The organism is Desulfofundulus sp. TPOSR, from assembly GCF_011393055.1.
In the GTDB taxonomy this organism is placed as follows: domain Bacteria; phylum Bacillota; class Desulfotomaculia; order Desulfotomaculales; family Desulfovirgulaceae; genus Desulfofundulus; species Desulfofundulus kuznetsovii.
In genome coordinates, this window is the sequence record NZ_JAAOEF010000001.1 from 785,343 (window position 1) to 841,602 (window position 56,260).

Here is a 56,260-nt window from a genome sequence, read left to right on the forward strand (position 1 = left end):
CGCATGAGCAGGTCCACGGCATAGGCCATTACTTCCGTATCCGTATAAAGGGTACAGTAATAGCCAAACATTTCCAGATAACGCCGGTTGGTGCCGTAAGAAGAAATCTCACCGTTATGCACCACCGTCCAGTCCAGGATGGAAAAAGGGTGTGCCCCGCCCCACCATCCGGGCGTATTGGTGGGAAAACGACTGTGGGCGGTCCAGATGTATCCCTTGTACAGCCGGTCAAGCATAAAGTAATCGGCAATCTCCTCGGGGAAACCCACCCCTTTAAAAACGCCCATGTCCTTCCCGGAAGAAAAGACGTAAACACCATCGATCCGGGTGTTGATGTACATCACTTTTTCCACCACGAACTCGTCATCTGACAGGTTATTTCCTTCTTCCAGGTGCTGGCGGGGAGATACGAAATAACGCCACACCACCGGCGGGTTCAGAACCGTTGCCTTTTTATTGGTGGGGATTTCTTCATCATAGACCACGTGGAAATGGTCGGCCAGAAATTCATCCACTATTTCTTTGGCCCCCAGTTGATGACGCTCAAACATGATGTGCAGGGCGTAATAATCCTTGTACTCCGGGTAAAGCCCGTAAATGGCAAAACCGCCGCCCAGGCCGTTACCCCGCACCTTCATGTTCACCATGGCGTTTATGGCCATTTCCCCGCCAAACCTTTCCCCGGCCGTGTTCATTACTCCAAACAAACCGCAGGCCTGGGAATCTTTTTCAGGCAGGTAACGCTCACTGATTTGCGGCTGCATGTTCGCTCATCACTCCTTCATCCATCAGCAACTCCCGTCTCAGGCCTTCCGGAATGGCCAGGTAACCGAATTCCTCCTCCAGGAGCTTCTCTTTAAAGTAAGTAACAGGGCAACCCCGGCGCATCAGGTGAAGAAAGATACCCGCCCGGGCAATCCCGGTCACCAGGGTAAACCCGTAAATGCGGTCGTCCTTCAACACAAATCTCCGGTAGCTGCGGGAGCCGGCATCAAAACGGCTGATAACCTCAAAGCCATCCTTTTCCCCTGCCGTGTTGAGACCGGCCGTGATAATGTTCAGGTCGAAAAAGTGCATGGCATTCATGGAGGTGGCCCGGTCATATTCCCGCTTCATACCCAGCATGTTGTACGCGGCCACCCGGCCGCCGGCGTAGGCATTGGGCCACAGGGGGAGCACGCGCCGGTTACCCATCAGGAAGTCGTAAACTTCGGCACAGTCTCCACAGGCATAAACACCGGCAGCGGATGTTTCCATCTGTTGATTCACCAGAATACCCCGGTTCACGGCCAGTCCGGCTTCCCTGGCCAGGTCCACCCGGGGGACCACACCCACGGCCACCACCAGCAGGTCGCAGGGGAGGGAAGTACCGTCGGTGAGCACCACTCCGGTGGCCCGCTCCCCGCCCTGGACTTCTTTAAAGGTGGTTCCGGTGTATATGGCCACGCCGGACCGGCGGAAGGCCTCCTCAATCAGCCGGGAGGTAAACTCATCCACCACCGGCGCCAGCACCCGGGGAGCCAGTTCCACCACACCGACCTCCAGACCCTTTTTATGCAGCGCCTCGGCTGCCATAAGGCCGATGATCCCCCCGCCGAGCACCACCGCCCGCCCCGCCGACGGGAGCAACCGGCTGATGCGCTGCAGATCCTGCAACGCCACAAAGTTGCAGATGTTCTCCTTTTCCGTATCCAGTCCCGGTATGGGGGGTACAATGGGCCGCCCGCCGGTGGCCAGCAGCAGTTTTCCATAGGAGATGGTCCGGCCGTCATCCAGTTTTACCACGTGTCCGGCCGTATCCAGGCCCACCGCCCGCCGGCCAAGCACAGGGGTAACTCCCAGACGCTCATAGAAATCCACCGGGCGGTAGAGCATTTTCTCCACGGGCACTTCATTATCCAGGTAATAGGGCAGCAGGGCCCGGGAATAGACATGGTGTGGTTCTTCCCCGATAACAGCTATGGAACTGCTTTTATCGAATGAACGCAGGGTTTCAATGCAACCCACCGCACCCACCGAGTTACCAATGATCAGATAATCAAACCTCTCCATAAGCTTCCCCCTTGCCTAACTGGTGAACGAATCCTGATAAACCAGTGCCCGGTTGGGACACTGCTTCACGCAGGCCGGTTCTCCCATTTCCTTACACAGATCGCACCTGGCTACTTTGCGGTTGACTTCATCGATGACCACTGCCCCGTAGGGACAGGCTATAACGCAGCTGTAGCAGCCTACACAGCGTCCGGCATCGTGTTCCACCCGGCCTGTGAGGGGGTCCCTGTACAGTGCCCCGCTGATGCATGCCTCCACGCAGGACGGTTCGGTACAGTGCCGGCAATGCACGGGGAGGGTAAAGGGCAGGTTTTCTTCCACCACCACCCGGGGTACCGGCCGTGGTGTTTCATGGAGAAATGCTTTGAGAATGTTTTTACTGCGTGAATGTGCCACCACGCACCAGACCTCACACAGGTGGCAACCAATACAGACTTCCGGCTTGACCACAACTCGAGGCATTTCCGTCACTCCTTCCCCGATAGACTATAGACTAAAGTTGTAAAAAAGACTAAAAAAGCCCACGGCAGGCCTGTGGGATGGAAATGGACATTTTCCTCCTTGAAAGGTGACCTGCACGTGGGCCTCGTTGCCCTCGTTACCCCGGCACACCGTTGTACCGGTTCAATTTATTTTCGCATATTTGGGGGCGGTCGCCCCCCCCCCGGTGCTCAAGTTCGGCCGGCTTCCTGGCCCGTCCGGCCCTTCCGCAAGGTACTACGCCGTCCTCCAGCGAGCACGCCTAGTACTTGGTCAGATACTCCTCAATCTCCCAGGGATGCACCTGCACGCGATAACGGTCCCATTCGATGCGCTTTGCCTCCATGAAGCGGCTGTATACGTGGGGGCCGAGAGCTTCCTTGATCACCTCGTCCCGCTCCAGCTCATCCAGGGCTTCCTTCAAACTCTCGGGCAGGCAGCCGATGCCCCGCTCCTCCCGTTCCCTGGCACTCATTTCATAAATGTTGCAGTCGCAGGGCGGCGGAGGCAAAATGCGATTTTTAATACCGTCCAGCCCCGCCGCCAGGCACACTGCCAGGGCCAGGTACGGGTTGCAGGACGGGTCCGGGCTGCGCAGCTCGATGCGGGTTGACTGGCCCCGCTTGGCCGGAATACGGATGAGGGGGCTGCGGTTGCGGGAGGACCAGGCGATATACACCGGTGCCTCGTAACCGGAAACCAGACGCTTGTACGAGTTTACCGTCGGGTTGGTTATGGCGGCAATGGCCCGGGCGTGCTTCATCAAGCCGCCGATGTAATACAGGGCTGTATCGCTCAACTGCAGGGGTGCCTGGGGATCGTAAAAGGCATTCTCCCCGTTTTTCATAAGGGACTGGTTTAAGTGCATGCCCGAACCGGCAATGCCGAATATGGGCTTGGGCATGAAGGAGGCATGAAGCCCGTGCCTCTGGGCGATAGTGCGCACCACAAACTTAAAGGTGACCACCTTGTCGGCGGTATCCAGGGCATCGGCATATTTAAAATCAATTTCGTGCTGCCCGGGAGCCACCTCATGGTGGGAAGCTTCGATTTCAAAACCCATCTGCTCCAGGGTGAGGACCATGTCCCGCCGGGCATCTTCACCCAAATCCACAGGCGTCAGGTCAAAATAGCCCGCCCGGTCGTGGGTGATGGTGGTGGGACGGCCGTCACTGTCCACGTGGAAGAGGAAAAATTCCGCCTCCGGACCCACGTTCATGGTAAAGCCCATTTCCCTGGCTTCGGCTATAACACGCTTGAGCACGTAACGGGGGTCGCCGATAAAGGGGGTGCCGTCGGCATTATAAATGTCACATATCAACCGGGCCACCGCCCCGTCCCGGGGGCGCCAGGGAAAGACTACGAAGGTGGCCGGGTCGGGACGCAAGTACATGTCCGATTCCTCGATACGAACAAAACCTTCAATGGAAGAGCCGTCAAACATCATTTCCCCATTTAAGGCCTTGTCCAGCTGTTCTACGGTAATGGAGACGTTTTTTAACACACCGAAAATATCGGTAAACTGCAGGCGGATAAATTTCACTCCCAGTTCTTTGGCCAGATGCCTTACATCATCGTTAGTCAACTGAGCCACGGGCCTTCAACCTCTCCCTTCTAAAAAACCGGGGCTATTTACGAAAAAAAGGCCACACCTGCAGGATAGCGGTCTCACCTGCTGCATGTGGGCCCCATTGCCCCTTCCGGATACAACATCGTACCCGAATTATGTTGTTGCACCGTTATTTTAAAGCTAGTTTATAGTATATACCATAAATACCTCAAAAGAAAAGGGCTTTTTGACAAATTTTTTACCCTGGAAAAAATACCCTACCGGGTATCCCCGGCAGGGCTATTAGGAGGATGGTAACAAAACTTTTTAAAACTTGGTTAGGTACTCTTCAATTTCCCAGGGGTGAACCTGGACGCGGTAGTTTTCCCATTCCTTTTGTTTGGCCTCGACAAACTTGGTGTAAATGTCTTCGCCCAGAGCTCCCCTGATTACCTCATCCCCGGCCAGTTCCTGCAGAGCTTCCTCCAGGCTGGCGGGCAGGCTCTCGATGCCCAGTTCCCGCCGCTCGGCAGCGGTCATCTCGTAAATGTTGCGGTCACAGGGAGGCGGCGGCGCAATGCGGTTTTTAATCCCATCCAGGCCGGCCGCCAGACAGACCGCCAGGGCCAGGTAGGGGTTGCAGGACGGGTCGGGGTTGCGCAGCTCAATGCGGGTGGACATGCCCCGCTTGGCCGGGATGCGGATCAGCGGGCTGCGGTTGCGCCCCGACCAGGCAATATAAACCGGGGCCTCATAACCGGGCACCAGACGCTTATAGGAGTTTACCGTGGGGTTGGTTATCGCGGCCAGGGCCCGGGCGTGCTTCATTAGACCTCCGATGTAGTAGCGGGCAATATCACTCAACCCGTCGGGGGCGGAAGGGTCATAGAAAGCATTTTCGTTCCCCCGGAAGAGGGACTGGTTGGTGTGCATGCCGCTGCCGTTAATGCCATAGACGGGCTTGGGCATGAACGTGGCATGCAAACCGTGCCGCTGGGCAATGGTCCGCACCACAAATTTGAAGGTCACAATTTTATCGGCACAATCCAGGGCATCGGAATACTTAAAGTCAATTTCATGCTGGCCGGGAGCCACCTCGTGGTGGGAGGCCTCAATTTCAAAACCCATTTCTTCCAGGGTGAGCACCATAGCCCGGCGGGCGTTCTCCCCCAGATCCACAGGGCTGAGGTCGAAGTAACCGGCCTTATCGTGGGTGCGCAGGGTGGGACGTCCCTCGGAATCCACCTGGAAAAGGAAGAATTCCAGCTCCGGTCCCACATTCATGGTAAAGCCCATTTCCGCCGCCTGGGCCAGCACCCGCTTGAGAGTGTTGCGGGGGCAGCCGGCATAAGGAGTGCCGTCGGGATTATAGACATCGCACATGAGGCGGGCCACGGCACCGTCCCGGGGACGCCAGGGAAATACGGCAAAGGTTCTGGGATCGGGACGAAGGTACATATCGGACTCTTCAATACGGGTAAATCCGTGAATGGAAGAGCCGTCAAACATCAGCTCCCCGTCCAGGGCCTTTTCCAGCTGTTCCACGGTGATGGCCATGTTCTTGAGCACACCGAGAATGTCGGTGAACTGCAGGCGGATGAACTTTACGCCCATTTCCCTCGCTTTGGCCAGTACTTCTTTTTTAATTGCTTCGTCCATAAAACAACCACCTTCTTGAAATTTTTCAAAATGGAAAGGCGCCCCAGGGGAATAGTTCATACTGACTTAATTCCCCACAGGGCGCCTTTGCCCATTTTTCGGTACGTCATTATACCTTAACTTTTTAAGTTGTGGGCCAGGATGATGGCTTCGGCAACCTGACGCATGGAAATGCGTTTGTCCATGCTGCTTTTTTGCATGCGCCGGAATGCCTCGGCTTCCGTGAGTCCCAGTGTCTCCATCAGGATTCCCTTGGCTTTTTCTACTAATTTACGGGTTTCCAGGGCTTCCTTCAATTCCTGGACCTGGCTTTCCAGCCTGATGATTTCCTGGTAGTTGGCCAGGGCCAGTTCCACGGCGGACAACAGGGTACTTTCATCCACCGGCTTGGTCAGGAGGGCCGATACCCGCGCCTCTTTGGCTTTCTCTAAAAGGCCGGGACTCATGGAGTTAACCAGCACGACCACTGGGGCCAACTTATCCTCATGGAGAATGCGTGCCACTTCCAGCCCGTCCATGCCCGGCACCCCGGCCTCGATGATCAGCAGATCCGGCTGCCGGCTGCGCACCAGCTTGAGGCCCGAAAGGCCATCCGATGCCTCACCCACGACCCAGTATCCCAGCTTGGTGAGCACGGCTTTAATGGACTTTCTCCAGGTGGCATCGCTATCTACCAGCACTATTCTCTGTTCCGCCATGGAGATTTTCCTCCCAAATTGTTCCTGGTAACCAATCCGCCGGGCGTTGCCGGACTACTGGAAAAAATACCACCTTCCCGGGAAGAAAAATGCCCTCTTCAAGGCCGTATGGCCTGTCGAGGGCGTCATTGCCTGTTCATAGCCGGGCACATCATTGTACCCTACAAATAAACCTTTGGCATGTTTTTATTATAATCCGTACCCCGGCCCTTGGCAACAGTTTTTTTGTGTTAACCTAAAATTTCTTCAACCTCTTCGGCATCCACATCCATGACGTACCTGATGCCGGTAATTTCAGCTGCTTCCCTGGTCAGGGCGGTCACATCGTCCCGGGTGATGTAGGACAGGGCAAACTTGCGGGCGCCGCACATGAACTGCCGCAGGCCCTGGGCCAGCCGCTCAAAGTAGGTGTAGACACCGATAGCTCCCACGGGCAGTTTTTCAAAGGCTTCGGCACCCAGTTTTTCCTTCAGCTCGCTGGCGGCAATGAAGACCTGCTCAAGGGACTCACCGTATTTCTTGTACTCATTGGGCACCTTGCCGGATTTTACGGCTTCGCCCACGGTCTTACCTACCATGGCCGCCGTCAGGGGCGAGCGGGCCATGCCGATGGCTTTCACGTAGGGAGCACCAATGGCCAGTCCCTTGAACATGTGATCCTCCAGGGTGAAACCACCGGCAATGGCCACCGGCGGGACATAGGCGCCCCTGGCCGCCAGTTTATCCAGGTACTTGACCAGCAGCGCCTGCAGGTAGAGGGTGGGTACGCCCCACTCATTCATCATCCGCCAGGGGCTCATACCGGTACCACCGCCGGCACCGTCAACGGTGAGCAGGTCGAGCCTGGCGTCCGAAGCGTATTTGACTGCCCGGGCCAGGTCGGCCGGACGGTAGGCGCCGGTCTTCAAGAAGACGTACTTTGCTCCGGCCTTGCGCAGTTCTTCCACCCGGGCCATAAAGGACTCGTATTCCACCATGCCAATGCGCGAATGGCGCTCAAACTCGCTGAAAGCACCGGCCCGGTAGGCCGCCTGTACTTTGGGGTCCGTGGGATCGGGCAGCACAATGTAGCCGCGGCTCTTCAGCTGCAGCGCCCGCTCCAGGCTGTCCAGCTTAACCTCGCCGCCGATGTCCTTGGCCCCCTGGCCCCACTTAAGTTCCACAGCCTCTACGCCCAGCTTCTCAATGGCGTACTCCTGGACCCCCAGTTTGGTATCTTCAACATTGGCCTGTACGGCAATAAACCCCCTGCCGTTGTACCACTCCTGGAAGTCCTTCACCCGCCTGGCAAGGTTGGGTGAATGGACAACCCGCCCGTTCTTTATTTCCACATTGGGGTCCATGGCGCATACGTTTTCACCAACAACAATGCCTACTCCGGAAACAGCCGCACCGGCGGCCAGGTGGTCCCAGTTATTGGCTGCCACATTGGTGGATCCCATGGCAGCAATTACAATGGGCAGGTTCAGTTTTAAATCCGCGCTGGCTCCCACGGCGGTTTCCAGGCTGACTGCCGGGAAAATGGCCTTGTCGGGATCAGCTTCAATACCGTGGGCGCCCACGGTGGTACCCAGAATGTTGAAGTGGGAATAATCCACCGGGTAATCCTTCTGAGAAGCAGAGGTGGTTTTGCCAAAGGGTTGGGGATAAAGTACTTCCTTGCCCCGCACGGAAGATTTACCTATTTCACAAAGGCCGGGGCAGCCGTCCAGACAGGTCACACACATCCCGCTAAAGGGACAATAGCTCTCACCAGTGCGCAGCCGGGTCAGGGTAGCTGCAGTGGCATTAACACCTTTACTAAAACTCATTGTTCCATCCTCCTAAAAAACACGGTAAAATTAAGGCAGTGGTTCTTTCTAAAAATGCTTTCTTCTCTATTGCCGGCCTGGTGATCAACATCAAGCCGGTATTTTTTTATCCGCCGTTTCTCTCTATACCAGCCAATTCTTTGCCAACCATCCCCCCTTTCTCATCTATTTTTTCCACCGGGAACACCCCGGATTGTTTCTTTAAAATGTCCTGGTAACAAAATTTCAGAACTAAAAGTTAGTCAAATATTCATCCAGCTCCCACTGGTGCACCTGGGCTTGATAGCGCTCCCATTCGTCTTCCTTGGCTTCCAGGAAGCGAGCGGTAATCTTTTGCCCCAGGGCGTTCTGGATCACCGCATCACCGGCCAGGGCCCGTAAAGCGTCGGCCAGGTTGCGGGGCAGGCCAATGCGGCGAACCAGCTCCCTTACCGGCGCATGATTCTCCGACAGGGGTGCCCCGGGCACCAGGCCGCGTTCGATGCCGTCCAGTCCGGCTGCCAGGGAGACAGCCAGAGCCAGGTAGGGATTGGCAGTGGGGTCGGGGCTGCGCAAAATTACCCGGGTGCCTTCCTGGCGCTGGGCCGGCACACGGATCATGGTGCTGCGGTTTTCCTCCGACCAGGCAGCCAGTACGGGAGCCAGGTCGGTGGGCACAAGACGCTTGTAACTATTGACCAGCGGATTAGTAATCGCCGTTAAGGCACCGGCATGGGCAATCAACCCGGCTATATAATGGTAAGCCAGCTCGCTCAGCTGGTGCTCCCCCGCAGGATCGTAAAAGGCATTTTCACCGTCCCGCCACAGAAACTGGTGCAAATGCATTCCCGAGCCGTTGCAACAGGCCAGGGGGCGGGGCATAAAGGAGGCGTGCAGGCCGTGCCGCTGGGCAATGGTGCGCACCACAAATTTAAAGGTGGCAATGCTGTCGGCCACAGTTAAAGCGTTATCTTCTTTAAGAAAGATTTCATGCTGCCCCGGCGCAATCTCGTGGTGGGAAGAAGAAACATCCAGGCCCATCTCCTGGAGGGTGAGCACCATATCCCGGCGGGCATTCTCACCCAGATCCACCGGCGTGAGGTCACAATACCCTGCCCGGTCGTGGGTGGTAACGGTCGGCTTGCCCTGGGCATCGGTATGGAAAAGGAAAAATTCGATCTGCGCTCCTACCCGGAACTCCAGGTCCATTTCTTTCGCCCTGGCCAGCACACGCTTTAAAGCCGCCCGGGAACAGGCACCGTAAGGTTCACCCTGGGGGGTCAGCACATCACAGATCAACCGGGCCACTGCCCCTTCCCGGGGCCGCCAGGGAAAGATCACAAAGGTTGCCGGGTCGGGAAGCAGGTAAATGTCCGACTCACGGTTTTGGACGAAACCCTCGATCACCGAACTGTCAAACATCACCCGGCCTTCCAGCGCCCGGGGTAATTCCTCCACAGTGATGGCTATATTTTTCAAGACACCAAAAATATCGGTAAACTGTAACCGGATAAACTTGACATTGTATTCCCGGGCTTTATGGAGTACGTCTTCGGCCGTCAGGGTGGGCATGGTGATCTCTCCTTCCAAAACTCTGGGACAAGAAAACAAAAAACGCCCTGCTTCAGGCCCGCGTTTACCTTACAGGCCTGAATCAGGACGCCATTGCCCTGAAAAAAACCGTACAATGATGATTATAACAAGACTGCCCGGGAGATCAAGATGTTCTTAACAAGAAATACTGTATACAGTTAGCCCCGCCGCAAAAATATGCAAAATACCCAGCACGGAGCACCGGAGTGAACGTGGACAACGCCATACCCTGGCAGGTTAAGTGAATACCGACAGATTACTTTTCCAGGGCCATAATAACTTCCCGGGCCACCCGGGCTAAAGGTACGCAGCGATTCATACTCATCTTTTGCAGGTATTTATAGGCCTGCCGCTCCGTCATTCCTTTTCTCTCCATAAGCAAACCCTTGGCCCGCTCCGTCAACTTGCGCTCTTCCAGAGTCTTGCGCAGGCCTCTAATTTCCTTTTCCAGCCGCATGGTCCGCTCAAAGGAAGCCATGGCCATTTCAATGGTCGGCACCACCATTTCCTCCTGCAATGGCCTGGGGAGCACCCCGTAAACCCCGGGCGAACGAACCAGCTCGGCCACATTTTGCTGGTGCAAGTCGGCCGTAAGCACCACCGGGGCTACATGATGCTCTTCGATAATGCCGGCCACATCTATGCCCTCACTGCCTGGAAGGCGGTACTCCAGAATCACCAGTTCCGGGGTGGTTTGAAAGACCATTTGCAGCAAGGACCGGCCGTCCTGCGTTTCCCCAATCACCATGTATCCTGCATGGCGCAGGATCTCTTTAAGCCGGGCGCGAAAATCCCTGTCGCTTTCGGCAACAACAATGCGGGTCCTGTACACCGGGACCACACTCCACCTTTTTCGTCACTGAATTACATTATAACATGCGGCTATTGATGCGGGGAACCGCTGCCAGGGCTGCCTTTTCAGGGTGCCATACTCTCTTGAAGCCGGTTTTTTAATCCCAATATTGCAGCAACGTGTCATTTTAACTTGTAAATAAGCATATATTTCCCCAAAAACAATCTGGGGGGTACGCATATTGGATAAGGGCAGGCTAAAAAAGGTTTTCCCGGGGGGCAACACCTGCCGGGGATTTTACTCGTTTTACGACTACATTATTGAACCCGACGCCACCCGCATTTTTGTTATTAAAGGAGGACCCGGTGTCGGTAAGTCAACTTTTATGCGCAAGATTGGCGAAGAAATGCTGGAGCGGGGTTACGACGTGGAATTCCATTGCTGCTCCTCGGACAACGGCTCGCTGGACGGAGTAGTTATTCCGGCCATCAAGGTGGCATTGCTTGACGGCACCGCTCCCCACAGGGTCGTGTCTACCCAAGAAACAGCGGACAAGCCTTCGAAGTAGTGGTTTTTAAATAAGGTTTGCGGCGGTTCCTCATTACCGGATCTTTCAGCCGACGGCTGAAAGATGCCGCTTATTCGCCACCGGGCGTCGCTGCTTGGACGTCAGGGTCGCTGGTTAGACGCCGCGGCCCGGCGGCCTTTTTCTCACGCCGACCGTGTTGAGCGGCGTGACGTGCAACTACGTCAGCACGGTGACCTATTAGACTATCAGTATACTTATATCCCTTGGCATCGGTAAAACGCGTGTGGTCAATGAACGTCTCGGCCAGCCAGACCGGATGACCGTAATAATGGGAAGGCCCCGCAGCAAGTAGGGATATACTCGATGCTCACGGTTTCTCTTGCTTAAGTTAGACTTGAGATAGATGGCGGCTATATCCATTTCTCGCATGTGGCGCTGGACGGCTTTGCGGTTGACCAGGAATCCCTCCTTTCGAAGCTGGCCGTAATGCGCCCGGAACCGTAAAAGGGAAACTCGGAGTATATTTCGTCGATGCGGTGCTTTATGGCTATTTCTTCTGGGGAAGGAGGCACGGGGTGGTAGTATAAGCTGGAACGGTTTAAGCTTAAGAGCTCGGCTTGCTTCTTGATAGATAGTTCTGGATGACCCCATTCCACCAAACTCAGGCGCTCATCCCGGCTAAGCTCAGAGGCCACTCTTTTTTAAGCCAGGTCAGCTCAGTGGTTAAACGGTCGACTTCGGCGTAGAGGTCTTGGATTTTCTTCTCGTATTCGTTTCCTAGTACCCATTTTGTCGCTTAGGACCCCCATTTTTCGTGTCTAAAATCCTGGGTCCATTATACAATAAAAAAGTGGGCGAATTTGGACGCAAAACTCCGGAACGTCCATGTTATGTGCTTTGACCCCCTGACAAATTTCACCTTTGCCAGCTCCTCTACGAGGGCGGGAGTAGCCGGTACCGTGGTATTTCCTAAGACGCTGCATAAGTGTTCGGCCACCTCTGCTACGGCGTAAACCTGGGTTCCGTAGAGGGCGTTGACGGCTGCCGCTTTGAGCAGGGTCGATTTGAAATCGAAGTCCGGAAAAGACCGGGCAAGGGAATCCAGCGCCTCATCCGTCGCCTGCCACCCCTTGCATTTCTGGCACAACTGCAGGGCAGCTTCCATCTGCCGGCGTTCAAGAGGAACGGCCGGTTTTTTAAACATAACTCATTTCATCCCCTTCATTCGTCACTGTTACCCGGGCAGCTGTTTTTGGCTTAAGCAGTCTTTCTGCTCGGCTGATGTTTATGGCTGCCGCAATCATCGTTATCATTATACTGTATTTTGCCTTTTCTTTCCTCTCTATTGACTTCCTGCCCGCCATAAGCAAGCCTTACAAGCTGTTACAGATTTTTTCAAGGTGACAATATCACAGATGGATTATAATAAACATAAAGTTGAGGACGTGTATCTCTTATGGTATGATTTTACTAAAGTTGGTATTACCGGGAGGCGATAAAATGCCGGACCAAACTATAAGGATTGATCTCGAGTTGCCAAAAGAACTGTTCATCAAAGGCCAGGAATCGGCTCAACGGGTAAAAATGGAGGCCTTGAAGAGGCTGGCGGCAACCTTTTACGCAGATGGGAGTTTATCCCTGGGCAAGGCGGCGGAACTGGCCAACGTTTCCAAACAGGAATTCCTCGATTTCTTGGCCGCACATAACATTCCTCTCAACTATGATCTCGACGAGCTAGAGGAAGACTTGGCGACCGTTAAGGAGTTTTTGCAAAATGAAAGTGGTCTCTAACTCGACACCACTTATTGCTTTAGCCCGGATTAAGCAAGTAAACCTCCTGCATGCCGTATTTGGACGAATTATTATTCCTCAAGGTGTATACAATGAAGTGGTACTACAGGGAACTGAACTTCCCGGTGTGAAAGAAATCAGAGAAGCTACCTGGATCGAGACCCTCCAAGTACAAAACGCTCTGGCGGTTTCCCTACTTAGAACCGACCTTGATCGGGGAGAAGCGGAAGCCATCGTTTTAGCCAGGGAAGTTAAGGCGGATTATCTTTTAGTTGATGAGAAAAAAGCCCGACGTATCGCCAGAAACTCGGGCTTAAGGATCATGGGTACCTTAGGCGTTGTGGCGCTTGGTGTAAAAAAGGGGTTATTGCCTGCTATTGATCCAATCCTCGATAGCCTGGAACAGAATGGGTTCCGCTTTAGCGAAAGGGTAAGAACAAAAATTAAGGAAGAAATTGGGAAATAAACTGACGGCGGAAACTTATACCAGACCCTTCACCAGCAAGGTGAAGGGGTTTTTGTTTTGTCTCCGCCTTGCCGTCTCAAAGGCCCAAGGCTTAGAAATGGTAATTATTTCTCCCCGGGTCGTCCCATAGACGCCTCCAGCATAAACTGAAATGAAAAAAGTGCAGTTATTTGCTTGATAATTGGAATCTGCTTCGAGGTACGGTAGGCTTAGAGGTGGAAGGGTTTTTGCCCGGCCACCGGGCCTTAATAGGAGGTGGGGGCCTTGGCAAAGCGGGAATTTGAAGTAATAGTAACCCGTACCGGCTCCCAGGATGAACGTGAACAAGCCTACCGCGAAGCGATTCGTTTTGTTCTCTGTCGCCTTCCTGTGTCTAGCAGGAAATTGCAGCAAGCACATCCAAATATTCCGAGGCTGAAGGAGGGGCAGGGAAGGTGAGCGCTGCACTGATATATTTACGAGTGTCCACTGAGGAACAGGCCGAACGCGGCTATTCCATTGCGGCGCAGCGGGAGGAATGCAGGGCCAAGGCCCAGGAATTAGGCGCAACTGAAATAACAGAATTTATAGACGAAGGGGTCTCGGGCTCAATCTTAGAGCGCCCCGCCCTGGTGGCGGCGCTGGAAAAGCTAAAAGCCGGCGGCATCCGCTGGTTTGTTTGTTTGGATACCAGCCGTTTGTCACGCAGCGTGGCACACCAGCTTTTATTGATTGACGAGATTAAAAAAGCAGGAGCGGAGCTGATTTTTGTCAACTCCAAGTTTACCGACACCCCTGAAGACCGTTTTCACTTAACTGTACTTAGCGCCGTTGACGAATACGAACGCGCCAGGACCAGGCTCCGCTCCTTAATTGGCAAAAGAGCCAAGGCAAAAGCGGGGAAACTTACTCATAGCCCTGGACTTTACGGCTATGAATTTGATAAAGAAACAGATACCCTGCACATTATCGAAGAAGAGGCTAAAATCATCAGGCTTATGTATCAATGGTTCGTTTCCGAGGAAGACGTCAGCCCGTATGAAATAGCGCGGCGATTAAATGCCATGGGCATCCCTAGTCCCAAAGGCAAACAATGGGCCAAACAAACGGTTAAACGTATTTTAGCCAATAGCGCTTATGCGGGCATCCTGTATATCCGCCGCTATGATACTAAGGATGTCAAGTTCAATAAATATAAGCCGCCTGAAGAAAGGGTAAGCAGAAAAGAAAGACCCCGCGAAGAGTGGGTCCCTATTTCTGTCCCCGCCATTGTTGATAAACAAACCTGGGAGGCAGCCCAAAAGCGTTTTGAGAACTCTCGAAGGCGCTGGCGCAGCTTCAGCACTTACCCTTATCTTCTTTCGGGCCTTATGCGCTGCGGAAAATGCGGCGCGACTATACACGGGAATCTTGTTACGTCAAAAGGAAAGAAGAGGGCTTATTACGTCTGCACTGCGAAATCACCAGGCATACCGGGTCGGGAACGCTGTAAATCCCAATATCTTAATGCTCCGGAATTAGAAGAAATCGTTTGGGAAAGAGTCTCAGGTTGGCTGACAAATCCGGAAAGGCTTCGCGTAGAGCTGCAGGCCGCTTTTCCTGACGAGATTGCCAAAGCTTTGGAAATCGAGCTTGCCACCATCGAAAAAGAATTGGTTCAAGTCTCCAAAGAACGGTCACGGGTAGCGACCATGTTCCAAAAAGATTTGATACCGGAAGTTGAAATGGAACAGCGGCTCAGGGAAATAAAGGAGCGCTGGGAGTACCTCTCGCGCCGCCGGGAGCGGATTTTAAGGGAACTTTCCCGGCACGACCTGGCGGCGCAGGAATTGGAACGGTTAGAAGAGCTTGCTGCCCAGGTTGGAGATACTCTCGACACTCTTTCTCTTGAAGAGAAAAAGCGCCTGGTTAATCTCTTGATTGAAGAGATTACTGTTACCGGGAAGCGCATTGACATCAAAGCCAAAATTCCCGACACTATACCCGAAACCGTAGCCATTCTCGAAACTGCTGCTGCGGGCAATGGTTTCTACGGTAGACACGACACTGCATGTGGTTGATCCCAAGAACCCGGGAGCGGTGGATGAAATTGTTCACCTCGGGGACCACTGGAACGAAGAAGGCCTGCGGGCACATAAAAAGGAAATCCTGGCTTTAAACCAGGAAATAGGGCGGCTGTTTAAACGGGCCTACAGCTACCTGGCCGCCGCCCACCTCTTTTTGGAAGAGGTGCGCAGCCATTACCGGGAAACCGGCGCCTTTAATGTGGGTGCCTTTGATAAGCTCGCGCTTGACTTGACCCACGAGATTTTTGCGGGGCAAACGCGCCAGACAGATAACCCCAAAGCCCGCCACCTTTTTGCTACGGCCATCACCCCCGATGGGACGGTAAGCTACCTGGACACCATCGTTGGCCATTTAAAGAAACGTTACATTGTCAATGGCGACGACGGTACGGGCAAGACCACCCTGGTCCGGCGGATTATGGATGCGGCTTTAATGCGCGGGTTCGACGTGGAAGCCTACCACTGCGCCCTGGACCCGTCCCGGATCGAACACCTGGTCATCCCGGGACTGGATATGGCGGTGGTCAACTCCGTGGAGCCCCACTATTATAAACCCCAAAACGGCGACGTGGTTGTGGACACCATGACCTGTGTCAGGCCCGTGTCCGACCCGGTATTGCGGGCCGAAAGGGATACCGCCCGGGAGATGTACCGGCGCTGCATGGAAGAAGCCGTGGACTTCATTCACCGCGCCAAGAAAGTCCACGATGAAGTGGAAGCCTATTATATCCCGAACATGAACTTCCAGGACATCGAAGCCCGCAGGCTAAAGGTGCTGGCCAGGATCCTGGAGCTGGCGGAAGAGGTAAACGGGCAGTAGGAACAGGGTGCAAAGACCTTTTCTGGGGAAAATGTAATGATTGTATTGTTGCCTCAATCAGATGGCCCTTGGCAGGCCATTTTTTATTTTGGTCCGTATTTAGTATATTTGCAACCGCTGATTCCGCTAACCCTTCAACTTTACCACCTGCGCGGGCGGACACTTATGTGTCCGGCTGCCCTGGTATTATCACCATGGAACGAACCGGCACGCCGACAACCTCTACTGAACATACAAAACGAATGGATCCGGGGGAAATGTTTCACGACCACGGAGAATGAGACGGGAATACAATGCCCCGGGCATCAGGTAGAAGGACAAGGGAGGGGGAGCCACTATGCCGTACCCGCGTACCCGGGACCACCCGGAAGCGGTCATCAAGATCCTGCTCACGGTGATCGAGAAAACACCCGCAGGCGGGGCCACCCTGGAAGAGCTGAAGGAAGCGTACCGGGAGGTCAAGGACCGGGAACCGAGCGAGAAGACCATCCGGCGCATCATCCGGCGCATCAACCTCCTCTTCGACCCGCTGGCCTACGACTATGAGGACGACTGCGAGGAGATCGACAGGGAACCGCGGGCCATCGAGGCCCGGAAGAAGGGCGACCGCCACACGTACATCTTCACCCGCGACCTCGCTGCGCCCCGGTTCGATCCGGGCCTGGACCTGCTCCTAGCCCTGAGCCTCTACCCGCAGCAGCGGCACCTCCTGCCCGACCAGTTCGAAGTACTTTTGAAGCTCGTCTTCGAGAGCGTACTGCAGCGGGTAGCCGAGTGGTGCCGCCTGCGGCAGGAGATGGAGCGCTACGTATACGTCTCGGGGCACGGCCCGGCAAACCCACAGAAGAACGCGCGCCTGGTAGAGCGGATACTCCAGGCCATCCGCCTGGCCAAAAGGGTACGGTTGGCCTACCGGCGCGCCTCCGACGGGCAACTGACCACACGCGAGGTCGAGCCGTACGGCCTGCTCTGCCGGCACGGGATCTGGTACCTGGTTGGCCGCTGCCTCGCCGCGGGCGAAAAGCGCGTCTTTCGCCTCGACCACATCGACCGCCTGGAGCTGGTGGAAAGCAGCACCTACACCATCCCGCAGGACTTTTCGCTCCGGGATGCCTACGCGCACGCCTGGGGTGTCTGGACGGAAGAGGAGCCCGGCCCCCCGGAGACGGTGCGCCTCCGGGTCAGTCCCGGCCTTGCCCACAAGTTCCGCGTCACCCGCTACCACCCCAGCCAGGTCGTAAAGGAGCTGCCGGACGGGGGCATCGAGGTGCGTTTTGAGGTGGCCGGCGCCGGGGAGATGATCCCCTGGCTCTTGAGCTGGGGCGCGGCTATAGAGGTACTGGAGCCGGGCTGGCTCCGGGAAGCAGTGGCCGAAGTGCTGAGAGAAACGCTCTCGCTTTACCAGCATGAAACCGGCAGTTTCTAGGGGGTGTGGAGATGCAGCCGAAATTTCGCTTCTCTTGCGACGGCAACCGCCTTATATGGGTGGACTACGGGCCGGAGGATTACAGGAGGCTCTGGGGCGGAGACGACAACGCCTACCTTGACTTTTTGGCCGCTGCTAACCGTGCCTGCCAGGAGGCGCGGGATGAACACCCGCTGCACTGGCCGGTGCGCGTGCCTTTCGACGCGGAGGACTACGCGGCCTGGGCACGGGAAAACCCCACAAAGGCAGGTCAGCCGGATGCTCACCTGGAGTGGGCGGTATGGGTTGCCCGGCAGCCACAACGTCTGGCAGCCCTGCGCTCGCGCCACCGGCTGCAGTGCTACGTCCCCTCGGACGAGCTACTCAGAACCGAAACCACGGTGTGGGGCCTCCCGGTCGTGGTATACGACGCGGCTGCGGCCCACAGCCTTACCGCTCCCCTGCCGCCGGAATTTCTGCAGGCGGTTATAAGGGGGCTTTTCCAGAAGCTCTGGCGGAATGCCATACCCTTCGAGCGGCTTTCGCCGCTGCGCGCCCGGGGGTTCGCCGCCGTTCCCGGCGACCGCCTGATTCTGGCCGTGCAGGTCAAGTACCTGCAGGCTGCCATAGCTCGCTTTGTGGCCCGCGTACCGGCGGAACTACCGGCTTCCTTCACCGCGCCCGCCCGCCATCGCATCAGGCCGCCCCGGTCTTACCCGTGGCTCGAGATCCTGGGCCCGCCGCTTTTGTTAATCGGTGCCCATGACGACGTAGAGACAGCGGAAACACTGGCCCGCTGCCCCGAGCCGGAGGAACTCCCCCTGGATCTGTGGGAGAGTTTCTTTGCCGAGCGCGGAATCACTTTCCTGGCCAGGGAGGCCCACCGCTTCTTCTTCGAAGTCCATGCAGACGGGTACATCGAGGAAATCAAGGGTAGTCTTCGTTCCACGGTGGAGAAACCAAACCCGCTCCGCCGGAGCAGGCTGCGCAGGGTAAAGTGAAGCATCAGGAATGGAGGGTCAACACGTGAAAAAAGAAAAAGCCGGCCTTATTTACGACGGCCAGTACCTCGTAGAGGTGGTCTTCACCGAAAAAAATTTTCTTAGTTAGAACTCCTAAAACCCCTGCCGTCTCCCTTCCTGAAAAGCTGGTGCTTGCTTTCTGTGCCACTTTATACGCCGGCAAGCCGGAGCCCGTTCCTCCCTTTCAAAGGCTCTCCTGCCGGCGGGCTCGAGGGGCCGGAGTAACTCCTTTCAACCAGTTTGCCCGACCAGAAAAGTTGTCCGGGTTGGAGAGAAATAGGTCCTGTCGCATAACTATCGGGGCGGCGGTCGTCCCCCGTCGCTCCGTGCTACGGGCCGGACGAAACATCGGCTTGCCTCGGAGCAAACCTGGCAGCGCTGCATATGCGCCGGAAGTCTACTTTCCTTATGAAATAGTTACAGCCTAAGTAACCCAATCATTATATCGATACTGGTACCAGCGCGATTCGCGCTGCCGGTTTGCTAACCTCGGCCCAGCACTCACCGAACGCAACATACTTGACAGGTAGTCAAAGAGCAGACCCAAGTTAAAGGCCTCTGAAGATTATGGGCTCTTGTGAGTGCTGGGCGTGTTTCGTATCCGGCCCTCCAGCCCAGCACTCACTGGTAAGGAATGCCTTCGAAGTCATGTTATTTACATATTGCTCAATGACTGTGCCAATGAATAGTTGTAGCAGTGAGTGCTGGGTCGCTCCTTAAGGGAAGACCGCCGTCCATCCAGTTTCTGGTTTTGCGACAGTATCTATTTAAAACTTAAACTGTCGGGCCCATGAATGCCGGCAGTGATTTGTGCATGGCTTGGGTGTTATCTTCTTTAGTTCCCCGCTATCTAATACGTAATAAGAGTGAACAAAAATAGCCAATATCTCACTAGGAGCATTCCTTATTATGTTTACTACTTCCTCAAGATGGTCACTTTGTTGCCGAAGGTCTCTCCCGTGGGGGTATGTGTTACAAAAGACCAGGGAAATACAACGCAGATTTCCTTTACTTTGTTGATAGGCAAGCTGTAACTTTCCAATGTCCTTTCTTATTCCATCAATAAAAACTTTGTGCAACTTGGTAACATATTTGTACTCCAAAGCATATAAAAGTTCAGTGGTAATATCGTGATCCTTGAAAATGCCTTGTTGCTTTTCTCGTTGCAGGGCTAGCTTGTAGTCCTTATTGATGATGTGGCCCAAGCATCTATACTTTTCCTCAAGGCTGTTTGCATCGGCAATTCCGTCCAAGCAAAGGCGTACAAAGTCGGGGTTCAGCACGACAAAATCGTAATTTCCTCTGTCCCCTTCTGCTGAATCTAATGGAAGAGGCGGCTGGTTAAGGTCAGCAGGTTTATAGCGAAAGTTATTCGGGTATTCCTGGTGCAGGCAGTTAATGGTTACACCGTTAACCCTCATCTCCATTTTCGTGCTATACAGGCAATAGTACAAATAAGAGCGCAGGTCAGCTTCGGTGAAAAAGATCTGTGGTGCCTCCCTAAATTTGTTGATTGCTTTCAGTATACCTGTTCTTAACAACTGGCCTATTTCGTCTATTAGCAGCGACATGCGAAACGCTTCCTCCCATATCATCTGGCTTCCTGTGTTATGCAGAGAGTCAGAGATGTATTTCTGAGACGTTTCTCTCTGCCAATAGGTATGCTTCGACATGAGCCTCAGTTTTGATATTGCGTATATTTGCTTTCCAATCATCAAAAGCTGTCGGATCCCAGTTGTCTGTGATTAGTAAGGCTATTCTTGTCCGTCTATAACAACTTCCTTGCATATGCTGAACAAGTTTCTCTATGGCCTGCCTGCAGTTCAGGTGTCCCTTGCCTTTTGCATATGATGGTGAACTCAGCGATATGAACAGTGCTATATCATGACAATGAGGGTCTGGAATTCCAGGGTAACAATTTACCGCACCGTACTCACGACCAAAAGTTTCTTGAACTATCCGAGGTATGCCTTCCGGACGTATCCCTTGCTTATTATTCTTTAGTTCATCAATCAATGATGCCAATTTTTCAACAATCCGACGAAATTCACTCATCTTCGTATTCCCCTTAATCTCGTTATCTCGTTTATCTTTCTTCCGAATAATCGTCTTTCTTCCTACCTGGAACCGAAGGGTAGAGTAGGCCCTGGCATAAACCAGATTCAAGCATAAGAACAGGAGCAGTACAGACCTCGTGAGGCCAGAGCATTTCTCCATCTTCGGGCTAGTGTTCCCCCTCAAGCAGGTCATCTGCGCTGTTATATTTCAGGAATCTGAGAGGGTGCCAGGTGGCCCCACCTTTAACCTCGATCAATCCAGGTGGCCCGAAGCAATCCCAGAATACGTATTACGGAATATCGGCTTCTTGAACAGCCCTCTGTATACTAGGCTTGCGTCCAGGGATATCACCTACAGTGCAGCAGGCAGTTGCTGGTAAGCGATGCCCAGCCAGGGTAGCAGGGTTTGAGCACCCACCACCCTCTTTAACCGCCCCTGGCACTCGGTTAGGGTAAACCGGCTTAGGACTGGCTTGGCACCCTGACCCTATAGGTACCAGCGCCCCAGATTTTCCTGGTCTACACCGAAGACTTGTACACGAAGTTAACCTTGTGCTTCATTTTGACCAGCACCTAGCGTACGCACTGCCAGATGACTTCAGTGGTCGAAGGGACCGTGATTTTAGCCACCACGTAGGTGGCGTGCACACAATTTACACCCGCTGTCAATCATTTGACGTAGTAGGGGCGGCCAACAAAGCAGAGATGCCACCGGCACGGTTTGCCATATTAAGGAAAAATGATACGACTTTATCTATGAGTTTTTCTGCTTCCTCAAGCGAAAGGTCGGGTGTCATGGGAGTAGAGACATGCACTTCATGACCCCAGCCGGATACCTTTTCTATGCTCACCCCCTGGTCCTTCTCATCTGAAATCACGGACTGAAGATTCCTGAGTATATAGTCCTGTATATATGCCGCCCTCACGCGCACACCCATAAAGGCTTCCAGCCGGGCGGACCTGGAAGGCTGGGGTGGTACCCACTTTATCCCCCATCTAATACCCCATGTTTCAGGAGCTCCACACACCGCTCCAACTCCGACAGCCGGCGGCGGTACAAGATCTCTTTCTACTTTGATATCGTGCTCTGTAATCCCCGGCTGTCCTGTCGCCCGTTTCAAATCGTCTAGATGTCTTACCATCACCTGCAGAGCCAGCTCCCCTACCAGTTCCTCGAACGCCCTAATCGCTTCCCTTGCCGCAGGGTAGCTTTTCAAACCTTCGGCAAATAATTCGATTTTAGGATCAACTTTGGTCATTGCCTTGCCCTCCCCTCAAAACATTGATTTAAGTAACCGGTAGCCGCCACTACCTGACTCCTAAGCATCAGCGCTACAACGCCGTTGTCATCTTGCCCAAGCCAGGCCAAGGAAGGGACGCCGAGCAAATTCTGCTCTACCGCACCCACAAAACCGCCTACCAGCGCGGCCAGAACCAACCGTCCTTCGGCAACCAATTCTGGTATCAGATGGCGTAGGCGATGGCAAATGTCGCCCCAGGTGAGGAGTTCGAATCCTCCTTCGTAAAGACGCTCGGCACCATCGGTTGCCACCAGGTATGCTTTCCGCAGCGGTATCGGCTGGCTATCGAGCCATTGTTTGTACCCTTGGTTCTTGTTCCTGTCTGCCTCTTCGGCGCTCACCACTTTCACCTCGAGAACGATAACGGCATGATTCCCGATCCGGACGACACAATCAAGACGCCCGGAGCATCCAGGGTGCCCCTTTGGTACCCACACCTCGCGCTCGACCGAGCATCGTTCACTACGTTCACTACAATGTGAGAGTTCTGACACCTCCTTACCGCATAAAACATAGCCAACGCAACGTGCTGACCCGAGTTCTTCAAGTATCCAGGCCAACCAGTCGGAATAAGCCTCCTCCCTGTCTCCAGCAAGCCACCTGTGTAGCGGGAAGGACATTCTCAAAGGTTCTCCGATTGGGTGTAGCATGTCCTCCGACCGGTGCACGAGTGCCTTTAGTTGCTGAATCTGCACCTCCGCGCACCTGATGGCAGGGAATATCAGCCGTTCCACGGCAGACCAGGTTCCGTTAAACTGACCTTCTTCAGGTGACCTTTTTAACGCCGCCCACCGTTTTATAAACTCGGCAAAGGTTTCCTCTCCTACCGCTACGGACCGTGAACTTTGTCTGGCCAAACATGCCCATCGTTCTATTATTGCAGCAGGTGACGAGATAAGATATTCGCCAGACATAATTACCCCAACCATCCTCCTAGTTCTCCTCTATTTAAGTTTTTGGCCCGCCCTCGAACGTCTTAATCTACCGGAAGAACGGCCATCCACTCGAGCACCGGCCTGGAGTCCATTACCTTCACGGTATCACCGAATGGTGCCCTCTGCCGGAAACCTCCACAGGTTGTCCATCCTGACCAGCTTTCGTGTTGGCCCTCCATTCTCCTGGAGTCCGCGCTTTTCGAGGCACCGGAATTGCCAGCTCGTTCCTTGTAATTTTTCGATAGGGTGTTTTATTTTTTCCTGTTGAGCCAGCAACGCACTTCTCGATCGTGCGGGACGGTATTTCCCTGCCGCCCGGCCAGATGGCATACCGCACTGAATCATTCGAGCATCCGTGCTATGTTCACACATCCTTTCCGCCGCGCAATGTCTGCTGCTGTTTACCCCCTGGGTGTCCTTGCCATGGGGTCTGCCCCATAGCGGAGCAGGAACCCTACCATAGCGGCATTACCTTGCTCGCTTCATCAGCGGTGTCTCGTATACCTCTACGGAGGGATGGCCCATTTAGGCCAGTGTATCTATATTTTCGGGCGCGAGATCCTTTAATGTTTTCCATTATGCTTGCCATTATATCCTGGTTCGTATGGCTACCAACTTTTCGGAGTAAAGAACGTTAGGGTCGGCTCCATGGGCCAAAAGCAACTCCGCTTTTTCCAGGCGGTCCATGGCTACGGCAGACATCAGGGCCGTTCACTGGCCGTTGTCCTGCTCGTTGACCCGGCCCCCCTTTCCAGCAGGTACCACACGGCATCGAGATGGCCGTGCAGGGCCGCCAACATCAGCGGTGTTTCCCCGCTGCCGCCCCTGTCGTTTACGTCCAGACCTTGCTCCAGCAGGAAGGCCAGCTTCTGCAGGTCCCCTTCACCTGCCGCCCCGATTTGCGGTTTTAGATTCATTCCAGCAGGTACGGTTTTAGGTCTTCGAGGTTGATGTTTTCCCAGAACGCACCGTCCTTTATTAACTTCATGGCTATTTCTATTGCCTTCTCTTTGAAGTCTTCATAACCCATATCTTTGTCTGCCGGCCCGAAATTGTGGTGACAGTCTTTTGAATGAGCTCCCAAACAGCATGTACCGAAAATAGAGGTCTCTAAGTCCACGGTGAATAAAAGCTCACCGTCATCCTTCCGGTAGCAGAGCAGCCGGTAAGGATAGTTTAACAAGGGGAACTTTTCCTCCCCTGCCTTCACAAAAACGCCCGTGACTTCGCCGGTGAGGTCGACCTTTTCAATGATTTCCCCGTCTCCCAGGTAATCGCTCAGGAAAGGGTCGCATACGGCCATCGTAATCCCTCCTCCATGCTTGTTTTTGCCTCAGGATAGCAGGAGGAAAGGACACACTTGTGTCCGCGAAACTTAAGACGGGAAATTTTCTGATGCCGTCTTTTTCCGCTTCAAGCTCCCGGGACACTTAAAAGATGTGATATGAGCAGGTCTCGCATGGCCCACTCATACAGTTTCTTCAAGGCGGTAGCCCATCGCTGATTATTGCTCCTAATTACAGAATATGGTATACTGGACAACGAGGTGAAATCAAATGGGGGTTGAACGTTTGGTTGAGGAAATCAAAAAACTGACCCCAAAGCAAAAGGAAGAGTTATTCCGCAAATTAGGAATCACCCTTCCTATAGAAAACGAAGAATTCCGTGGCGGCCCTGATGACCCCCTGGCAGAGTTAATCGGCATGTTTAAGGGGCCGGGTACTGGCTCCCGCAAATACAAGGAGGATTTGTATGGGGGCGACAGCATCGTGCTGCTGGATGAAAGGGGCATCGCCCATCAGTGTGACTATATCAAACACGCAATCATAAGCGGGTGAAAGCATTGCCTGAATATGTGGTGGACTCATCGTTCTTAATCTCGCTGTCCAGGATTAACGCCCTCCAGTTGATTAAGCTGCTGCCCGGGCCTGCCCTTTGCCCGGAGGAAGTGTACCAGGAAGTTGTTGAAACAGGTTTACACCGGGGCTACGCTGATGCGTTTCTGATCAGCCGTGAAGTCTTTCTCCCCGAACCACCCCTGGTCAAAAGCGTGGCGGTATCAAATCGCCTGGGAACAAAAGGAGTATCTCCGGTGGATGATAGCGTTTTATCCCTGGCTTTTCAGCGAAAGGCCGTCCTGTTGACAGATGATATAAGGTTGCGTAAAAAGGCTCTTGGAGCCGGCCTGAAGGTTCATACCTCGCCGGAATTCCTTCTGTACTATCTTAACTATGACAGTTTCAAATCGGCCCTTGATGGTTTGGTAAAACACAGGCGACTGGACGAAAAAATAGCAAAACTTTACCTGGAGGCCAAGAGACAATGGAAAAAAGAGTAAGAATAAGCACCGAGTTTGATCCGGTGCTCTTAAAAAGGTTGGACGCATATGCTTCCAAAAGGTACCTGGACCGTTCATCCGCCCTTCAGCAATTAGTTTCCTTTGCGCTACGTGAAATCTACAAAAAAGAGGCCGTACAGGCTTACCGGGAGGGCCGGATGACTATCCGGCAGTGCGCAGATATGCTGGGAGTTGATTACTTTGAAATGAACGAAATTCTCAAGTCTGAAAATATAAACGTCATTCCCGACCCCGAACAGGGCCTGGCAACACTGTTGCCGGAATTGGAAGATTCCTTTGGGAAAAACCCGTAAACCATATGCATTACCGGGCTTGTACCCCCACACAGAATGTTTTATAGCCGTAACAACCCCTCACGTGGTTGATCCCAAAAACCCGGGAGCGGTGGATGAAATCGTGCATCTGGGGGACCACTGGAACCCGGTCATCCCCGGGCTGAACCTGGCGGTGGTCAACTCCGTGGAGCCCCATTATTACAAGCCCCAGCACGGCGATGTGGTCATTGACACCATGACCTGTGTCAGGCCCGTGTCCAACCCGATTTTGCAGGCCGAAAGGAATACCGCCCGGGAGATGTACCGGCGCTGCATGGAAGAAGCCGTGGACTTCATCCACCGCGCCAAGAAGGTCCACGATGAAGTGGAAGCCTATTATATCCCGAACATGAACTTCCAGGACATCGAAGCCCGCAGGCAAAAGGTGCTGGCCAGGATCCTGGAGCTGGCCGAGGAGGTAAACGGGCAGCAGGGATAGAATTGCAGGTAACATCTGCGGAAGATATGTAGTGATTTTATGACTGCCTCAAACTGGGTGGCCCTTCCAGGCTGCGCGGGTTGTTGCGCTCTCAGCGGGCCAATAACTCCTCAGCAATCTCAATTAGCATTTCCTGGTTCTTGATGTCAGTCAGGCGTCTTATCTTGAACTCTGCTCCGTTGCACCAGTAGTCTCCCGCTGAGGGATCGGTCTCAAATACAAGTTCTTCGTTTAAGCGATAAGACGGACTACAATTCATCTTTTGCAGTATCTGGTCTGGGAGCAGCTTCAGGATGTGGTGAGGCCATGCGCGGCGAGCGTATAGATTACGACGAAGGTAATCTTCGTCACGGGGCTGGTAGACTCCTGTAATAAACAGCAGGGGAAAATAGGGATCAACCCCCAACTCGTTACAGACAGCGTAATAGTCGCGGCTCTTGAAGGCCACGTTACTGTCCTCGTTGACTTTTACCAGCATAAAGGCAAATTTGTACTTCCCGAGATGTTCGAACAAGAAGTTTCCCAGGTGTTGTGAAGCTCCACTGTGCCATACGGAGTATCCTTTCTCCGACCAAACGAAAGCATTGTCTGGGATACGATTCCTCACATACGATATGAAATCATCAAGCAATAGACAACATGTCTTATGAAAGTTATCGACCTCCCGCAGAACCTGAACCAGGTCCGCACTCATGGCAATTTTCCCTCCTTACGAAAGTTCTAGCAAGGGTGTTCAAATAACACCCAGTTGGGTCTCAAACAGCCTCCCTGCCTAGGGCTTATAGAAAACTGCCGCGCTGGCTTCCACGGCCCCCGGAACTTGCTTTACGTATGTTCTGCAGTATGCCGGGTGCAAACGGCCTGACAACCCTAGATTCAGAGTGTAAAGCCTCTGGTACCATAACCACCGTAACTCTGAGACGATCCCCGACATTGCGGGCTGTGGCCAACCGCTGAACCTAGCGTAGCCCTTGAAGCGCAAGTAAGTTTCCAGTAGTTGTAAGATCTTACATTCTACCGTTCGCGCAGGATATTTCCCACTGCGCAGAGCTTCAGCAAGAAAATCGTAGACGCTGTGCCAACCCAGCCAGAAGAGGCGCGCCTCGCCACCTGCAGCTCTCCAGCTCGTTTCTAGATCCTTCCGGGGCATGATGCGGTGGCCCGTAAGGAAGACAATCGCCTTTCCACAGTTGGGGTACTGCTGAGCGAGACTTTTCCAGTACCTGTAGAGTTGGTCCACCTCCTGGTTCTGGATCCTGCCATCCTCAGTTTCCTCGGCACTGCCACTTTTTCCAGAGCGATGCTTGACCTCAATGACAATCGCAACAGAGACGCCGGCTTCACCCTCCAGCCTTAGAAAGACGTCTGGAATCCCGTACAAGAAATCAGTCTTCCAAAACTCAATGGCTTCAACCCGTGTGCAGGTGCCTATGTGCTTTTCTAGACATTCGCCATCAATGCTTCTAGCCCTACCGATAAAGCGAATAAACTCTTCGTCCGGCAGTAAAGAGAGTAACCCAATTGCCGTTGATGTTAAGATATCTTCTTCGAAGCCCAGCCTGCCGGCGATTTCCGCGTAAATCATCCAGTTCCCCCCGTCTTCATTAGGGCTCCTTTTAGAGGGGCTTTATCCCAAAGCATCCCCCTTTGGTACCAGGCCCACCAGCATTTAACTATGTCACAGGTAGACTTCCACAAAATTACCATCTTTCCTTCTAGCGAGCTCTAGCCGCCAATGCGTCTTGTGAAGAACTTTGACGAACTCCTATAGGTGAGCTAAAACCCCTCATCCATTTGGCAAACGCAGGGCCTTCTGTACGGGGTCGTGCTCTCAAGCACGGACTCTTGCCATAACGAGATGCACACCCTTACCTGTGAAGCAACTACTGCATCAAACCTGCCGCGGGGGGCTTAAAGCCCACCCGGCAGCCATAAAGAGGAACGCCTCCTTCAGGGGCCTCTGGAAAGCTTCCTCGTCAGCCGGAAGAGCTGCAATCCAGTCGAGCACCGGCTTGGAGTCGAGGACCTGCACGGTCTCCCCGAGCTTGAGAGTATAGGACTCGAAGCGCTGGGGTTCCTTGTCACACCTCCAGAGCCAGCGCACCCGCCTTACGTGCTGCAGGTCCCAGCCGTCAATGTCGCCGACTCCTCGTGCCAGATGTAGCCGCCGACTACTTCGCCTACCCAGTACACCTCAGCGGTACCGACGCGCAGCACCACAAGGTCGCCCTCCTTCACCTCCTCGCAGAAGCGCTCAAGGTCCGCGAGCTTGCACGAAAGGCCCCAGCCGGAGCGACCGTTCAGGATCACGTCCCACTCGAGGCAGAGCTTCGCGTAGTTGCGCTCAGAATCGCCCGCGGCGACCTGCCATATTCTCCTACCGGAGATCTCCATTCCATGTTAAGTCCTCATCCTCTTCTGGAAACTTCCGAAGTTCCGAAGAACCTTTCTGCAGCACCCGCCTGCCGGCCATGGTAGGTGGCAGGGGGTGCACGTTTTCTTGCACACGGAACTACCTGGCGTTATTCCCCGAGCTTGATACCATACTCTGCTGCCAGTTCGTCGAGCTTCTGCACGTAGTGGCGCTCCGCAGCTCGGGCATCGGACAAAAGCCTGTTCGCCGAAGTGATTCTTGAATAGTCCCCGGTGTCAACGGCTGCCACAACTTCGGAGAACGCCTGCAAATTCAGGTTGAGCGCGTTGATCAGCTCTTCGTGGGCATCCCTCAGTTCCGGGGCCACGTCTGCGGAAAGGGCCTCCGCCCTTTCGGCGAGGTCGCGTGTCCTGGGCATCAGGTCATTGAGAACCCGCGCGCCAAACTCGAGGTCGCTGATGCGCCCGGCGGCTGATTGCTGGCGCAGTTCGTCCCACGTTGCGGCAAGCTTCTCCGTCTCGTCAATGACCGGCATCATGCTCTTCAGGTAATCCTCCAGGTTCCTGGTTTTCCTGGCCCTCTCCCCAGAGCCAACCGCAGCCAGCAACCCCAGGACACAAAGCACCACCAGTGCGAGCACAACACCCTTCCTTTTCACGGTATCCTCCTCCCTGCTTGTTTTTACCTCAGGATAGCAGGAGGAGAGGACACACTTGTGTCCGCGAAACTTAAGACGGGAAATTTTCTGATGCCGTCTTTTTCCGCTTAAAACTCATGGGACACTTAAAAGATGTAATATGAGCAGGTCTCGCATGGCCCACCCGGGCGGCGGTATCCCTTGTTTTCCTTATTGCGGGATCACCGGCCGCCTTTGTTATTTCAAGTTACACGAAATTTTTTCGGACCCCGGCAAGGAAAGTTTAATTTTTGCCGAATTATTTCCAGAATGTGGCCGACCAAACCAAGCTCCTGGGATTGAACGCCGCCATTGAAGCGACCCGGGCCGGCCAGGTGGGGCGGGGATTTGCCGTGGTAGTAGCCCAGGAAGTACGCAAGCTGGCCGAAGAAAGCAGCGCCAGAAGAGATAGAGAAGATTTTAAACCAGTTCAAGAATTCCATTGAAAGGGTTACCGCCGGCATTGAAAAAAAACAGCGCCATAACACAGGAGCAGGCGAGGAAAAGTGAAAAGATAGCTAAATGGTGGAGAAACTGCAGCAAATCGGCTCCCAACCATCATGAAGTGGCCGGTAAACTCTAACCAGGGGGGAAACCTGCCAGATCCAGATAACTCCCCAGTTTGACTCCCTGATCGAACAGCCATTCCCTGGTGCCCGGGTCACAGAGTATGGCCAGTTCCCTCTCCCGCTGCCAGGTGTAGCTGCTCCGCTGCCTCAGTTCTTCATCCACTATGCCGGGATGGGTCATCAACTCCATTACGCCGGCACTGCTCTGCACCCCGGCAGTAACTAACCGGCGAAACGATTCCCCGGAAACCTGCTCACCAAACCAGTCGCCGCAAAAATAATCGGGGGTGGGCACACCCTGCCGGATAAGCCTCTGGCGCATGGAAGAGTCCAGGCTCCGCACAGGCAACCCGTAGCACCGGGCCACGTCCAGCAGGGCTTCCAGGATGATGGGGTGGGCGTGGACATGATGGTGTGTATCCAGGTGGCTTACCCATACCCCTGCTGCCCTGACCTTTTCCACCTGGGCCAGGAATTCCCGCCTCACTTCCTCCCCGTTTAAGGGCCCCGAGAGAAGGGCGTCCCTTTTTTTAAACCATCCCCGGCTATCTACCAGTGAAGGTACGGCTGCCGGGTCGCACAGGGGCCTGCCCGCCGTCAAGCAAAGGTGTACCCCCGTGGCCTTCAGCCTACCCCGGCGTAAAACAGCCAGGGCATCCCCGGTACCCGGCTGGTTGGCCATCAGGCTGGTACTGGTGACCACCCCGCATTCCATGGCTTTAATAATCCCCTGGTTTACTCCCACCGTGTAACCGAAGTCATCGGCATTGACGATGAGCAGCACAGCCCTTGTCCCTCCTGTATTTCAGAGCACAGGATAGCGTATTTGCAAACATTTGCAAACGCAACCGTTCTGTACCTTAATGAATCCTCCCTCCAATAAATTTGTATAGCATCAATCCATAGGCACTGACGAGCTTTTTCCTGGCAGCTTCACTCACGCTTGACAGGCCGGATTTTCAGGCCTGCTACAGGCGAATTCTGCGCTGCTCTTATTTATGCGGTCGCTTTATAGCGCCGTCTGACAAAAAGGAAAAATACCATTGCGTATGCGATGGCCAGCAACAATCCACTAACCATTCCAGGGATCTGGCTGCGGGCCAGGGGGACCGAGGCCACCACAACCAGCAGAAGTAACAGAGATGTATAGGGCAGGTAGGGATAACCCGGTACGGCAAAAGGCGCCTTGAACCGGGTCAACTTCTGGCGGAAGCGGATATAGGTAACAGTTATCACCGCCCAGTTGAAAAGGGAAATAAAGCCGCTGGCACTGGCCACATAGAGAAAAACCTTTTGTGGGAGTAAGTAGGCCAGAATGACGGCGATGCTTAAGAAAATACTGCTGGCGGCCAGCGCCCGGGTAGGTATGCCCCGCCGGTCTGTTTTTAATAAAAATCGGGGAGCCTCATGCCTTTCGGCCAGGGACTTGAGCATTCTGGTCACTCCGAACATGGTGGTATTCATACTGGAAAGTACAGCCGTGATTATGATGGCGTTTAACAGGTGGCTCCCAAAGGGGATGCGCAACCTTTCGAGAACCGTGACAAAGGGACTGGAAGCGACCGGAACGGTGAACCAGGGCAAAAGACCGACCAGCACGAAAATGGCACAGGTATATAAAAAGGTCACTGTCAGGCCGGTACCTATGACGGCCCGGGGTATGGTATGCCTGGGATTGGTGGCCTGTGCCGCCGTCATGCATACCACCTGAATACCGGAATAGGCAAATATAACCAGCAGGAGAGAGGCAAAAACTCCTTTTACACCCCGGGGGAAAAATCCTCCGTAGGCAAAATAATTGACAGTTCCAACCGGCGCCAGACCGGGCCACAGTCCGGATAAAACGGTCAAGCCGGCCAGAATGAAGAGAAATAAGGCCATTATTTTTATGCCCGAAAACAACCCTTCAATACGGGTGAACCCGCGAATATCCAGCAGGTTAATACCGGTGATTAGCAGGGAAAAAAACAGGCTGAATAGCCACAGCGGCCATCCGGGCAGCCACCAGTGCACCAGCAGAGCGGAAGCCGTGACTTCCGTAGCCATGCCCAGCACACCTGAAGACCAGTACATCCAGCCGGTGACAAAACCCATCAGGGGACCCAGATAGCGGTTTGCGTAGTCGCTGAAAGCCCCTGTGGAAGGCCATGCAGCCTCCATTTCGGCCAGGTAGAGCATTACCGGTATAACCACCAGAGCACCAGCCAGATAAGATAGCACTGCAGCCGGCCCGGCTATGCGTATGGGAATCCCGCTGGCCACAAAGATACCGGCACCAATGACGACGGCCAGGCCAATCATAATGATTTCCAGTGTGCCTATCTCCCTGGCGGCCACTCCCATCCGTACCGCCCCTGTACCAGCGGCCAGTTTTAGATCCACGGCCAGTTCCGCCGGTGCCTCCTCATCTGCCCGGAGTTCTGTGCAAAACTGCTGCAGGTTTTTTCCGGTCAAAATGTTCACCTGCCCTTTTTAGGTTATTTTAACCGGACCAGTTCCGGGCTATCATAAACCGACCTGCAACGTAAACACCTCCTGGAAAAACAAAAAACCCGGTTCCGTGCCGTTTAACAGGACAAAACGAAAAGCGAATTTCCAGAACAGAAATTTCTAAGTTCCACGGAACGCTGACAAAACAGGTTCGGTGAGCAGCACGCAGCTGCACCCCCACTTGCACCGTGTTCCACCCGCGTTTTGCCCGCAGAACAGGCGGGACAGCACCCTGCAGGAATTCAAGCACGGCTGCCCCCCCCACGCCCTACTCCCGCTCCGGGGGCAATTCCCGCAGCGCGATTTCCACCTGGCTTAAGGGCAAAAGTTCCTTGCCCGGCATGGCGGCTCCCAGTTCTTTTAAACGCCTGGCCCCCGGCACCACCCGGCTCTCCCAGGAACCGACTGCATTGTTAAAAGACTGGGTGGCCTTCTGCAGGCCATCCTTTATTTTAGCCAGGTGTCCGGCAAACTTGCACACCCGCTCGTAAAGCTCCATGCCCGCTTCGGCAATTTGCCGGGCGTTTTCGGCCATTTGATGCTGTTGCCAGCTCAAGGCCACTGTACGCAAAAGGGCAATTAAAGTGGTGGGAGTGGCCAGCAGCACCCGGCTGGCCAGGGCATCTTCAATCAACCGCCGGTCCTGCTCCACGGCGGCGCTGAAAAAGGATTCCCCCGGCAGGAAAAGAACTACGAAATCGGGGCCGGGCGTAAACTGGCTCCAGTAGGCCTTGGAGCCCAGGGACTGCATGTGCGCCCGCACGGCCTGGGCATGTCTTTGCATGGCCTGGCGCCACGCGTTTTCATCGGCAGATTCGGTGGCTTCCATGTAGGCCTTTAACGGGACCTTTGCATCCACCACCACCGTCCTGCCCCCCGGAAGCTTTACCACCAGGTCGGGACGCAGCCGCCCCCCTTCCGTTTCCACCGAAACCTGTTCCACAAAGTCGCAGTACGGGGACATGCCCGCCACTTCCACCACCCGGCGCAGGGTTATTTCTCCCCATCTCCCCCGCACCTGGGGGGCTTTTAAGGCGTTTACCAGGTTGCTCGTCTCCCTGTGCAGCAACTGCTGGGTCTGGCTGAGCTCATGCAGCTGCCTTTTCAAGCTTCCATAAGCTTCCTGGCGGGCATTTTCCATGGCCCGCACCTGGGCCTCATACCGGGCAAGCTCTTCTTTCAGGGGCTTGATAAGGGCATCGATGGCTTCCTGCCGCTTCTGGAGATCGCCCCGGGCTTCCACAACCACACCTTCCAGCACCTGGCGGGCCAATTCAATGAAAGCCTGATTGTTGCTTTTTAAAGCTTCGGCAGAAAGGGCTTTAAAGGTATCGGTAAGGCGCTGGGTGGCTTCGGCAAGGAGTTTTTTCTGCTCGGTAAGGCTGTTTCTGGCCTCTTCCAGGGAAGTTTCCGCCCTGACCCGGGCCTGGTGTTCCCGGACCACCTGCAGGCGGAGATCATTTAATTCCTGCTGCACCTGGTTTAGCTGCTGGCGCAGCTCGGCATTAATGCCTTCCGCCGCCATCGCCTTGCTCCGGGCGGCCATAACCTCAGCCGACAGGGCCCGTATACGGATGCCGGCCAACAGCCAGCCGACCAGCACCCCGGCAGTTACCCCTGCCAGCAGGTACAAAGCTTCAAACATGTCCGTTAGATCATCTCCTTTCCACCGAACACCTCCATTTTACTCCAGCCCGGGCACAGGGAGCAACAACCGGCAAACATACCCCCTCCGGGGCCCAACGGACCGGTTTCACGCCGACAACATTTTAGCAGCTTGACAAATGGTGATTGGCAAAAATATAATTCAATTAAGCAATTGCTTAATCTTTTAAGATTAAATAAGAGGGGGTAATCCACACGGCCAGACATACATCCTGCAACGATGTTTGTGATACCTTTTGTCTATCCACTGATATAGAAGATCTCAAGGGCAAAGTGCTGGAAGTAGCCGGTTTGTCGGAACTTTTTAGGGTGCTGGGAGACGAAACCCGCACCAAGATCCTCTACCTCCTGTCCTACAGGGAACTTTGTGTATGTGATCTGGCGGAAATCCTGGAAATGAGTTTGCCTGCCGTTTCCCACCACCTCCGGCTGCTGAAGGCAATGCGCCTGGTGAAGTACCGCCGGGAAGGGAAAATGGTCTATTATTCCCTGGATGACGACCATATCGTCAACCTGATCCGGGAAGCCCAGGCGCACTTTGCGGAAGAGCGGTGAGAGGAGTATGTCCATGCGCTACACCCTGGTTGGTCTTGACTGCCCCAGTTGCGCGGCCAAAATAGAGCACGAATTGCAACAGATTAAGGGGCTGGAACATGTTGCCATCAACTTTGCCAACCGCACCCTGGAGCTGCCCCCGGAGCTGGCTAGGCGGGCCCAGGAGGCTATTCATCGCATTAAACCCGGGGTTACGCTGTTAGAACTCCGTGAGGCCAAACAGGCAAGTGAACTTGCGACCGGTAAAAGAAACCTTCTGGTAACCGGCATCTCGGCCGTCCTTCTGGTTGTTGGCTTTCTCTTCCAGGAATCCCTGCGCCAAACCCCTTATTCCTGGGCCGAGTACCTGGTCCTGCTTACCGCCTACCTGCTGGTGGGCAGCGAGATCCTCCGGGCCGCTTTGAAAAATCTTGTGCGCGGAAAAGTTTTTGACGAGAATTTCCTCATGAGCCTGGCCACCCTCGGAGCCATAGCCATTCACCAGTTGCCCGAAGCGGTGGCGGTAATGCTCTTTTATTCCATCGGGGAGTACTTCCAGGAAAGGGCCGTTAATCGATCCCGCTGCTCGATAGCCGCCCTTCTGGATATCCGTCCCCACTACGCCAATTTGCTGGTGAACGGCGAAACCAGGCAGGTAAAACCGGAGGAAGTGGTAACAGGCCAGATCATTGTGGTCCGCCCGGGCGAAAGGGTGCCCCTGGACGGCGAGGTTCTGGAGGGAGTGTCCTTCGTAGATACCTCGGCGCTGACGGGAGAATCCGTACCACGCAAGGTGGAAAGGGGAGAAAGAGTCCTGGCCGGCATGATCAACGGCCAGGGCCTTCTGACCGTAAAGGTAACCAGGCCTTTTAAGGACTCCTCCGTAGCCCGGATCCTGGAACTGGTGGAAAATGCCGCGGCTAGAAAGGCCCCCGTAGAAAAGTTCATTACCACCTTTGCCCGCTACTATACCCCGGCAGTGGTGCTGGGAGCCCTTGCGCTGGCTTTTATACCCCCGCTGGTGGTTCCCGGTGCCACCTTGTCCCAATGGCTCTACCGGGCATTGATTTTCCTGGTCATTTCCTGCCCGTGTGCCCTGGTCATTTCCATACCCCTGTCCTATTTTGGCGGCATCGGCAGGGCCTCCCGCCAGGGTATTCTGGTCAAGGGGGCTAATTACCTGGACGTACTGGCCAACCTGCATACGGTGGTCTTTGATAAGACAGGAACCCTCACCCGGGGGGTTTTCCGGGTCAGCCGGGTGGTAGCTCAAAACGGCTTCCAACCGGAGGAAGTGCTGGCTTACGCTGCGGCGGCCGAAGCCTACTCCACCCACCCCGTGGCCCAGTCCATCCGGCAGGCCTGGGGGCGGGAAATTCCCCCGGACAGTGTGAGCAACTGCCGGGAAATCCCGGGGTACGGCATCCTGGCCCGGGTCGCGGGCAAAAACGTTCTGGTCGGGGGGAACCGCCTCCTGAAGCGGGAGGGGATCTCCCATGGCATCTCTTGCGTAGAAGACAACACGGTATTTGTAGCCATTGATAAAACCCTGGCCGGGTACATCGTCATCAACGATGAAATTAAACCCGATGCCCGCCAGGCCATTGCCAGGTTGAAAGCTCTGGGGGTAAAGAAAGTGGTCATGTTGACCGGCGATGAGGAAAGGGCTGCCCGCCGGGTGGCCGAAACGCTGGGCATGGATCAGTATTACGCCCAGCTCCTGCCGGAGGACAAGGTGCAACGGGTGGAAGAACTTAAGGCCAACCTGCCTGCCCGGCAGAAGCTGGCCTTTGTCGGTGATGGCATCAACGATGCCCCCGTTATTGCCAGGGCCGATGTGGGGGTGGCCATGGGCGGGCTGGGTTCCGATGCGGCCATTGAAGCCGCCGACGTGGTGCTCATGGAGGATGCTCCCTCCAAACTGGCCACGGCTATGGAAATTGCCCGCCACACCAGGGTAATCGTCAAACAAAACATCATCTTGGCCCTGGGCATGAAAGCCTTCTTCCTTGGCCTGGGAACCCTGGGGCTGGCCACCATCTGGGAGGCCGTCTTTGCCGACGTGGGGGTCGCCCTGCTGGCCATACTCAATGCCACGCGGGCTCAAGCTCCTTCTTTGCCGGCGGTTCGAAAGGCACAACCGGGTGGGTACGGCCGGGCCATCTAGGCCCAGGGCCGCGCACCGGACCCGCACGAACATAAATAATTGGGCGGCGGTCGTTCCGGAACGGCCGGCCGCCCTTTCCATCGAGAAGCCATTAAACCGGGCAGCTTCCATTTTCGTTCCGCAAAGCCACCTCGTGGATGGCAGTACAGCGCTTGCGCTTTTCCACAAAACCGATTTTTTCCTTAACCGTCTTTACCCTGGTTTCCAGGTCTCCCTTTACTATGGTGTAGGGTACATTCATGATGTCCAGGAAATTTTTTATTTTGGCATCCACGACCACGGCAAAATCATTGTCCTGGTACCTGATGCCGTCTTTTTCCACATCAAATTCCCGGGGCACGTAAAAGATGTCATACTCGGGCAGGTCGCGCATGGCCCACTCGTACAGCTTCATCAAGGCGTAAACTTCCTTCGGGTTCTTGAAATCACAGCTCAACAGGCCGTACACGTAATTCAAAATGGTGGCGTTGTCGCAGAAAATAATGTCGCAGTAGGAAAGCTCCTCTTCCCGGCGCTTTTGCCCCTCGTAGAGCAGAAACTGTTCAAAAATGCTCCTGGGCACCCCGTACCAGGCAATGTATGAGCGGGCAAATTCCAGGCAAACGTCACTTATATAACCGGCCATGCTGTAATCCACATCTAACTGTTTACACAACGTTGTTTTACCCGTACCCGGACCACCAAGAATGGCAATCTTTCTGGTCTTTTTACCTTCGGCCATATTCTCAATCCTCCCCTCTCCAATGTTCGTGCTTTAAACATTCGCCGGAGGACCACCGGTTTCCTTTTGCCGGTAAAATGCATAAGATAAAAAAGACCCCTTCCGCCAGCCCGGCGCGAGGGGCCTTTAATGGTCAAACCCCGTTGTTTACTTATGCCCCGTGGGCCCTTTGGGAATGCGGCCGGTACGGATACATTCGCTGCGCAGCCGCCTGCCGACAATTTTTTCCACCATGCGCCCGATTTCCAGCACCCGGTCCACATCAACCCCCGTGTCGATGCCCATCTCGTCCATCATCACCACCATATCCTCGGTGCAGACCAGGCCGACAATGTTGGGGTCCTGGTAGTAATATGAACCGGTACCGGCGACGGGAACGCCGTCGACAAAATTGGCCGGCTGGCCGCCGATGCCGCCCATGGTACTTTCAAAATGGTTGATGCCGGCCAGCAGGGCGGCCAGCACATTGGCCAGTCCCCAACCCCGGGTCACATGGAAGTGGGCGATGTGCAGGTCCGGGTTGGGAAAAGCATCCAGAACCATGGAAAAATAGTCGTACACCCTGTTGGGCGGGGCGGAACCGTCATGGTCCGCATGCTCGATATCGTCGGCCCCCAGCTCCAGAAAGCGCCTGGTTACCTCGACAGCCGCCTTCATGTCCGTAGGCCCTTCAATGGGACATCCCCAGATGGTGCTCACGGTGCCGTTAAATTTCATCCCCGCATCGTGGGCCTTTTTAATGCAGCGCTCCACTTCCGCCCAGTAGGCCTTGTGGTCCAGGCCGGAGTTCTTAATCTGATGGGACTCGGAAGTGGACACCATCATGAGAATACGGTCCGGACCGTAACCCTCCTGCCGCGCGCGAATGGCCCGGTCCACCGCCTTTTCCCGGATGGTTACGGCCGTCAGTTCCACCCCGGGCAGTTTATCCTGCACCTTTTTGCTGGTGCGGATGAGCTTGAAAAGCTCCTCCGCATCGGCAAACTGGGGCATTCCCCGGGGGTTGCCGAAATTGGTCACCTCCAATCGTTTGAAACCGGCTAAAATTAACTGCTCCAGTACCCACAGCTTGGCCAGGGTGGGGATGAATTTTTCTTCGTGCTGGAAGCCATCCCGCACGGTGATTTCGCCCAGAACCACCTTTTTAGGATATTTTAACTCCCCCATACCCATTCCTCCTCAATCTTATCAATGCTTGAGGAATTACCTGTTCCTGTACACCGGCTTTCTCTTTTCATTGAAGGCGCGCAGGCCCTCGTCCCTGTCTTCCGTAGCCAGGCAAACGTTGTAGCATTCCGCCTCCAGGGCAAAGGCGGTATGCAGATCCAGCTCCAACCCCAAATTGATGGCCCGTTTGGCCTGCTGCAGGGCAATGGGGCCGTTCCGGACTATTTCCTGCATAATCTCCATGGTCCTGGCCATCAGGTTTTCCGCCGGAACCACATAGTTGACCATGCCCAGCCGGTAGGCCTCGGCAGCGGATATGCGCCGCCCGGTAAAAATGAGTTCCTTGGCTTTAGCGCGTCCAATGACCCGCGGCAGTAGCTGGGTCCCTCCCCCAGCCGGAATAACGGCCAGGCTTACTTCCGGCAGGCCAAAGAATGCCTTTTCCGAGGCGATGATAAAATCGCAACCCAGGGCGAATTCGCACCCCCCGCCCAGGGCATAGCCGTTCACCGCCGCCACCAGGGGCTTGGGAAACATGACCACCGCTTCAAAGGCTTTGACAAACAGGGCCCTTTGTTTCTTCACCTCCGCTTTGGTCATGTTCTTTCTTTCTTTTAAATCCGCCCCCACACAAAACGCCCGGTCCCCCTCGGCCGTAAGTACCGCCGCAAACACCTGGTCGTCCAGTTCCAGCTCCTCCAGAGCCGCCACCAGTTCCCGGGCCATCTGCGTGCTCAGGGCATTCAGGGCCTGGGGCCGGTTAAAGAAAATGATCCCGATTTGCCCCCGCTCTACCTTGATGGTTTTGTAATTCATTTCCCCGACCTCCCCTATACCGGATAAACCGGATGCTTGCGCTCGGAAAAATGCTGTCTTTTCGATTCATAAAGATTGAAGCGGGCGATCAATTCCGCCCGTAAATCCCCGGGCCGTACAATATGATCCACCACCAGCTCCGAGGCCAGCCGGTAAATGTCCACATCCTCAAGATATTCCTGTTGTTTTTGCTGGATGAAAGCCGGTCTTTCCTCCGGGGGCAGGGCATTGATCTTGTTCTCGTAAACGGCCTTGACTGCCGCCTGGGGCCCCATCACGGCCACCTGGGCGCTGGGCAGGGCCATACAGCAGTCAGGTTCAAAGGCCGGGCCGCACATGGCGTACAGGCCTGCACCGTAGGCCTTGCGTACGATGACCGAAATTTTGGGCACCGTGGCCTCGGAAACGGCGGAAATCATTTTGGCCCCGTGGCGGATGATGCCCTGCCGCTCCACATATCCGCCGACCATGAATCCCGGGACGTCGGCAAGGAAAAGCAGGGGAATATTAAAGGCGTCGCAAAGGGTAACGAACCGGGCACCCTTATCGGCCGAGTCTACAAAGAGCACGCCCCCCTTTTCCCGGGGCTGGTTGGCCAGCAAGCCCACCACCCGGCCGCCAATGCGGCAGAGGCCGGTAATCAGCTCCGGGGCAAACAGTTTCTTTATCTCAAACCAGGTTCCCCGGTCAATTAGCCGGTCAATTACCTCGTACATGTCAAAGGGTTCGCTCTCCCGAGCCGGTACAATATCGGCGATATCCCGTCCTTCTATGGGAGGCTCTTCCATGGCCATGGGCGGCCGGCCCAAATAGTTCTGGGGCATATAGGTCAGGTAGCGGCGGCAGGCTTCAATAGCTTCCGCTTCCGTTTTGCAGAGCAGGTCACCGCAGCCGCTGACGGTGCAGTGCATGCTGGCGCCCCCCAGATCCTCCAGCGTGGTCTTCTCCCCAATGACCATCTCGACCATGCGGGGGGAGCCCAGGTACATGCTGGCATTGCCCTCCACCATGAAAACCACGTCGCAAAAAGCCGGGATATAGGCCCCACCCGCGGCGGAGGGACCGAAGAGCAGGCAAATCTGCGGCACCATGCCCGACATTTTCACTTCGTTGTAAAAGATGGCTCCGGCACCCCGGCGACCGGGAAACATCTCCACCTGGTCGGTAATGCGGGCCCCGGCGGAGTCGACAAGATAGATCATGGGGACCTTCATATCCATGGCCGTCTCCTGGATGCGCAGGATCTTTTCTACCGTGCGCCAGCCCCAGGAACCGGCCTTCACCGTGGAATCATTGGCCATCACACAGACGGTGCGCCCGTGGATCCTGCCTATACCGGTGATCACCCCGTCGGCGGGAAGGTCTTCCGCCAGGTTGTTGGCAAACAGGCCGTCCTCGCAGAAAGGGGCGCCGGGATCCAGGAGGAGCTTTAGCCTGTCCCTGGCAAAGAGTTTGCCCTTCCCGGCATTGTTCCGGTGATATTTGGGCGCCCCGCCGGTTTTTATGCGTGACTCCTTTTCCACCAGCTCCGCATCCAGGCTTTTTAAATCCACGCCATCCATGCTCTCATCTCCTCACATTCCTCCTGCTATCACCTGTCTACCAGCTTTCATGAGCTGTTTTTACTTCAATACCGGCCATTATCATGGACCCGCCGATGCAAAAGGGCTGCGGGGTGCACGTTTTGGCTCCTGAAACGTAAAAAACTCTTCCCCAGATGCAGGAAAAGCAAGCCTACCAGCAACTTGCCGCTTTATACAATGGTGGCCTTCCGGCAAAGTATTGTTCCTACGGTTTACACCATCCCCCTTTCAACCCGCATTCTTAAGCAACCTTCCGGCCACTGTTTTTGATTGTTTACACGATACAAAGCTGGCAACCGGCAGAAGGAAAAAGACCGGGCCCCTTTATCCCCGGTCTTCCCTTTCTTGTTTTTAACTACAGGTACCCGCTGTAGCGGGCTTTGGCCGTATTCGTTTACGGGAGTCCCGAACCGGTTTACATTTGCGCGGGACCCATTCCAGGGGCCATTCTCCCCATTGGACCCTCGGGCCCACGGATGTTGGTAGCTTCCGGTCCCATAGGCGTACCCGTGAAAACAGGATCGAGAGGGTACCAGCCCCGGGAGTGCATCAGATCAAAGATCTGCTTTTGGGTGTGCATTTCTTCATTGTTGATATGGATGAGGGTGTTCCGCACCCGGTCATTGGCCGCTTCCAGCACGGCCATGTGATAACCCGTGGAGATCATCTTGGCTCCGGTGAGCATATCGGCCAGGATATCCCGGTCGGAAAACTGCATTGCTCACACCTCCTGTGTGTGGAAATTGGAAATTAGTGTTGCGCCATGCGCGGCAATCCGGCATCCTGAAGCAGGTTGTTCAGGGTGCTGATATGCCGCTGCCCTTTGTCAATGCACTGCTGCAGCAGGCCCTGGATGGCCGGGTCCCTGGTCTGATTGAGGTAAAAGCGGGCTTTCTTGGTGCACAGTTCCTCAGCCCTTAACTGCTCCATAATGTGAAGCTTCTCCATTTCGGTCATCCGCCAGTGATGCATTTGTTCCACCTCCTCTCGCGGCCTAGTATTTCACAGGAAAAGTATTTTATACCACCTTTTTAAAACACTGTTACCAAACCCCATAAGAAAAAGCGGCGGTCGTTCCGGATCCCTTGCCGCATCAGGAACGACCGCCGCTTAAGCGGTGAAGAGGATTTTCATATCTTACGCGTAAATCCGCCGCAAACCGCATTCCCGGGCAATTTCCACCGCCCGGTGAAACTCCTCCCGGGTAATCCGCCGGGAAAGTTCCGGATAACGGCGGGCTTCGTGGGCCGGGTAATATTGATCCATGATATTTACAAAGGTGTTGGGGGATATTTCCCCGGCCAGGAATTTCATCACCTCCCCGGTACGGGCGAGGTCTCCGGGCATGACCAGGTGACGCACCAAAAGCCCCCGCACGGCAATGCCCCGCTCATCTACCACCAGGTCCCCTACCTGCCGGTGCATTTCCTTAACCGCCTGTTTGGCCACCGTAAAATAGTTGGCCGCCCGGGTATAGCGCTCACCAATCTCGTCATCGCCAAACTTGATGTCGGGCATGTAAATATCTACTACCCCGTCCAGCAACTTTAAAGTGGGCAGGGCGTCATATCCACCAGTGTTGTAAACCAGGGGTAGATTTAAGCCATCGCCCGCGGCAATATACAAGGCCTCCAGTATTTGCGGCACATAGTGGCTGGGGGAGACCAGGTTAATGTTATGACAGCCTATGTCCTGCAATTCCAGCATGGCATTGGCCAGCTCCCGGGCAGTCAGTTCGCTGCCTTCGCCGTACTGGCTTATGTCGCAGTTCCGGCAAAAGCGGCAGGCCAGGTTGCAGTGGGCGAAAAAAATGGTTCCTGAACCGTGCCGGCCCACCAGGACTTCCTCTTCCCCAAAATGGGGCCCCCAGCTGCTCACCGCCGCCAGCCGGCCGCCCCGGCAAAACCCCTTCTCTCCCTCCAACCGGTTGACGTGACAGTACTGGGCGCAAACCGTGCAGTCAGCCAGGAGATCCACCGCCTTCTCCACCCGGGCCGCCAGTTCGTCCGGAAAAAGATCGCGGTAACCCATAGCTCAAGAAGCCCCCAATTGCCATTTTCTCCTATTATACGTTTTTACCTTACACATTAAACCGGAAGTTGATAATGTCCCCATCCTGAACAATGTAGTCCTTGCCTTCCAGGCGGGCCAGACCTTTTTCCCTGACCTTAGCCATGGAACCCAGCTGGTAGAGGTCATTAAAGGCCACCACTTCTGCCCGGATAAACCCCCGCTCCATATCGGAATGGATTTTACCGGCAGCTTTTTTGGCACCGGTACCCTTGCGAATGGTCCAGGCCTTGACTTCATCCTCCCCAACGGTAAAGAAGGAAATTAAACCCAGTTCCTCGTAAGCGGTACGTACCAACCGGTCCGAGCCAAGTTCCTCGACCCCCAGATCAGCCAGGAACAGTTCCCGGTCTTCCGGCGACAGCTGGCTGATTTCCATCTCCAACTGACCGCAAATTTCAATGATTTTCAGCCCCCGGGCCGATGCCGCCTCCTCCAGGGCCTCCCGCCCTGAATACCGCCTCGATTTAAATTGCTCTTCATCGGTATTCACTACCAGAATCACGGGTTTTTCGGTTAAAAAATTATAGTTGCGCAGTACCGCCCTTTCTTCTCCGGTAAGCTCCACCTGGTGCAAAGGAACCTCGTTTTCCAGAGCAGCCAGGCACTTTTCCAATACTTCCAGTTCCAAGGCGCCCTCTTTATTAATCTTTTTACCGGATTTAATGCGGCCAATTCGCTTTTCCAGCAACTCCATATCGGCCAGGAGCAGCTCCAAACTAACTGTTTCCAGATCCCGCAGGGGGTCAATTTCCCCATCCACATGGGGAACATCCGGGTTGGCAAAGGCCCGGAGCACATGAACCAGCAGGTCCACCCCCCGGATACCTTCTAGAAACTGGTTTCCCACTCCCTTGCCCTCACTGGCTCCCCGCACCAAACCGGGCACATCACTGCACTCTACCTGGGCGTAAATGGTGCGGCGGGGGTTATACAGGCGGGAAAGAAAATCCACCCGGGGATCCCTCACCCGGGCCATACCTATATTGGTCTCGGTTCTGCCGGTCATAAAGTTTGAAGTCTGTACACCGCTTTCGGTGACCAAATTAAAGATGGTTGTCTTGCCTACCATGGGCAGGCCCACAATGCCAAAACTTAACATCTGCTCACCCCATTCTTTTCTATTCTACCAGAGGGATTACGGGGCGAGCAACTCCAGGGCATAGACATCCGTACGCCGGTGACGCAACAAAGGCAGTTCCGAGCGAATCCTCTCAATCAAATCCAGATCTATCTCGGCATAGATAATCTCTTCCCCTTCCCGGGCCATGCTGACCACATTCCCCCAGGGATCCACTACCAGGGAGTGGCCATAAACCACATAGGGTGCCATGGGATCCCGGGCCGGAGACGCCCCGATGAAATAGGCCTGGTTATCAATGGCCCGCATGCGGAAAATCAGCTCCCAGTGGGCCGGGCCGGTGGTCATGTTAAAGGCCGCCGGGATCACCACCACCCGGGCTCCTTTTAACACCATCAACCGCATGAGCTCGGGAAAACGGATATCATAGCAGATGGCCACACCCAGGTCGCCCAGTTCCGAAGGAATCACCGTAACCTGATTTCCGGCACCGAGGGTGCTGGATTCCTTAACCGTTAATCCGCTGGCCAGCTCCACATCAAAAAGATGCATCTTCCTGTGTTTCCCCAGTAACCGCCCGTCAGGAGCAAAAATAAAACTGGTGTTGTAAACCTGATCGCCATCCCGTTCCGGCAGGGAGCCACCCACCAGGTAAACCCCTTCCTCCCGGGCCGCCCGGGACAGCATCTGTAAACTGGGCCCTTCCGGATAACTCTCTGCATACTGGGGGAAAAGCCTGGCCACGTAAGGACAATTAAACATTTCCGGCAGAACCACCAGCCTGGCCCCCTGTTTCGCGGCGCGGGCAATCATCTCCCGGGCGCGGACAAGATTTTTTTCTTTTTCCTGGTGTATGATCATCTGACATACGGCCACCTTGTACCGTTGCACCTGGGCCACCCCCTTTTATAGAAAAAACCCCTGCTCGTGCAGAGGCTTTTTTCACGGCTTTAAACTTGAATAACTTCTTTAACCTCCGGAATTGCCTGCTTGAGCGACCGCTCAATCCCCATTTTCAGGGTATAGGTGGACATGGGTCACCCGCCACAGGCACCTTTTAACCTGACCTTTACCACACCATCGGCACCGACATCCACCAGTTCCACGTCGCCGCCGTCCCGCTGCAGGGCAGGGCGTATTTTATTGAGTACTTCCTCAACTTTTTCCCGCAATCCCCTCTCCCCCTTTCCTGATTTTTAAAGACGGTTAAACCTAGTATAGGTTTGCCCCTGAAAACTTATTCTCTGGCGTTTTGCCCTACCCTATTTTACCTGCAATTGGTCCTGCTGGCAAGAAGAATTTGCACACAATACAAGCTCCACCGTGGTCTTTTGGGCGGCTTCGGACAGGGCGTGCAATTGACCCGTTATTTTTCTAATCTCGCCCTGCACCCGCTCCAGTTCCGTTAAATCGGAACCTGTTGAGGAAAGGAGTTCTTTTTCCTTCTCCTTTAAAAGGTTCAGGTTTTTCACCAACCCGTTGTATTCCAGGGTGACATCCCGGAAGTTGGTCCGGGGTCCCTTGACCTGTCCCAAACTCTTAAGTTCCTCCTGAAACCCCGGCCAGTATTCATTGGAGATAACGATCATCACTTTAGACTGCCCTTGCGGCTCTTCCGGTCCCGCCAGGGCGTTATATTTTTGCACCAGGTTTAATACTTCTTTTCTGGCTTTACTGATATCGGGTACTTCCAGAATAAGCACGACCTCTTTAATGGTTTTGACACCGGTTTTGACATCGTCCCCACCCGGGGAATCTTCAGGCTCTTGCGCCATTTCAGCCTGGGGAGCATTTAATGGGCTTTTTTCGCCGGCTTTGGCCCGCAGTTCTCCGTTTGAACCAGAACGGCTGGTGCCCGCGGCCCATTTGCTTTGTTCCCCGGCGGTTGTTTCCGGCGAACTAAAGGCCATTAATTTTGGGGCATTTTGCCGGGGTGCCGCGGGGGGCGGGTCAGCGTGAACTTTTTCCTTTACGACGCCGCCGGATTGAGGATGCCGGCCGGCAGGACTATCAATACGTATATTTGCCTGCTGGGATAACTCCCCGCCCTTTCCGTCACCTTCGCGCAGCGCATAATTTGTCCCGGCACGATCTTCCTGTCCTCCTGCCTGAATTTCCCCGTAACCATCCCCATCTTTAGAAGACCCGGTTCCCGATTCAAGAGTTTCCGGCCGGAGCCCTGAAGGGGCGGTGCTCACCTCTTTTTTAAGGGAACGGTCAGCCACGCTTATCGATGGGGCGGTATCCCGGCCCTTCTGCCAGGGCCAAAGGCTCTGCGGAAGGATATGACCGGCCCAAACCGAGGTCAAAGAAAAGACGACCACCAGTATGGCTGCAGCAGCAATAAATTTAGGCCAGCCCAACCGGAACCTGCGCCGGGGAGCGTAGAGACGCTGGCCTTCCAGCTTATGAAGCAACTGCTCCCTAAAGGACTCCGGGGGAGACACCTCGGGGAGACCGCGCAGCAGTGTCACGCTGGCCACTAAATCTTCCCACTGGCACCGGCAGGTCGCACAATCTTCCAAATGCGCCTTTATTTGCGCTTGCTGGGAGGGTTCCACTTCACCGTCCAGGTATGCCGAAAGAAGTTCCTGGATCTGCTGACAACGCATATGTCATCCCCCCTTTACTTAACGAGACGTGGCCGGAACGCAAAAAGTTCCCGCCGTCCGGATATTTTCTGCCGGAAGGCCTGACGGGCGCGGCTAAGGCGGGATTTAACCGTCCCCGGGGAAATGTCCAGGGCCGCAGCTATTTCAGCGTAGGAAAGACCCTGGATCTCCCGCATGACCAGAACCAGCCGGTACTCCTCGGGCAGTTCGTTCAAGCAAGCCTGCACCATTTCCTGAAACTCCCGTCGCTCCAAAACGTCGTCAGGAGAAAGGCTGTCTTCAATGGGAGGGAGAGGACCGGTCGGATTAGCCGCCATTTCATCCAGCGAGGTTTTTTTATGGCGTTTCTGCCGGCGCAATTCGTCCCGGCACAGATTGGCGGTAATGCGATAAAGCCAGGTAGTAAAACTGGCTTCGCCCCGGAAGCGGGGCAAAGCCTGGTAAACCCTGATAAAAACCTCCTGAGCCAGGTCGGAGGCATCGCTGTAATTGCCGGTAAAACGGAAGGCAACGGTAAAAACTTTCTTCTCATAACGGCGTACCAGTTCTGAAAAGGCTTCCAGATCGCCCGCAACGGAACGGTCTATTAATTCCTGGTCATCCGGGTGCAACAGGATTCACTCCCACCGGGCAAAATATGGCGCTTTTGCCCTAATGAAATATATTTTTCTATAAACGGAAAGCCAATCCTGCTCACCCCCGGAAAATGACGGATTTTACCCTGACAATATCACAGACGGATTACACAGGAAAAGGAGCTAATTGCGATGTTCGGAAGTAAAGATGAATAGGCCGTTTTAGGGCATTGACATAAATATTTTACCCCGGCACGGTTCAGGTTTTATGCGGGTTGTGGGCATGGGCAGATATCGTTTTAGCAAAATTGACCCCAAAGAAGAAAAACAAAGGAACAGCGAAAAAGGATGAGAAATAAGAAGGGAACCCTCCTTTTCTGGCGAATTCTTTTTTATATCCCCAAAAAAGAACCAGAGGAGGTTTCCCTTATGGCTATTATACCACAACAACGACTTTTTGGGTGGCGGGAAATTGACGAACTGGGTGATTTGGAACGCCTGGTCCTGGTTCTCGAATATCTACCCGACGAGGAACTGATACAAAAGCTGGAGCGAGAACGTGGGCACGGCCGCAACGATTACCCGGTACGAGCGGTCTGGAACTCAATCCTGGCCGGGGTCGTATTTCAGCACACGTCTGTTGAGAGTCTGCGGCGGGAACTTAAGCGGAATGCCCAGTTGCGGGAACTATGTGGGTTTGATCCAGCTCGGGGCGAGGATGCCGTTCCACCTTCTTATGTATACAGCCGCATGTTAGTAAAACTGATGCAGCACGCCGATGAAGTGGAAAAAATATTTACGCGGCTGGTGGATGAAATAAGTACCCTGTTACCGGATTTCGGGCGGGTGCTGGCCCTGGACAGTAAAGCTATTAACAGTCTGGCCCGGGGCAAAAAGCGGGATGAAGAAGAAAAGGTTCAAAGGCCTGATGGGCGCCGCGACACTGATGCCGACTTTGGTAAGAAAACGTACCGGGGGCGCAGAAAAGACGGTACCCTGTGGGAAAAAGTAGTTTCCTGGTTTGGCTACAAGCTTCATCTCATAGTTGATGCTGTATATGAGCTACCCGTAGGCTTTACGGTGACAAGAGCATCAGCCAGTGACGTGAAAGAGGGGCATAAGCTGATTGAACGGGTGGTCGAACAAAATCCGGAGATTATAGATCGTTGTGAGGCATTAGCGGCGGATAAAGCCTATGATGACATCAAACTAACCATGAAACTATGGGACGAATACCAGATCAAGCCCGTGATTGACATCCGTAATATGTGGCAGGACGGCGAGGAGACGCGGCTGGTGACCGGTAAAGGGAACATCGTTTACGATTACTGTGGAACGGTTTATTGCCACTGTCCCGAGACAAACAAGCGTCGCGAGATGGCTTTCGGGGGATTTGAAAAGGACCGGGGAACCTTGAAATATCGCTGTCCTGCCCGGCACTACGGGGTGAAGTGCCGGGGAATGGAGCAGTGTTCCGCAACGGGTGGAGTGCGTATTCCTCTGGCAGAAGACCGGCGGGTCTTCACGCCCTTAGCGCGGTCCAGTTACAAATGGAAGACAACCTATAAGAAGCGTACGGCCGTGGAAAGGGTAAATGCCCGTCTGGATGAGGTCTATGGATTTGAAAAGCATTTTATACGGGGCCTGAAAAAGATGAAGCTGCGTTGTGCACTGGCCCTGATGGTGATGCTGGCGATGGCCGTAGGCCGGCTACGACAAAAACAAGGAATAAATTTGAGAAGCCTGGTAAAGGCGGCCTGAGAAGGACCAATCGGAGAAATTACACTACGGGAAGGGCGCCCCCCCAAGGGGGTGTTAGGGTAAGTATGCCCTTTGACAGGGGTGGTAAAGGATATATAAGCCATTTGCCCCAATATTAGGTTAATATCTCTGTCCTATGGCTTGGAAAACGTCCATGTCTGGTATGGGCGTTAGCCTCCCAGAGGGCAAAAATGTTTACAACGCAAATAGCTCGAAAAGGTTGGGGCATTGACAATTCACCGGCGATGTGCTAACATTTAAATTACTGTATGCCGAAGTGGTGGAACTGGCAGACGCGCCGGACTCAAAATCCGGTGGGGCTCACACCCCGTGCGGGTTCGACTCCCGCCTTCGGCACCATGAGGAAATTCAAGGGTTTGCGTCCATGGGAGGAAATGCCATCGACCACAGGAAGAGTGCTAGTCCGGTGGTCTTGAAATGGCACGCAAGCCTTACCGTATTCAACCCCTTCCGACTACCCGTTTCGTAAAAACTTGGGTGGCGAAGGGGGTTTGTTTTTTCGCCTTCACCGCTCAGAACACTTTAAAAATATCCACCTTTGTCTCCAGGCATTTGCGTAAGGACAGGTCACTGGCGCCAATTTTGAACCAGCTATTGGGTTTCTGGTAGAAATCGAGGCCTCGCCCAATTTTGATTACCCACCCGTTGTCCAGGCGGATTTCACGGTCGTGCAAGTTGGGATTTAGTTTAACATCCAGGACAATGTCCAGCTCAAGCAGGCTTTGCTTTAGCTCACCGAGTTTATCGTGCATTTCTGAGATTTTGATATTCTCATCATAAACTTGTAATCAGGTTGATCTGCCGGATCGAGGAAAGCTTTTTATAAATTTCGCCGGGATACTACAATTTTTCTGCCAGGAGATTAATCGCCCGGGTGAACATTCCGTCACTGCTCGAGCCGGTTGAAAGCGATGCAGGAAATCTTTCGCGGGCATGGAATAGGATGAAGGGGGCAGGAATTTACCTGCCGGCGGAGAAGCTTTTTTAAACTTTATCTGGGGGGCGAGAATTATGCAGAGTAAAATTGCCGCGGCCATGAAGCTCAAGTATTCCCCGGTGGCGATCCTGTTAACTAACGAAAAACCGGAAGGTGCACTGCAGTTCAAGGAAGGGCGCTGGGGCTGCGTGGTAGCCATGTTCACCGCTGCCGCCAGAGGACGTACGGCGGTGTTTGACCGGAAAACCTTTGGTTGCCTTGGCGGCGGCGTCGGACTGGGATTCGGCAACCAGTACGTTAATTTTCCCGGCGGCATCGAATACTTTATCTCCACCGGCAACAAGGACTTTTGCCGCAGCGAGATAGGAAAAAACCTGGTGCGCAACCTGCCGGCCCTGGAAGAAGGGGAGCGCTACTTTAAATCACCGGAAATAGCAAAGAAGTTCGTGGACACCCTGCCCATAACTGATGTTCCCACCACCTACGTGGTATTCAAACCTCTGGCAGAAGTAACCCCCGGAGAAACTCCCGCCGTTATCGTTTTCCTGGCCAATCCCGACCAGCTATCGGCCTTAACTGTGCTGGCCAATTACGAGAGCGGCGGCAGGCTGAACGTCATCGCACCCTTTGGGGCCGGCTGCCATACCATCTTCCTCATCCCTTATGCCGAAGGCAAGTCGGAACACCCCCGGGCAGTAATCGGCTTGACGGACATATCCGCGCGCAAGCATGTGGACAAGGACCTGCTCTCCTTTGCCGTGCCTTACAAAATGTTCCTGCAGATGGAAAGCAATGTCGAGGGCAGCTTTTTGGAAAAAGAAAACTGGCTGCAGGTGCTGGAAAGAAATCAGCCAGGTTCTCAAAGTGATTTGAGAACGAACCCGTAAGATTCATACTAAAGAGGCCGAACACATGCATGGTTTAAACGTTTCTACCAGAGAAATCACTATTTTCCTGCCGGGGTTAACCCTGTCCCTTTTGGTGGCCAGAAATGTGGAAGATTTAATCACAGATCCCGCGGATGAGGATAACATTCCTTTATGGGCCGAAATCTGGCCCGCAGCCAGAGGCCTGGCCCGGTACATCTGGGAAAACATTACCTTTTCCGGCGACACCGTTTTAGAATTAGGTGCCGGGATCGGCTTGCCGGGTCTGGTCTGCGGACTCAAAGGAGCCAGGGTAACCTTTTCCGACTACAAGCCCGAAGCTTTGCAGCTTTGTATGGCCAACGCCGGACTTCACGGGGTAAAGGAAGCTGATTGCCTGCTGGCCGACTGGCGGGATTTTAAAATAGACCGGCAATTCGATTGGGTTATTGGCTCGGATATTCTCTACGACCCCAAATTTCATCCTTTCCTGACCGATATTTTCAACCGTTGCCTGAGGCCGGGCGGCCAGCTTCTCATCTCCCACCCGGGGCGTCCGGCCACATTTAACTTTTTGAAGGAACGGCTGCAGGAAAACTTCCACGTGGTCACCGAAAAACTAATTCCCGTAACCATCGAGGATCCCTATTTCCCCCACTACGACATATTCATACATCACTATGCAATGCGGGCATAGCAGTGTGAAAGCCCCTTTTTGCAAGCCGCCCTAAAGTTCAGGGGCTCCCCTTAATTGGGGAACCCCTGAACTTTCCTGAGAAAAGGAAGCCTGGCACAAGACAGCCTGCGAAAAGGGCTATGAATTAGAAGGCCTCTTGTTGAAGATACAAGGTATCTTCATGTTTATCATGTGATTTTAGCCATTTATGGGAAGGGAATGGCTTTCATCTGGTAAATTACGCGCGTAAGATTTTTTATGCCCCCGGATCAGGCGAAGCTTCGGCTTGGCCTGATCATTTTTAAGCATCTCGGCACGCATCAACTCGACCTGGCAGAATGGTTCTTCCAGGTATTTCGTCACCAGGTACTTCACCCATTCCCGCATTTCAACCACCCCTTTCGGATACCACCTCAGCGGGATTAATTTAATTTTACAAAGGTCCAGCATGGTGGAAAATACTTTTTCCGCCAATTGCCTGTTTAGCCTGGCGAGTTTTTCACAACCTTAGAAATCTACCAAATACTTAGGCGAACTGTTCACAAACCCCGGCCACTACGCTTAAAATGCGCACGGCCCGGGGCAATATTATGGAGAAAAGAAATCGTGGACTTAACTGTCCACGACACACCTGCAAAACAAAAGGCCCCTGTGCAGCGATCCTCACAGAAGCCCGCTTCCCGGCAAACTTGTGGTGTCGGAGGCGGGACTCGAACCCGCACGGTTTCCCACACGCCCCTCAAACGTGCGCGTCTGCCAGTTCCGCCACTCCGACATCGCACTTTTTATTATACGTCTTACAAATCCCTTCTGTCAAGGGTATAATATTTTTACAGACGGCTACCGCGGCGTTAAAGCCTACCCGGAATCTTACCGGAAAGGATCGAATGAGGATGCCCAATTCTATATGGCTTTATCGTTTGTACGACGTGGCAGAGGAGATCAAGCTGGACATAGTGGAACAAACGCTGGCCCATACCAAACCCACTTCCAGGCTGCGCCTTTCCCGGGCGCGGCTGAAATCCATACAAATCCCCAATCCTCCCGTAACCGTGGAACTGGGAGAAGAATGGATGAAGCTGGGCCAGCGGGATTTCCGCGTTCGTTTCACCGGCAAGATTTATGACCTGGGCGTGGTCAGCCTGATCATGCACATTTTGCTCCCTACGGCATTCAGTTATCAGGAGATCATGGATCTGGCCCTGTATTTATGCGAAAACGAGGAAATGGAAGGGATAACAGAAGGGATTTTCCAGAACAAGCTAGAAGAAGTAATAAAAGGCCTGGGTAGAGCCATGATTCACCCGGGACTAAAGGGAGCCGAGGAAGATTATATTTTGTTTTTCTTCCAGGAATGGAACCAGGAGTGGGATCCCGTACCCCTGTTACTGGCCGAACCGGAACCGGTGAGCCCCCAGGTGCGCAGGGAAACCTTGCAGCACTCCTTTTCCTATGGCCCGGATGATCTTACCATCATTACCTGGGCCTCAGCCCTGGTATACGACGCTGCCGGCAGCCATGACATCCCCGACTTGCTGGAGTTTGCCCTGACACAACTGCTGGAACTCCGCTACTACGACAACCTGCTCAGTGAAGAAATGGGCAAAATGTACGATGACATTGAAGAAGCCGAACGGGTTACCCAGTTGCGGCGCCTGGGGCACTACCGGCACATTATGAACCGTTTAATGGAACTGGTTGTCGACATAAATGAAATCCTGGAAAGGATTCAAAACTCCCTTAAAGTAACGGAAGACGTTTTCTATGCCCGGGTATACGGGGCCGCTTTATCCGTTTTCCGTACCAGGGCCTGGGTGGAAAGTATCCAGCGCAAACTCTCGGTTATAATGCAAAATTATACCATGCTCAGCAACCGGCTGGTAAACCAGCAGTCCGTTCTGCTGGAACTGGCCATCGTGCTGCTCTTTCTGCTGGAAATCTTTCTTACCCTCCCTTCCCTTATCCACTAGCTGCATATAGAACCCGCAATTTTTTTACCGAAAAGAAATTTACCTGAATTCCAGCTTAAAAACAAAAGAAATGTCCTAAAGGGGTGTTATTGATGAACGAGATGAGCCCGGACGTCCACAATTTGCTCGCTTTTTTACAAAACCTGCAAGAAAAAACGGTGCCGGAAATAAGCCAGGCCTGCGCGCAGAAAATCCGCCGCATGGAGCTAACCGGCGATCCCGACCGGGCTCTGGTGGAGCATTTAAAGTCAATGATCCTGCTCATCCGGCACCTGCGTCGCCCCCCCGTAGCCAGGGATGAAAAGGTGCGGCGCTTTTTAATCGAGTTCTTTACCAGGATACAACAGCATGACCGCCGGGCAAAACATGTCCTCGAGGTTTTGCATAAAATGGACTCCGGCAATTCACAAACCGGTAATTCCACTGCTGGTTAATTAATGTTAATTAATTATCCGCGCCTTCCCGAATGTCATATTTGTCCCCCAATGCTAATATATAGCAGATAGGCAGGTGGACGGTATTTCCCGGCCAGACGAAAACTGGCCGGACCTTTCGGGGAGCGTGTCTTAAAGTGACCAGGATTTTTTTTACGGAAACCCGGCGGCAAATGCCCCTCCTCTTAGACCGTATCCATGAATTACGGGAAAAGTACCTTTTACAACGCCCTGGACCTTCTCTCGCCATCGTTGGAGCGTACAACACGGGAAAATCCACTCTGATCAATGCTCTCCTGCAGGAAGAAATTTCACCAGTGGACGTCCTGCCGGCTACCCCCTGTCCCATCTTATTTTCCTACGGCGAAACCTTTTCCATACATGCAGACAGTAGACTTAAACCCAGCCAATCCCGGCAAGGGCTGGTCTCCCTGCTGCGGCAAAAAAACATCCGCGTAAGCCGGGTTGAAATCACCCTGCCCAACCCCTGGCTAAAAAAGTGCAGCTTAATTGATACCCCGGGGCTGGATGCCGCCAACCAGAACCAGTTGCTTGAAAAAATCGTTCCCGCGGCGGATTTTATCCTCTACCTGTTCCATCAGCGGGGCCTTGATGAACAGGATCGCTATTTCCTGTATCGTTTAAAGGGGAGCCCGTTCTTCCACAGCTTTAACCGGATTTCCTTCTGGATCAACAGCAACTGCGGTCACCCCGACGGCAGCGCCCTTGTGGCTACCCGGACTGCTTTAGGAGAAATTTTTGGCCGGGAGGTCCCGGTCAACTATCTGGACACCAAAAATAAGGAAAGCGTCGAAAACCTGCGGCTGTTTATAGAGACAGAGCTGGCCTCTTTGGCCTTAAAGGAACTTGAAAAGTTGTTCAAAGAAGAAGACAAGCATATTCCCCGCCAGCTGGCCAGGACGCTTTCCATCAAGGAAGACGGGCTGTTTCTAAGCACGTTCTGGGATATTTACGAGCGCGCCCGTACCGCACTGGAAACCGGGCAGCAATTCGTAATGTTGCAGCAAATGCGCTCCGGGATTCGGGAAAGACTGGCCGCGTATAACCGGAAAGTCCTCCCGGCCCCGGTATCCCCAGCCGCTGAACGGGAGGCGTGGCAAACCGTCAATTTTTCATTAATTAAGGAGCGCCTGCTCAATTTATTACGGCGTTTACTAAAGGATCCGGCTCTACAGTCGCTTGCCACGAGGGAACACCTGAGGGAGCTGGCCAAAAGCATAGCCAATGACCGCTTTTTTATCACCCTCTGGGGGCCCTTTTCCTCGGGGAAAAGCACTTTTCTTAATGCCCTGATGGAGGAGGCCCTGCTGCCGGCCCAGGATAAATCTACCACTTCCTCCATTATCCGGCTGCACCATGGGCCGGAAAAACTGGCGGTGGCCCACTACCCGCTGCAAGTCACCCTCTCCCTTCTGGACGAAAGGGACGGGGAAGTTTTCTTATGCCGGGAGGAACTGGCTGTCCTGAACGGCTGGCTTAAAAAACCCCCATTCCTGAAAACCCTCAGGGGAATTGAGGTGTGCACCGGCGGTAAATTTACGCGGGTAAACATAGCAGAGTTATCATCACTCCTGGCCCAAACCCAAAACCTTTTCCGCCCGCGGGCCTCCCCGGCGGGCATTAACAGCCACGTTCCGGCCATTACCCGTTCCATACCGGCAAAACGGGCCATCCGGGCGGTAACGGCAGTACGCCTCTCCTTTCATAATACCCGGGAGAAAACCTTCCGTCTGGCGGATCCTGGTGAACTGGCGGAATTTAGACATTTGATGGTCACCCCTGAAGAAGCCATGCTTGTAGATGGAATCGACATCTACCATCCGGCTGAAATGTTCAAACTGGCCACCTTTGTAGATACTCCGGGAACAGATTCGGTGCACACCCGCTACGCAAAAACCGTAGCAGGATGGCTGAATAAAAGTGACGTACACCTAATCTTTTTTAACGGCCGGCATATGCTTTCCCCCACCCACCGGGATCTCCTCCGGCACACGGCCTTCCCGGAAAAACTTCGGGAGAACTGTTTTTGCGTGATTAACTTTGCTGATACCTTAAACCGCAATGAAAAAGAGCGGGTGGCGGCGTTCCTGCGCCGGGAACTGGCCCCGTCAGCGCCCCCGGAAATCCATTTCATTTCCGCCCTGGATGCCCTCAAGGATAAAAACAACTTTGCTTTTAACCAGTTTCTGCACCGCCTGGAGCGGTTTGTCCTCACCCAACGGGGCGAGAAAGTACTTCTGCGCCGTATCGAGCAAATAAAGGAGTTGCTAACCACGGAGGGTTACGAATCATCTCCAACCGGGCGGGTGCTGGAAAAATATTGCCGGGAGCTGGAAGAGATCCGGCTGATACTCAAGCAACCGGGAGGTTATCGCTT

59 protein-coding genes, 2 tRNA genes and 3 pseudogenes (2 of these 64 only partly in view) are annotated in these 56,260 nt (G+C 54.2%); 22 read left to right on the forward strand and 42 right to left on the reverse strand.

All coding sequences use genetic code 11. The annotated features are described in order from the left end of the window. The 9 genes from G7K71_RS03965 to G7K71_RS20010 all read right to left on the reverse strand — a co-directional run. A protein-coding gene (locus tag G7K71_RS03965; protein ID WP_166343668.1) for a glutamine amidotransferase family protein crosses the window boundary here: on the reverse strand, positions 1-764 show its 5' portion. It extends 376 nt beyond the left edge of the window; the window shows 764 of its 1,140 coding nt (coding positions 1-764); it begins with the start codon at positions 762-764; its stop codon lies off the left edge, out of view. Then, a complete protein-coding gene (locus G7K71_RS03970) occupies positions 745-2,052 on the reverse strand; it encodes an NAD(P)/FAD-dependent oxidoreductase (protein WP_166343670.1) in 1,308 nt (435 codons plus the stop codon). Before G7K71_RS03970 ends, G7K71_RS03965 begins: the two co-directional genes overlap by 20 nt. A gap of 15 nt (positions 2,053-2,067) precedes the next feature. After that, positions 2,068-2,514 carry a 4Fe-4S dicluster domain-containing protein gene (locus G7K71_RS03975; RefSeq protein WP_166343671.1) on the reverse strand — a complete coding sequence of 149 codons (447 nt, stop codon included), beginning with the start codon at positions 2,512-2,514 and terminating at the stop codon, positions 2,068-2,070. Positions 2,515-2,794: 280 nt separating this feature from the next. Beyond that, positions 2,795-4,126, reverse strand: a complete 1,332-nt coding sequence (gene glnA / locus G7K71_RS03980; RefSeq protein WP_013821663.1) for a type I glutamate--ammonia ligase — start codon at positions 4,124-4,126, stop codon at positions 2,795-2,797. Positions 4,127-4,408: 282 nt separating this feature from the next. Next, positions 4,409-5,740, reverse strand: coding sequence for a type I glutamate--ammonia ligase (glnA, locus tag G7K71_RS03985; protein WP_166343673.1), 1,332 nt, complete (start codon positions 5,738-5,740; stop codon positions 4,409-4,411). 116 nt (positions 5,741-5,856) lie between these two features. After that, positions 5,857-6,438, reverse strand: coding sequence for an ANTAR domain-containing response regulator (locus G7K71_RS03990; RefSeq protein WP_013821661.1), 582 nt, complete (start codon positions 6,436-6,438; stop codon positions 5,857-5,859). Positions 6,439-6,668: 230 nt separating this feature from the next. Beyond that, positions 6,669-8,249, reverse strand: coding sequence for an FMN-binding glutamate synthase family protein (locus tag G7K71_RS03995; RefSeq protein ID WP_166343675.1), 1,581 nt, complete (start codon positions 8,247-8,249; stop codon positions 6,669-6,671). Between the two features lie 231 nt (positions 8,250-8,480). Next, complete coding sequence (gene glnA / locus G7K71_RS04000) at positions 8,481-9,800, reverse strand: type I glutamate--ammonia ligase (RefSeq protein WP_166343677.1); 1,320 nt, start codon at positions 9,798-9,800, stop codon at positions 8,481-8,483. 277 nt (positions 9,801-10,077) lie between these two features. Beyond that, complete coding sequence (locus G7K71_RS20010) at positions 10,078-10,653, reverse strand: ANTAR domain-containing protein (protein ID WP_166343679.1); 576 nt, start codon at positions 10,651-10,653, stop codon at positions 10,078-10,080. A 202-nt stretch (positions 10,654-10,855) separates the two neighbouring features. Between G7K71_RS20010 and G7K71_RS04010 the strand changes: the two are divergent. After that, a pseudogene (locus G7K71_RS04010) lies at positions 10,856-11,143 on the forward strand (ATPase); the annotation flags it as partial. A gap of 333 nt (positions 11,144-11,476) precedes the next feature. On the opposite strand, the pseudogene G7K71_RS19245 reads toward G7K71_RS04010, so the two are convergent. Together G7K71_RS19245 and G7K71_RS04015 are read right to left on the reverse strand one after the other, a co-directional pair. Next, positions 11,477-11,909: pseudogene (locus G7K71_RS19245) on the reverse strand (IS3 family transposase); the annotation flags it as partial. A 69-nt stretch (positions 11,910-11,978) separates the two neighbouring features. Then, positions 11,979-12,347 carry a hypothetical protein gene (locus G7K71_RS04015; protein WP_243174552.1) on the reverse strand — a complete coding sequence of 123 codons (369 nt, stop codon included), beginning with the start codon at positions 12,345-12,347 and terminating at the stop codon, positions 11,979-11,981. Positions 12,348-12,643: 296 nt separating this feature from the next. Between G7K71_RS04015 and G7K71_RS04020 the strand changes: the two genes are divergently transcribed. The 7 genes from G7K71_RS04020 (at position 12,644) to G7K71_RS04050 (ending at position 18,671) form a co-directional block, all read left to right on the forward strand. Next, positions 12,644-12,934 carry a UPF0175 family protein gene (locus G7K71_RS04020; RefSeq protein ID WP_166343683.1) on the forward strand — a complete coding sequence of 97 codons (291 nt, stop codon included), beginning with the start codon at positions 12,644-12,646 and terminating at the stop codon, positions 12,932-12,934. Next, positions 12,918-13,400 (forward strand): DUF3368 domain-containing protein, encoded by a 483-nt coding sequence (locus G7K71_RS04025; protein ID WP_166343685.1) that lies wholly within the window; start codon positions 12,918-12,920, stop codon positions 13,398-13,400. The genes G7K71_RS04020 and G7K71_RS04025 overlap by 17 nt, the downstream gene beginning before the upstream one ends. Positions 13,401-13,655: 255 nt before the next feature. After that, on the forward strand, positions 13,656-13,838 hold the full coding sequence (locus tag G7K71_RS04030; protein WP_313884884.1) for a hypothetical protein: 183 nt from the start codon (positions 13,656-13,658) through the stop codon (positions 13,836-13,838). Continuing rightward, on the forward strand, positions 13,835-15,439 hold the full coding sequence (locus tag G7K71_RS04035; RefSeq protein ID WP_166343689.1) for a recombinase family protein: 1,605 nt from the start codon (positions 13,835-13,837) through the stop codon (positions 15,437-15,439). The genes G7K71_RS04030 and G7K71_RS04035 overlap by 4 nt, the downstream gene beginning before the upstream one ends. Continuing rightward, positions 15,402-16,265 (forward strand): hypothetical protein, encoded by an 864-nt coding sequence (locus G7K71_RS04040; RefSeq protein WP_166343691.1) that lies wholly within the window; start codon positions 15,402-15,404, stop codon positions 16,263-16,265. Before G7K71_RS04035 ends, G7K71_RS04040 begins: the two co-directional genes overlap by 38 nt. A gap of 337 nt (positions 16,266-16,602) precedes the next feature. After that, positions 16,603-17,691: a YafY family protein gene (locus tag G7K71_RS04045; protein ID WP_166343693.1), complete on the forward strand. Its 1,089-nt coding sequence runs from the start codon at positions 16,603-16,605 to the stop codon at positions 17,689-17,691. Between the two features lie 11 nt (positions 17,692-17,702). Next, positions 17,703-18,671, forward strand: coding sequence for a hypothetical protein (locus G7K71_RS04050; protein WP_166343695.1), 969 nt, complete (start codon positions 17,703-17,705; stop codon positions 18,669-18,671). A 788-nt stretch (positions 18,672-19,459) separates the two neighbouring features. Here G7K71_RS04050 and G7K71_RS04055 read toward each other — a convergent pair. From G7K71_RS04055 to G7K71_RS04080, 7 genes are all read right to left on the reverse strand, one after another. After that, complete coding sequence (locus G7K71_RS04055) at positions 19,460-20,263, reverse strand: hypothetical protein (RefSeq protein ID WP_166343697.1); 804 nt, start codon at positions 20,261-20,263, stop codon at positions 19,460-19,462. Between the two features lie 49 nt (positions 20,264-20,312). Beyond that, on the reverse strand, positions 20,313-20,747 hold the full coding sequence (locus G7K71_RS04060; protein WP_166343699.1) for a hypothetical protein: 435 nt from the start codon (positions 20,745-20,747) through the stop codon (positions 20,313-20,315). Between the two features lie 667 nt (positions 20,748-21,414). Continuing rightward, entirely contained in the window at positions 21,415-22,008 is a 594-nt protein-coding gene (locus tag G7K71_RS04065; RefSeq protein WP_166343700.1) for a hypothetical protein, read from the reverse strand. Next, positions 22,005-22,391, reverse strand: coding sequence for a hypothetical protein (locus G7K71_RS04070; RefSeq protein WP_166343702.1), 387 nt, complete (start codon positions 22,389-22,391; stop codon positions 22,005-22,007). Before G7K71_RS04070 ends, G7K71_RS04065 begins: the two co-directional genes overlap by 4 nt. A 1,182-nt stretch (positions 22,392-23,573) precedes the next feature. Next, the gene (locus tag G7K71_RS20175; protein ID WP_395858245.1) at positions 23,574-23,687 is read right to left on the reverse strand and encodes a hypothetical protein; all 114 of its coding nucleotides are present in this window, start codon (positions 23,685-23,687) and stop codon (positions 23,574-23,576) included. Continuing rightward, entirely contained in the window at positions 23,687-23,902 is a 216-nt protein-coding gene (locus G7K71_RS04075; RefSeq protein ID WP_166343704.1) for an ankyrin repeat domain-containing protein, read from the reverse strand. The genes G7K71_RS20175 and G7K71_RS04075 overlap by 1 nt, the downstream gene beginning before the upstream one ends. Then, on the reverse strand, positions 23,899-24,288 hold the full coding sequence (locus G7K71_RS04080; RefSeq protein ID WP_166343706.1) for a hypothetical protein: 390 nt from the start codon (positions 24,286-24,288) through the stop codon (positions 23,899-23,901). Before G7K71_RS04080 ends, G7K71_RS04075 begins: the two co-directional genes overlap by 4 nt. Before the next feature lie 268 nt (positions 24,289-24,556). On the opposite strand from G7K71_RS04080, the gene G7K71_RS04085 reads away from it, so the two are divergent. The 4 genes from G7K71_RS04085 to G7K71_RS04100 all read left to right on the forward strand — a co-directional run bounded on the left by G7K71_RS04085 (position 24,557) and on the right by G7K71_RS04100 (position 26,097). Continuing rightward, the gene (locus G7K71_RS04085; RefSeq protein WP_243174553.1) at positions 24,557-24,823 is read left to right on the forward strand and encodes a hypothetical protein; all 267 of its coding nucleotides are present in this window, start codon (positions 24,557-24,559) and stop codon (positions 24,821-24,823) included. Positions 24,824-24,828: 5 nt separating this feature from the next. Then, positions 24,829-25,323: a hypothetical protein gene (locus G7K71_RS04090; protein WP_072870254.1), complete on the forward strand. Its 495-nt coding sequence runs from the start codon at positions 24,829-24,831 to the stop codon at positions 25,321-25,323. Beyond that, positions 25,308-25,637: a UPF0175 family protein gene (locus G7K71_RS04095; RefSeq protein WP_013821646.1), complete on the forward strand. Its 330-nt coding sequence runs from the start codon at positions 25,308-25,310 to the stop codon at positions 25,635-25,637. Before G7K71_RS04090 ends, G7K71_RS04095 begins: the two co-directional genes overlap by 16 nt. A gap of 64 nt (positions 25,638-25,701) precedes the next feature. Continuing rightward, entirely contained in the window at positions 25,702-26,097 is a 396-nt protein-coding gene (locus G7K71_RS04100) for a hypothetical protein (RefSeq protein WP_207712821.1), read from the forward strand. A gap of 91 nt (positions 26,098-26,188) precedes the next feature. Here the strand turns inward: G7K71_RS04100 and G7K71_RS04105 are convergent, their stop codons facing one another. The 5 genes from G7K71_RS04105 to G7K71_RS04125 all read right to left on the reverse strand — a co-directional run bounded on the left by G7K71_RS04105 (position 26,189) and on the right by G7K71_RS04125 (position 29,129). Then, entirely contained in the window at positions 26,189-26,791 is a 603-nt protein-coding gene (locus tag G7K71_RS04105) for a hypothetical protein (RefSeq protein ID WP_072871597.1), read from the reverse strand. A 78-nt stretch (positions 26,792-26,869) separates the two neighbouring features. Further along, complete coding sequence (locus tag G7K71_RS04110) at positions 26,870-27,682, reverse strand: hypothetical protein (protein ID WP_166343710.1); 813 nt, start codon at positions 27,680-27,682, stop codon at positions 26,870-26,872. Between the two features lie 306 nt (positions 27,683-27,988). Then, positions 27,989-28,201 carry a hypothetical protein gene (locus G7K71_RS04115; protein WP_072871591.1) on the reverse strand — a complete coding sequence of 71 codons (213 nt, stop codon included), beginning with the start codon at positions 28,199-28,201 and terminating at the stop codon, positions 27,989-27,991. A 5-nt stretch (positions 28,202-28,206) separates the two neighbouring features. Continuing rightward, positions 28,207-28,491, reverse strand: coding sequence for a hypothetical protein (locus G7K71_RS04120; RefSeq protein WP_166343712.1), 285 nt, complete (start codon positions 28,489-28,491; stop codon positions 28,207-28,209). Positions 28,492-28,619: 128 nt separating this feature from the next. Continuing rightward, complete coding sequence (locus G7K71_RS04125) at positions 28,620-29,129, reverse strand: hypothetical protein (RefSeq protein ID WP_166343714.1); 510 nt, start codon at positions 29,127-29,129, stop codon at positions 28,620-28,622. 290 nt (positions 29,130-29,419) lie between these two features. On the opposite strand from G7K71_RS04125, the pseudogene G7K71_RS20180 reads away from it, so the two are divergent. Then, positions 29,420-29,542: pseudogene (locus G7K71_RS20180) on the forward strand (methyl-accepting chemotaxis protein); the annotation flags it as partial. A gap of 184 nt (positions 29,543-29,726) precedes the next feature. On the opposite strand, the gene G7K71_RS04135 reads toward G7K71_RS20180, so the two are convergent. From G7K71_RS04135 to rmuC, 4 genes are all read right to left on the reverse strand, one after another. Further along, positions 29,727-30,500 (reverse strand): carbohydrate deacetylase, encoded by a 774-nt coding sequence (locus G7K71_RS04135; RefSeq protein WP_166343716.1) that lies wholly within the window; start codon positions 30,498-30,500, stop codon positions 29,727-29,729. A 212-nt stretch (positions 30,501-30,712) separates the two neighbouring features. After that, complete coding sequence (locus tag G7K71_RS04140; protein ID WP_166343718.1) at positions 30,713-32,170, reverse strand: amino acid permease; 1,458 nt, start codon at positions 32,168-32,170, stop codon at positions 30,713-30,715. A 28-nt stretch (positions 32,171-32,198) separates the two neighbouring features. Beyond that, complete coding sequence (locus tag G7K71_RS04145; protein ID WP_166343720.1) at positions 32,199-32,456, reverse strand: hypothetical protein; 258 nt, start codon at positions 32,454-32,456, stop codon at positions 32,199-32,201. A gap of 18 nt (positions 32,457-32,474) precedes the next feature. After that, positions 32,475-33,851, reverse strand: a complete 1,377-nt coding sequence (gene rmuC / locus G7K71_RS04150; protein ID WP_166343722.1) for a DNA recombination protein RmuC — start codon at positions 33,849-33,851, stop codon at positions 32,475-32,477. A gap of 311 nt (positions 33,852-34,162) precedes the next feature. Here rmuC and G7K71_RS04155 point away from each other — a divergent pair, with 311 nt between their 5' ends. After that, positions 34,163-34,426 carry a metalloregulator ArsR/SmtB family transcription factor gene (locus G7K71_RS04155; protein ID WP_313884885.1) on the forward strand — a complete coding sequence of 88 codons (264 nt, stop codon included), beginning with the start codon at positions 34,163-34,165 and terminating at the stop codon, positions 34,424-34,426. Positions 34,427-34,433: 7 nt separating this feature from the next. Beyond that, on the forward strand, positions 34,434-36,572 hold the full coding sequence (locus G7K71_RS04160) for a heavy metal translocating P-type ATPase (protein ID WP_243174555.1): 2,139 nt from the start codon (positions 34,434-34,436) through the stop codon (positions 36,570-36,572). A gap of 91 nt (positions 36,573-36,663) precedes the next feature. Here the strand turns inward: G7K71_RS04160 and G7K71_RS04165 are convergent, their stop codons facing one another. The 12 genes from G7K71_RS04165 to G7K71_RS04220 form a co-directional block, all read right to left on the reverse strand. After that, on the reverse strand, positions 36,664-37,293 hold the full coding sequence (locus tag G7K71_RS04165) for an ATP-binding protein (protein WP_166343724.1): 630 nt from the start codon (positions 37,291-37,293) through the stop codon (positions 36,664-36,666). Positions 37,294-37,440: 147 nt separating this feature from the next. Further along, entirely contained in the window at positions 37,441-38,460 is a 1,020-nt protein-coding gene (locus G7K71_RS04170; protein WP_013821638.1) for a pyruvate carboxyltransferase, read from the reverse strand. Between the two features lie 36 nt (positions 38,461-38,496). Further along, complete coding sequence (locus G7K71_RS04175; RefSeq protein WP_166343726.1) at positions 38,497-39,276, reverse strand: enoyl-CoA hydratase-related protein; 780 nt, start codon at positions 39,274-39,276, stop codon at positions 38,497-38,499. Between the two features lie 14 nt (positions 39,277-39,290). Further along, positions 39,291-40,838 carry an acyl-CoA carboxylase subunit beta gene (locus tag G7K71_RS04180; RefSeq protein WP_166343728.1) on the reverse strand — a complete coding sequence of 516 codons (1,548 nt, stop codon included), beginning with the start codon at positions 40,836-40,838 and terminating at the stop codon, positions 39,291-39,293. A 436-nt stretch (positions 40,839-41,274) separates the two neighbouring features. Continuing rightward, entirely contained in the window at positions 41,275-41,577 is a 303-nt protein-coding gene (locus G7K71_RS04185; RefSeq protein ID WP_013821635.1) for a spore coat protein, read from the reverse strand. A gap of 32 nt (positions 41,578-41,609) precedes the next feature. After that, positions 41,610-41,831, reverse strand: coding sequence for a hypothetical protein (locus G7K71_RS04190; protein WP_013821634.1), 222 nt, complete (start codon positions 41,829-41,831; stop codon positions 41,610-41,612). Between the two features lie 165 nt (positions 41,832-41,996). After that, entirely contained in the window at positions 41,997-42,890 is an 894-nt protein-coding gene (locus tag G7K71_RS04195) for a radical SAM protein (RefSeq protein WP_166343730.1), read from the reverse strand. 49 nt (positions 42,891-42,939) lie between these two features. Beyond that, complete coding sequence (gene ychF / locus G7K71_RS04200; protein WP_166343732.1) at positions 42,940-44,031, reverse strand: redox-regulated ATPase YchF; 1,092 nt, start codon at positions 44,029-44,031, stop codon at positions 42,940-42,942. A 36-nt stretch (positions 44,032-44,067) separates the two neighbouring features. Next, entirely contained in the window at positions 44,068-44,901 is an 834-nt protein-coding gene (locus G7K71_RS04205; protein ID WP_166343734.1) for a carbon-nitrogen hydrolase family protein, read from the reverse strand. A gap of 59 nt (positions 44,902-44,960) precedes the next feature. After that, complete coding sequence (locus G7K71_RS04210; protein WP_013821630.1) at positions 44,961-45,182, reverse strand: NifU family protein; 222 nt, start codon at positions 45,180-45,182, stop codon at positions 44,961-44,963. Positions 45,183-45,272: 90 nt separating this feature from the next. Continuing rightward, positions 45,273-46,622: a zf-HC2 domain-containing protein gene (locus G7K71_RS04215; RefSeq protein WP_166345085.1), complete on the reverse strand. Its 1,350-nt coding sequence runs from the start codon at positions 46,620-46,622 to the stop codon at positions 45,273-45,275. 14 nt (positions 46,623-46,636) lie between these two features. Next, positions 46,637-47,233 carry an RNA polymerase sigma factor gene (locus tag G7K71_RS04220; RefSeq protein WP_166343736.1) on the reverse strand — a complete coding sequence of 199 codons (597 nt, stop codon included), beginning with the start codon at positions 47,231-47,233 and terminating at the stop codon, positions 46,637-46,639. A gap of 393 nt (positions 47,234-47,626) precedes the next feature. On the opposite strand from G7K71_RS04220, the gene G7K71_RS04225 reads away from it, so the two are divergent. Beyond that, entirely contained in the window at positions 47,627-48,958 is a 1,332-nt protein-coding gene (locus G7K71_RS04225) for a transposase (RefSeq protein ID WP_166343144.1), read from the forward strand. Positions 48,959-49,229: 271 nt separating this feature from the next. Further along, a tRNA-Leu gene (locus tag G7K71_RS04230) sits at positions 49,230-49,318 on the forward strand. Between the two features lie 173 nt (positions 49,319-49,491). Here G7K71_RS04230 and G7K71_RS04235 read toward each other — a convergent pair. Then, positions 49,492-49,731 (reverse strand): MIT C-terminal domain-containing protein, encoded by a 240-nt coding sequence (locus tag G7K71_RS04235; protein ID WP_166343738.1) that lies wholly within the window; start codon positions 49,729-49,731, stop codon positions 49,492-49,494. A 259-nt stretch (positions 49,732-49,990) separates the two neighbouring features. On the opposite strand from G7K71_RS04235, the gene G7K71_RS04240 reads away from it, so the two are divergent. Both G7K71_RS04240 and G7K71_RS04245 read left to right on the forward strand, forming a co-directional pair. Then, a complete protein-coding gene (locus G7K71_RS04240) occupies positions 49,991-50,803 on the forward strand; it encodes a DUF169 domain-containing protein (protein ID WP_166343740.1) in 813 nt (270 codons plus the stop codon). A 25-nt stretch (positions 50,804-50,828) separates the two neighbouring features. Continuing rightward, positions 50,829-51,479, forward strand: coding sequence for a methyltransferase (locus tag G7K71_RS04245; protein WP_166343742.1), 651 nt, complete (start codon positions 50,829-50,831; stop codon positions 51,477-51,479). A gap of 177 nt (positions 51,480-51,656) precedes the next feature. Here the strand turns inward: G7K71_RS04245 and G7K71_RS04250 are convergent, their stop codons facing one another. Next, positions 51,657-51,845, reverse strand: coding sequence for a hypothetical protein (locus G7K71_RS04250; RefSeq protein WP_166343744.1), 189 nt, complete (start codon positions 51,843-51,845; stop codon positions 51,657-51,659). A 305-nt stretch (positions 51,846-52,150) separates the two neighbouring features. Next, positions 52,151-52,233, reverse strand: a tRNA-Leu gene (locus G7K71_RS04255). Between the two features lie 118 nt (positions 52,234-52,351). Between G7K71_RS04255 and G7K71_RS04260 the strand changes: the two genes are divergently transcribed. From G7K71_RS04260 to G7K71_RS04270, 3 genes are all read left to right on the forward strand, one after another. Continuing rightward, positions 52,352-53,428 (forward strand): hypothetical protein, encoded by a 1,077-nt coding sequence (locus tag G7K71_RS04260; RefSeq protein WP_166343746.1) that lies wholly within the window; start codon positions 52,352-52,354, stop codon positions 53,426-53,428. A 92-nt stretch (positions 53,429-53,520) separates the two neighbouring features. Beyond that, a complete protein-coding gene (locus tag G7K71_RS04265; protein WP_166343748.1) occupies positions 53,521-53,862 on the forward strand; it encodes a hypothetical protein in 342 nt (113 codons plus the stop codon). A 137-nt stretch (positions 53,863-53,999) separates the two neighbouring features. Beyond that, positions 54,000-56,260: the 5' portion of a dynamin family protein gene (locus tag G7K71_RS04270; RefSeq protein ID WP_166343750.1), read on the forward strand. It continues 34 nt past the right edge of the window; only the first 2,261 of its 2,295 coding nucleotides appear in the window; it begins with the start codon at positions 54,000-54,002; the stop codon falls past the right edge of the window.

What these genes read in the sequence shown, in the direction of transcription:
- G7K71_RS04250 (WP_166343744.1), bottom strand. Translation starts at nt 51,845, where the DNA reads ATGCGGGAATGGGTGAAGTACCTGGTGACGAAATACCTGGAAGAACCA.
- G7K71_RS04190 (WP_013821634.1), bottom strand. Translation starts at nt 41,831, where the DNA reads ATGCATCACTGGCGGATGACCGAAATGGAGAAGCTTCACATTATGGAG.
- G7K71_RS04225 (WP_166343144.1), top strand. Translation starts at nt 47,627, where the DNA reads ATGGCTATTATACCACAACAACGACTTTTTGGGTGGCGGGAAATTGAC.
- G7K71_RS04105 (WP_072871597.1), bottom strand. Translation starts at nt 26,791, where the DNA reads ATGAGTGCGGACCTGGTTCAGGTTCTGCGGGAGGTCGATAACTTTCAT.
- G7K71_RS03970 (WP_166343670.1), bottom strand. Translation starts at nt 2,052, where the DNA reads ATGGAGAGGTTTGATTATCTGATCATTGGTAACTCGGTGGGTGCGGTG.
- G7K71_RS04040 (WP_166343691.1), top strand. Translation starts at nt 15,402, where the DNA reads ATGGTTTCTACGGTAGACACGACACTGCATGTGGTTGATCCCAAGAAC.
- G7K71_RS04240 (WP_166343740.1), top strand. Translation starts at nt 49,991, where the DNA reads ATGCAGAGTAAAATTGCCGCGGCCATGAAGCTCAAGTATTCCCCGGTG.
- G7K71_RS04120 (WP_166343712.1), bottom strand. Translation starts at nt 28,491, where the DNA reads ATGGAGATCTCCGGTAGGAGAATATGGCAGGTCGCCGCGGGCGATTCT.
- G7K71_RS04015 (WP_243174552.1), bottom strand. Translation starts at nt 12,347, where the DNA reads ATGTTTAAAAAACCGGCCGTTCCTCTTGAACGCCGGCAGATGGAAGCT.
- G7K71_RS04175 (WP_166343726.1), bottom strand. Translation starts at nt 39,276, where the DNA reads ATGAATTACAAAACCATCAAGGTAGAGCGGGGGCAAATCGGGATCATT.
- G7K71_RS04265 (WP_166343748.1), top strand. Translation starts at nt 53,521, where the DNA reads ATGAACGAGATGAGCCCGGACGTCCACAATTTGCTCGCTTTTTTACAA.
- G7K71_RS20175 (WP_395858245.1), bottom strand. Translation starts at nt 23,687, where the DNA reads ATGTCTGCCGTAGCCATGGACCGCCTGGAAAAAGCGGAGTTGCTTTTG.
- G7K71_RS04260 (WP_166343746.1), top strand. Translation starts at nt 52,352, where the DNA reads ATGCCCAATTCTATATGGCTTTATCGTTTGTACGACGTGGCAGAGGAG.
- G7K71_RS04095 (WP_013821646.1), top strand. Translation starts at nt 25,308, where the DNA reads ATGGAAAAAAGAGTAAGAATAAGCACCGAGTTTGATCCGGTGCTCTTA.
- G7K71_RS04235 (WP_166343738.1), bottom strand. Translation starts at nt 49,731, where the DNA reads ATGCACGATAAACTCGGTGAGCTAAAGCAAAGCCTGCTTGAGCTGGAC.
- G7K71_RS04025 (WP_166343685.1), top strand. Translation starts at nt 12,918, where the DNA reads ATGAAAGTGGTCTCTAACTCGACACCACTTATTGCTTTAGCCCGGATT.
- G7K71_RS04110 (WP_166343710.1), bottom strand. Translation starts at nt 27,682, where the DNA reads ATGATTTACGCGGAAATCGCCGGCAGGCTGGGCTTCGAAGAAGATATC.
- G7K71_RS04080 (WP_166343706.1), bottom strand. Translation starts at nt 24,288, where the DNA reads ATGGCCGTATGCGACCCTTTCCTGAGCGATTACCTGGGAGACGGGGAA.
- glnA (WP_166343677.1), bottom strand. Translation starts at nt 9,800, where the DNA reads ATGCCCACCCTGACGGCCGAAGACGTACTCCATAAAGCCCGGGAATAC.
- G7K71_RS04055 (WP_166343697.1), bottom strand. Translation starts at nt 20,263, where the DNA reads ATGTCGCTGCTAATAGACGAAATAGGCCAGTTGTTAAGAACAGGTATA.
- G7K71_RS04165 (WP_166343724.1), bottom strand. Translation starts at nt 37,293, where the DNA reads ATGGCCGAAGGTAAAAAGACCAGAAAGATTGCCATTCTTGGTGGTCCG.
- G7K71_RS04050 (WP_166343695.1), top strand. Translation starts at nt 17,703, where the DNA reads ATGCAGCCGAAATTTCGCTTCTCTTGCGACGGCAACCGCCTTATATGG.
- G7K71_RS04020 (WP_166343683.1), top strand. Translation starts at nt 12,644, where the DNA reads ATGCCGGACCAAACTATAAGGATTGATCTCGAGTTGCCAAAAGAACTG.
- G7K71_RS04060 (WP_166343699.1), bottom strand. Translation starts at nt 20,747, where the DNA reads ATGAGTGAATTTCGTCGGATTGTTGAAAAATTGGCATCATTGATTGAT.
- G7K71_RS04160 (WP_243174555.1), top strand. Translation starts at nt 34,434, where the DNA reads ATGTCCATGCGCTACACCCTGGTTGGTCTTGACTGCCCCAGTTGCGCG.
- G7K71_RS04075 (WP_166343704.1), bottom strand. Translation starts at nt 23,902, where the DNA reads ATGAATCTAAAACCGCAAATCGGGGCGGCAGGTGAAGGGGACCTGCAG.
- rmuC (WP_166343722.1), bottom strand. Translation starts at nt 33,851, where the DNA reads ATGTTTGAAGCTTTGTACCTGCTGGCAGGGGTAACTGCCGGGGTGCTG.
- G7K71_RS04045 (WP_166343693.1), top strand. Translation starts at nt 16,603, where the DNA reads ATGCCGTACCCGCGTACCCGGGACCACCCGGAAGCGGTCATCAAGATC.
- glnA (WP_166343673.1), bottom strand. Translation starts at nt 5,740, where the DNA reads ATGGACGAAGCAATTAAAAAAGAAGTACTGGCCAAAGCGAGGGAAATG.
- ychF (WP_166343732.1), bottom strand. Translation starts at nt 44,031, where the DNA reads ATGTTAAGTTTTGGCATTGTGGGCCTGCCCATGGTAGGCAAGACAACC.
- G7K71_RS03975 (WP_166343671.1), bottom strand. Translation starts at nt 2,514, where the DNA reads ATGCCTCGAGTTGTGGTCAAGCCGGAAGTCTGTATTGGTTGCCACCTG.
- G7K71_RS03990 (WP_013821661.1), bottom strand. Translation starts at nt 6,438, where the DNA reads ATGGCGGAACAGAGAATAGTGCTGGTAGATAGCGATGCCACCTGGAGA.
- G7K71_RS03995 (WP_166343675.1), bottom strand. Translation starts at nt 8,249, where the DNA reads ATGAGTTTTAGTAAAGGTGTTAATGCCACTGCAGCTACCCTGACCCGG.
- G7K71_RS04215 (WP_166345085.1), bottom strand. Translation starts at nt 46,622, where the DNA reads ATGCGTTGTCAGCAGATCCAGGAACTTCTTTCGGCATACCTGGACGGT.
- G7K71_RS04170 (WP_013821638.1), bottom strand. Translation starts at nt 38,460, where the DNA reads ATGGGGGAGTTAAAATATCCTAAAAAGGTGGTTCTGGGCGAAATCACC.
- G7K71_RS04195 (WP_166343730.1), bottom strand. Translation starts at nt 42,890, where the DNA reads ATGGGTTACCGCGATCTTTTTCCGGACGAACTGGCGGCCCGGGTGGAG.
- G7K71_RS04245 (WP_166343742.1), top strand. Translation starts at nt 50,829, where the DNA reads ATGCATGGTTTAAACGTTTCTACCAGAGAAATCACTATTTTCCTGCCG.
- G7K71_RS04185 (WP_013821635.1), bottom strand. Translation starts at nt 41,577, where the DNA reads ATGCAGTTTTCCGACCGGGATATCCTGGCCGATATGCTCACCGGAGCC.
- G7K71_RS04065 (WP_166343700.1), bottom strand. Translation starts at nt 22,008, where the DNA reads ATGACCAAAGTTGATCCTAAAATCGAATTATTTGCCGAAGGTTTGAAA.
- G7K71_RS04180 (WP_166343728.1), bottom strand. Translation starts at nt 40,838, where the DNA reads ATGGATGGCGTGGATTTAAAAAGCCTGGATGCGGAGCTGGTGGAAAAG.